The sequence below is a fragment of the uncultured Haliea sp. genome, from assembly GCF_963973825.1.
Taxonomy (GTDB): Bacteria; Pseudomonadota; Gammaproteobacteria; order Pseudomonadales; family Halieaceae; genus Haliea.
Genome location: NZ_CAXBAE010000016.1, coordinates 1 through 56,662, shown reverse-complemented (window position 1 = coordinate 56,662; position 56,662 = coordinate 1). Strand labels below are relative to the sequence as shown.

Annotated in this window: 53 protein-coding genes (1 of these 53 cut by a window edge); 13 read left to right on the top strand and 40 right to left on the bottom strand. The window is 62.9% G+C overall.

The window, feature by feature from the left end; translation table 11 throughout:
- The 3 genes in view from purB to AACZ17_RS15770 are tightly spaced (at most 6 nt apart) and all read left to right on the top strand, a layout consistent with a single transcriptional unit that may run on beyond the window.
- Positions 1-590, top strand: the final stretch of a protein-coding gene (gene purB, locus AACZ17_RS15780) for an adenylosuccinate lyase (protein ID WP_290746894.1). The gene continues 787 nt to the left of window position 1, outside the view; the window shows 590 of its 1,377 coding nt (coding positions 788-1,377); its start codon lies beyond the left edge, outside the window; it ends in the stop codon at positions 588-590.
- Between the two features lie 6 nt (positions 591-596).
- Entirely contained in the window at positions 597-1,706 is a 1,110-nt protein-coding gene (locus tag AACZ17_RS15775; RefSeq protein ID WP_290746891.1) for a cupin domain-containing protein, read from the top strand.
- Positions 1,696-2,619, top strand: coding sequence for a GNAT family N-acetyltransferase (locus tag AACZ17_RS15770; RefSeq protein ID WP_290746888.1), 924 nt, complete (start codon positions 1,696-1,698; stop codon positions 2,617-2,619). Before AACZ17_RS15775 ends, AACZ17_RS15770 begins: the two co-directional genes overlap by 11 nt.
- Positions 2,620-2,671: 52 nt before the next feature.
- Here AACZ17_RS15770 and AACZ17_RS15765 read toward each other — a convergent pair whose 3' ends face one another.
- The 7 genes from AACZ17_RS15765 to AACZ17_RS15735 are packed head-to-tail and all read right to left on the bottom strand — an operon-like array spanning position 2,672 to position 12,571.
- A complete protein-coding gene (locus tag AACZ17_RS15765; RefSeq protein ID WP_290746885.1) occupies positions 2,672-4,018 on the bottom strand; it encodes a cation:dicarboxylase symporter family transporter in 1,347 nt (448 codons plus the stop codon).
- 32 nt (positions 4,019-4,050) lie between these two features.
- Complete coding sequence (locus AACZ17_RS15760; protein WP_290746882.1) at positions 4,051-4,368, bottom strand: Rieske (2Fe-2S) protein; 318 nt, start codon at positions 4,366-4,368, stop codon at positions 4,051-4,053.
- 46 nt (positions 4,369-4,414) lie between these two features.
- On the bottom strand, positions 4,415-5,374 hold the full coding sequence (gene meaB, locus AACZ17_RS15755; protein WP_290746879.1) for a methylmalonyl Co-A mutase-associated GTPase MeaB: 960 nt from the start codon (positions 5,372-5,374) through the stop codon (positions 4,415-4,417).
- A 4-nt stretch (positions 5,375-5,378) separates the two neighbouring features.
- Complete coding sequence (gene scpA / locus AACZ17_RS15750; protein WP_290746877.1) at positions 5,379-7,541, bottom strand: methylmalonyl-CoA mutase; 2,163 nt, start codon at positions 7,539-7,541, stop codon at positions 5,379-5,381.
- A gap of 23 nt (positions 7,542-7,564) precedes the next feature.
- Complete coding sequence (mce, locus tag AACZ17_RS15745; protein ID WP_290746873.1) at positions 7,565-7,975, bottom strand: methylmalonyl-CoA epimerase; 411 nt, start codon at positions 7,973-7,975, stop codon at positions 7,565-7,567.
- A gap of 10 nt (positions 7,976-7,985) precedes the next feature.
- Complete coding sequence (locus AACZ17_RS15740) at positions 7,986-10,799, bottom strand: biotin/lipoyl-containing protein (RefSeq protein ID WP_290746871.1); 2,814 nt, start codon at positions 10,797-10,799, stop codon at positions 7,986-7,988.
- Positions 10,800-10,837: 38 nt separating this feature from the next.
- A complete protein-coding gene (locus tag AACZ17_RS15735; RefSeq protein WP_290746868.1) occupies positions 10,838-12,571 on the bottom strand; it encodes a carboxyl transferase domain-containing protein in 1,734 nt (577 codons plus the stop codon).
- 270 nt (positions 12,572-12,841) lie between these two features.
- On the opposite strand from AACZ17_RS15735, the gene pabB reads away from it, so the two are divergent.
- The gene (gene pabB / locus AACZ17_RS15730; protein WP_290746865.1) at positions 12,842-14,245 is read left to right on the top strand and encodes an aminodeoxychorismate synthase component I; all 1,404 of its coding nucleotides are present in this window, start codon (positions 12,842-12,844) and stop codon (positions 14,243-14,245) included.
- An 8-nt stretch (positions 14,246-14,253) separates the two neighbouring features.
- Here the strand turns inward: pabB and thrH are convergent, their stop codons facing one another.
- From thrH to AACZ17_RS15695, 7 genes are all read right to left on the bottom strand, one after another.
- Entirely contained in the window at positions 14,254-14,871 is a 618-nt protein-coding gene (gene thrH / locus AACZ17_RS15725) for a bifunctional phosphoserine phosphatase/homoserine phosphotransferase ThrH (RefSeq protein ID WP_290746862.1), read from the bottom strand.
- 83 nt (positions 14,872-14,954) lie between these two features.
- Positions 14,955-15,929, bottom strand: a complete 975-nt coding sequence (cysB, locus tag AACZ17_RS15720; protein ID WP_290746860.1) for an HTH-type transcriptional regulator CysB — start codon at positions 15,927-15,929, stop codon at positions 14,955-14,957.
- 116 nt (positions 15,930-16,045) lie between these two features.
- Positions 16,046-16,945, bottom strand: a complete 900-nt coding sequence (locus AACZ17_RS15715) for a 5'-nucleotidase (RefSeq protein WP_290746857.1) — start codon at positions 16,943-16,945, stop codon at positions 16,046-16,048.
- A gap of 69 nt (positions 16,946-17,014) precedes the next feature.
- A complete protein-coding gene (locus tag AACZ17_RS15710; protein WP_290746855.1) occupies positions 17,015-18,364 on the bottom strand; it encodes a sodium:alanine symporter family protein in 1,350 nt (449 codons plus the stop codon).
- A gap of 18 nt (positions 18,365-18,382) precedes the next feature.
- Positions 18,383-19,399 carry a pyridoxal-phosphate dependent enzyme gene (locus tag AACZ17_RS15705; protein ID WP_290746852.1) on the bottom strand — a complete coding sequence of 339 codons (1,017 nt, stop codon included), beginning with the start codon at positions 19,397-19,399 and terminating at the stop codon, positions 18,383-18,385.
- Positions 19,399-19,734, bottom strand: a complete 336-nt coding sequence (yajC, locus tag AACZ17_RS15700) for a preprotein translocase subunit YajC (RefSeq protein ID WP_290746850.1) — start codon at positions 19,732-19,734, stop codon at positions 19,399-19,401. The genes AACZ17_RS15705 and yajC overlap by 1 nt, the downstream gene beginning before the upstream one ends.
- Before the next feature lie 178 nt (positions 19,735-19,912).
- Positions 19,913-20,695 (bottom strand): exodeoxyribonuclease III, encoded by a 783-nt coding sequence (locus tag AACZ17_RS15695; RefSeq protein WP_290746848.1) that lies wholly within the window; start codon positions 20,693-20,695, stop codon positions 19,913-19,915.
- 204 nt (positions 20,696-20,899) lie between these two features.
- Between AACZ17_RS15695 and AACZ17_RS15690 the strand changes: the two genes are divergently transcribed.
- Entirely contained in the window at positions 20,900-22,606 is a 1,707-nt protein-coding gene (locus AACZ17_RS15690; protein ID WP_290746845.1) for a class I adenylate-forming enzyme family protein, read from the top strand.
- 13 nt (positions 22,607-22,619) lie between these two features.
- Here AACZ17_RS15690 and AACZ17_RS15685 read toward each other — a convergent pair whose 3' ends face one another.
- The 13 genes from AACZ17_RS15685 to moaC form a co-directional block, all read right to left on the bottom strand.
- Entirely contained in the window at positions 22,620-23,327 is a 708-nt protein-coding gene (locus tag AACZ17_RS15685) for a glutathione S-transferase N-terminal domain-containing protein (RefSeq protein WP_290746842.1), read from the bottom strand.
- A 10-nt stretch (positions 23,328-23,337) separates the two neighbouring features.
- The gene (locus tag AACZ17_RS15680) at positions 23,338-23,787 is read right to left on the bottom strand and encodes a nuclear transport factor 2 family protein (RefSeq protein WP_290746839.1); all 450 of its coding nucleotides are present in this window, start codon (positions 23,785-23,787) and stop codon (positions 23,338-23,340) included.
- A gap of 64 nt (positions 23,788-23,851) precedes the next feature.
- The gene (locus AACZ17_RS15675) at positions 23,852-24,616 is read right to left on the bottom strand and encodes a glutathione binding-like protein (RefSeq protein ID WP_290746836.1); all 765 of its coding nucleotides are present in this window, start codon (positions 24,614-24,616) and stop codon (positions 23,852-23,854) included.
- A gap of 12 nt (positions 24,617-24,628) precedes the next feature.
- A complete protein-coding gene (locus AACZ17_RS15670; protein WP_290746833.1) occupies positions 24,629-25,501 on the bottom strand; it encodes an amidohydrolase family protein in 873 nt (290 codons plus the stop codon).
- A 168-nt stretch (positions 25,502-25,669) separates the two neighbouring features.
- The gene (locus AACZ17_RS15665) at positions 25,670-26,896 is read right to left on the bottom strand and encodes a cytochrome P450 (protein ID WP_290746830.1); all 1,227 of its coding nucleotides are present in this window, start codon (positions 26,894-26,896) and stop codon (positions 25,670-25,672) included.
- Positions 26,897-27,063: 167 nt separating this feature from the next.
- Positions 27,064-29,238, bottom strand: a complete 2,175-nt coding sequence (locus tag AACZ17_RS15660) for a molybdopterin cofactor-binding domain-containing protein (protein WP_290746828.1) — start codon at positions 29,236-29,238, stop codon at positions 27,064-27,066.
- The gene (locus AACZ17_RS15655) at positions 29,235-29,711 is read right to left on the bottom strand and encodes a (2Fe-2S)-binding protein (RefSeq protein ID WP_290746825.1); all 477 of its coding nucleotides are present in this window, start codon (positions 29,709-29,711) and stop codon (positions 29,235-29,237) included. The genes AACZ17_RS15660 and AACZ17_RS15655 overlap by 4 nt, the downstream gene beginning before the upstream one ends.
- A gap of 3 nt (positions 29,712-29,714) precedes the next feature.
- Positions 29,715-30,191 (bottom strand): thioredoxin-dependent thiol peroxidase, encoded by a 477-nt coding sequence (gene bcp, locus AACZ17_RS15650; protein ID WP_290746822.1) that lies wholly within the window; start codon positions 30,189-30,191, stop codon positions 29,715-29,717.
- Positions 30,192-30,239: 48 nt separating this feature from the next.
- Positions 30,240-30,788 carry an NUDIX hydrolase gene (locus AACZ17_RS15645; RefSeq protein WP_290746819.1) on the bottom strand — a complete coding sequence of 183 codons (549 nt, stop codon included), beginning with the start codon at positions 30,786-30,788 and terminating at the stop codon, positions 30,240-30,242.
- A 24-nt stretch (positions 30,789-30,812) separates the two neighbouring features.
- Positions 30,813-31,292: a flavin reductase family protein gene (locus tag AACZ17_RS15640; protein ID WP_290746816.1), complete on the bottom strand. Its 480-nt coding sequence runs from the start codon at positions 31,290-31,292 to the stop codon at positions 30,813-30,815.
- Positions 31,293-31,343: 51 nt separating this feature from the next.
- Complete coding sequence (locus AACZ17_RS15635; RefSeq protein WP_290746813.1) at positions 31,344-31,835, bottom strand: molybdenum cofactor biosynthesis protein MoaE; 492 nt, start codon at positions 31,833-31,835, stop codon at positions 31,344-31,346.
- A 2-nt stretch (positions 31,836-31,837) separates the two neighbouring features.
- Positions 31,838-32,089 (bottom strand): molybdopterin converting factor subunit 1, encoded by a 252-nt coding sequence (gene moaD / locus AACZ17_RS15630; protein WP_339638836.1) that lies wholly within the window; start codon positions 32,087-32,089, stop codon positions 31,838-31,840.
- Positions 32,089-32,580 (bottom strand): cyclic pyranopterin monophosphate synthase MoaC, encoded by a 492-nt coding sequence (gene moaC, locus AACZ17_RS15625; protein WP_290746807.1) that lies wholly within the window; start codon positions 32,578-32,580, stop codon positions 32,089-32,091. Before moaC ends, moaD begins: the two co-directional genes overlap by 1 nt.
- Positions 32,581-32,793: 213 nt before the next feature.
- On the opposite strand from moaC, the gene AACZ17_RS15620 reads away from it, so the two are divergent.
- From AACZ17_RS15620 to AACZ17_RS15610, 3 genes are read left to right on the top strand one after another with little or no spacing between them, the layout of a single operon-like run.
- A complete protein-coding gene (locus AACZ17_RS15620; protein WP_290746804.1) occupies positions 32,794-34,098 on the top strand; it encodes an MFS transporter in 1,305 nt (434 codons plus the stop codon).
- Between the two features lie 34 nt (positions 34,099-34,132).
- A complete protein-coding gene (locus AACZ17_RS15615) occupies positions 34,133-36,010 on the top strand; it encodes a DUF3604 domain-containing protein (protein ID WP_290746801.1) in 1,878 nt (625 codons plus the stop codon).
- Positions 36,007-37,371 (top strand): phosphotransferase family protein, encoded by a 1,365-nt coding sequence (locus AACZ17_RS15610; RefSeq protein ID WP_290746798.1) that lies wholly within the window; start codon positions 36,007-36,009, stop codon positions 37,369-37,371. Before AACZ17_RS15615 ends, AACZ17_RS15610 begins: the two co-directional genes overlap by 4 nt.
- 46 nt (positions 37,372-37,417) lie before the next feature.
- On the opposite strand, the gene AACZ17_RS15605 is transcribed toward AACZ17_RS15610, so the two are convergent.
- Positions 37,418-37,837 (bottom strand): SRPBCC family protein, encoded by a 420-nt coding sequence (locus tag AACZ17_RS15605; protein ID WP_290746795.1) that lies wholly within the window; start codon positions 37,835-37,837, stop codon positions 37,418-37,420.
- Positions 37,837-39,609 carry an amidohydrolase family protein gene (locus AACZ17_RS15600; RefSeq protein WP_290746793.1) on the bottom strand — a complete coding sequence of 591 codons (1,773 nt, stop codon included), beginning with the start codon at positions 39,607-39,609 and terminating at the stop codon, positions 37,837-37,839. The genes AACZ17_RS15605 and AACZ17_RS15600 overlap by 1 nt, the downstream gene beginning before the upstream one ends.
- Before the next feature lie 181 nt (positions 39,610-39,790).
- Between AACZ17_RS15600 and AACZ17_RS15595 the strand changes: the two genes are divergently transcribed.
- Positions 39,791-41,749, top strand: a complete 1,959-nt coding sequence (locus AACZ17_RS15595; protein WP_290746790.1) for a pyrroloquinoline quinone-dependent dehydrogenase — start codon at positions 39,791-39,793, stop codon at positions 41,747-41,749.
- Between the two features lie 59 nt (positions 41,750-41,808).
- Here the strand turns inward: AACZ17_RS15595 and AACZ17_RS15590 are convergent, their stop codons facing one another.
- Complete coding sequence (locus AACZ17_RS15590; protein ID WP_290746787.1) at positions 41,809-43,284, bottom strand: FAD-dependent oxidoreductase; 1,476 nt, start codon at positions 43,282-43,284, stop codon at positions 41,809-41,811.
- Positions 43,285-43,495: 211 nt separating this feature from the next.
- On the opposite strand from AACZ17_RS15590, the gene AACZ17_RS15585 reads away from it, so the two are divergent.
- Complete coding sequence (locus AACZ17_RS15585) at positions 43,496-44,422, top strand: DUF1853 family protein (protein WP_290746784.1); 927 nt, start codon at positions 43,496-43,498, stop codon at positions 44,420-44,422.
- Between the two features lie 71 nt (positions 44,423-44,493).
- A complete protein-coding gene (locus AACZ17_RS15580) occupies positions 44,494-45,453 on the top strand; it encodes a hypothetical protein (protein ID WP_290746781.1) in 960 nt (319 codons plus the stop codon).
- Here the strand turns inward: AACZ17_RS15580 and modC are convergent, their stop codons facing one another.
- From modC to modA, 3 genes are read right to left on the bottom strand one after another with little or no spacing between them, the layout of a single operon-like run.
- Positions 45,454-46,524, bottom strand: coding sequence for a molybdenum ABC transporter ATP-binding protein (gene modC / locus AACZ17_RS15575; protein WP_290746778.1), 1,071 nt, complete (start codon positions 46,522-46,524; stop codon positions 45,454-45,456).
- Complete coding sequence (gene modB / locus AACZ17_RS15570; protein WP_290746775.1) at positions 46,521-47,207, bottom strand: molybdate ABC transporter permease subunit; 687 nt, start codon at positions 47,205-47,207, stop codon at positions 46,521-46,523. The genes modC and modB overlap by 4 nt, the downstream gene beginning before the upstream one ends.
- 15 nt (positions 47,208-47,222) lie before the next feature.
- Positions 47,223-47,993, bottom strand: a complete 771-nt coding sequence (gene modA, locus AACZ17_RS15565) for a molybdate ABC transporter substrate-binding protein (protein ID WP_290746772.1) — start codon at positions 47,991-47,993, stop codon at positions 47,223-47,225.
- Positions 47,994-48,151: 158 nt separating this feature from the next.
- On the opposite strand from modA, the gene AACZ17_RS15560 reads away from it, so the two are divergent.
- Positions 48,152-48,544, top strand: coding sequence for an MAPEG family protein (locus AACZ17_RS15560; protein ID WP_290746769.1), 393 nt, complete (start codon positions 48,152-48,154; stop codon positions 48,542-48,544).
- On the opposite strand, the gene AACZ17_RS15555 is transcribed toward AACZ17_RS15560, so the two are convergent.
- Genes AACZ17_RS15555 through AACZ17_RS15540 form a run of 4 tightly spaced genes read right to left on the bottom strand, consistent with a single transcriptional unit; the run spans position 48,534 to position 52,253 of the window.
- On the bottom strand, positions 48,534-49,031 hold the full coding sequence (locus tag AACZ17_RS15555; protein ID WP_290746766.1) for a DUF2894 domain-containing protein: 498 nt from the start codon (positions 49,029-49,031) through the stop codon (positions 48,534-48,536). The genes AACZ17_RS15560 and AACZ17_RS15555 overlap by 11 nt on opposite strands.
- The gene (locus AACZ17_RS15550; RefSeq protein ID WP_290746764.1) at positions 49,028-49,669 is read right to left on the bottom strand and encodes an OmpA family protein; all 642 of its coding nucleotides are present in this window, start codon (positions 49,667-49,669) and stop codon (positions 49,028-49,030) included. Before AACZ17_RS15550 ends, AACZ17_RS15555 begins: the two co-directional genes overlap by 4 nt.
- Before the next feature lie 17 nt (positions 49,670-49,686).
- Positions 49,687-51,489, bottom strand: coding sequence for a hypothetical protein (locus AACZ17_RS15545; RefSeq protein WP_290746760.1), 1,803 nt, complete (start codon positions 51,487-51,489; stop codon positions 49,687-49,689).
- Positions 51,490-51,533: 44 nt separating this feature from the next.
- Entirely contained in the window at positions 51,534-52,253 is a 720-nt protein-coding gene (locus AACZ17_RS15540) for a DUF3348 family protein (protein WP_290746757.1), read from the bottom strand.
- 122 nt (positions 52,254-52,375) lie between these two features.
- On the opposite strand from AACZ17_RS15540, the gene AACZ17_RS15535 reads away from it, so the two are divergent.
- Positions 52,376-53,134, top strand: a complete 759-nt coding sequence (locus tag AACZ17_RS15535) for an SDR family NAD(P)-dependent oxidoreductase (RefSeq protein ID WP_290746754.1) — start codon at positions 52,376-52,378, stop codon at positions 53,132-53,134.
- 82 nt (positions 53,135-53,216) lie between these two features.
- On the opposite strand, the gene AACZ17_RS15530 is transcribed toward AACZ17_RS15535, so the two are convergent.
- From AACZ17_RS15530 to AACZ17_RS15520, 3 genes are all read right to left on the bottom strand, one after another.
- The gene (locus AACZ17_RS15530) at positions 53,217-53,915 is read right to left on the bottom strand and encodes a hypothetical protein (protein ID WP_290746751.1); all 699 of its coding nucleotides are present in this window, start codon (positions 53,913-53,915) and stop codon (positions 53,217-53,219) included.
- A 139-nt stretch (positions 53,916-54,054) separates the two neighbouring features.
- Positions 54,055-55,131: an energy transducer TonB gene (locus AACZ17_RS15525; protein ID WP_290746748.1), complete on the bottom strand. Its 1,077-nt coding sequence runs from the start codon at positions 55,129-55,131 to the stop codon at positions 54,055-54,057.
- 381 nt (positions 55,132-55,512) lie between these two features.
- Positions 55,513-56,568, bottom strand: coding sequence for a leucine-rich repeat domain-containing protein (locus AACZ17_RS15520; protein WP_290746745.1), 1,056 nt, complete (start codon positions 56,566-56,568; stop codon positions 55,513-55,515).
- Positions 56,569-56,662 lie beyond the last annotated feature (94 nt).

Below are 56,662 nucleotides of genomic sequence, written 5' to 3'. Positions count from 1 at the left end.
GTTTCAACACGGTATTGATCGACCTCGACCGTGACCTCTGGGGCTACATCTCCCTGGGCTATTTCCGCCAGCGCACGGTCGCTGGAGAAGTCGGTTCCTCGACCATGCCCCACAAGGTCAATCCCATCGACTTTGAAAACTCCGAGGGCAACCTGGGCATCGCCAATGCGGTTTTCCAGCATCTGGCCAGCAAACTGCCCATCAGCCGCTGGCAGCGCGATCTGACCGATTCCACCGTGCTGCGCAATATGGGTGTGGGCTTTGGCTACAGCCTGATCGCCTACGAAGCCAGCCTCAAGGGCATCGGCAAGCTGCAACTCAATGAGGCACGCCTGGCAGAGGACCTGGAGCAGAGCTGGGAAGTGCTTGCGGAGCCGATTCAGACCGTCATGCGGCGCTATGGCATTGAGAAGCCCTACGAGAAGCTCAAGGAACTGACCCGCGGCCAGGCGATGACCCGGGAGACCCTGCAGGCCTTTATCGCAGGGCTGGACATCCCCCCGGAGGCGAAAGCCGCGCTGCTCGCACTGACCCCCGCGAGCTATACCGGCAATGCCGCCGCGCAGGCGCGCGCGATCCGCGAGGACTAGCGCCGCGTGCAGGGGCTGGACCCGGCGCAATTTCTGGCCAAGTACTGGCAGCGTGAACCACTCCTGCTGCGCGCTGCTGTCCCCGGCTTCACTCCGCCCGTCAGCGCGGACGAACTCGCCGGCCTGGCGATGGAGGACGCCGTGGAGTCGCGAATCGCTGAATGCAGCGGTCCCGCCGACAGCGCAGCCAGCTGGCGGCTGAGCCAAGGCCCCTTTGACCCGGGTGACTTCCAGCGACCGCACCCCTGGACATTGCTGGTGCAGCGCGTGGATCAGCTGCTGGACGACGTGGCCCAGCTGCGCCAGCTCACCGATTTCATCCCCCGCTGGCGTTTCGATGACGTCATGGTGAGCTACGCCACGGACGGCGGAGGTATCGGCCCTCACTACGATCTGTATGACGTGTTCCTGCTGCAGGGCGAAGGTGAGCGCACCTGGCGGATCGGGCAGCGCTGCGATGACGGCACACCCCTGCTGCCGCACAAGGACCTGAAACTGCTGGCACGCTTCGACTGCCACACCGAATACACCCTGCGCTGTGGCGATGTGCTTTACATCCCCCCGGGGGTCGCGCACTGGGGTATTTCCCGCGGTGAGTCCACCTGTTTTTCCCTCGGTTTTCGCGCTCCCCGCCTCGCTGACCTGCTCTCTCACCTCACAGATGCCTGCCTCGAAACGGTCGACAGCAGCCGACTGCTGGAAGACGCCGGCCGCAAGCTGGCAGACCGCTGCGGAGAGATCTCCACGGCCGACATCCAGACGGCGCGGGAGCAGGTATTGCGCCTGCTGGTCGACACAGCCGACGACCACTGGTTTGGTGAGCTGATAACCGCTGCCGATGGCCTACCGCTGCCAGAACAGGAGGTCGGCCGGCTCCGCGGGCATCTGCGCGCCGGGGCCTCCGCCAGACTGGCACCGGGCGCCCGCGTGGCCTGGCAAACGACGGGCGCAGAACTACGCGTTTTCGCCAATGGTATGAGCTGCACTGCACCGATACCTATGGCGAGCTGGCTCGCCGAGCTCTGTGCCGACATCCCGGTGCGCACGCCGGGCGGCGAAGGCGCGGCAGCCGTGCTACAGTTTCTGCTGCAACAGGGGGTATTGGATGTCGAGTAGAACGACACAGACATTGCAGTTGGCACTCGTTGACTGGGAAACCCACCGGGAGGCGTTGCGCGCACTGCGGGAAGCCGTCTTCATTGTCGAACAGGGTGTGCCCCGGGACATTGAATGGGATGGACAGGACGAGCAGGCCCTGCATGTGCTGGGCACGATCGACGGCCTGCCCGTCGCCTGTGGACGCCTGCTACCCAACGGCAAGATCGGGCGCATGGCGGTACTCGCGGACCACCGCGGCCATGGCCACGGGGCCGCAGTACTGGATGTGCTGATCGGTGCGGCGAGGGAGCGCGGTCTGGACAGCGTCTACCTGCACGCGCAACAGCACGCCGCAGATTTCTACGCCCGTGCAGGCTTCAGCCCGGAGGGTGAACCCTTCGAGGAAGCCGGTATTCCGCACGTTGCGATGCGCCGTGACACCGGCCTGGGCAAGGTCTACGCCAACGGCATTGCCTACCCGGAACCTTTTGCACGCTGGGCAGCCGCCCTGTGCCAAAACGCATCGCGCGAGATCTGCATCCTGAGTCACGACCTGGACCATCGGGTGTTCGACAACAGCGAGCTTGCGGCGGCATTAAGCGCGCTCGCGCGCCGCGCCGCACAGTCCCGAGTGCGTATTCTGGTGAGCGACTACCGGCCAATCATCCAGCGCGGCCACCGCCTGTTGGCACTGGCCCGACGCCTGCCCTCCTCTGTTATCCTGCAGCAGCTGGACGAACACCCGGACTGGAAAGGGGAAACCCTGGTCCTCACCGACCGCAGTGGCGTACTCTGCAAGCCCGCAGAGAGCGACCAGGCCGCGTTCTGCGAGCCCGACTCTCGGGCCCGCGCGGAACGCTACCGGGATTTATTCGAGGAACTCTGGCGCCACAGCGGTCCGCACGTGGAATTCCGCAGCGTCCCGCTTTAATCAACACCCTTCGCGGGATCTGCCCAAACCCCACAAACGCTGGCGGCTTGCGTCAATCCCGGGCCACAGACGCGCCCAGCCAACGCTGCGTTACCACGCCGGCGGTCATGGCGCCGTTCACGTTGAGGGCGGTACGGGCCATATCGATGAGCGGCTCGATCGAAATCAGTACGGCGGCTACCGTCACCGGAAACCCCATGGCCGGCAACACAATCAGCGCGGCGAATGTCGCGCCCCCACCCACCCCGGCGACACCGAAGGAACTGATGGCGATAATGCCCACGAGGCCGGCCATGAAATCCCATGCCAACGGATCAATGCCCATCGACGGCGCGATCATCACGGCCAGCATGGCCGGATAGATACCCGCACAGCCGTTCTGCCCTATGGTGGCACCCAGTGTCGCCGAAAGGCTGGCAATCGGTGTCGCTACCTGCAGTTTGTCGATTTGGGTTTCAACATTGAGGGGAATGCTGGCCGCCGAACTGCGCGAGGTGAAGGCAAAAGCGAGTACCGGCCAGACCGACCGGAAGTAATGTCGCAGGCCCATGCCATGTACGCGCAGCAGCAGCGCATGCACCGCGAACATGATGCCGATGGCCAGATAGGAGGCAACCACAAAGGCGAGCAGGTTGAGGATGTCCGCGGCGTCCGACCGCGCCACCACCCCGCCGATCAAGGCGAGTATGCCGTAGGGCGTAAGCGCCATCACGATATGCACCAGCCGCAGGACCACCAGCCGTGCTGTGTCCACAAACGCCTCTATCTGCGCACCCCGTGCCGGCTCTGAGCGCGCAACCTGCAGGGCGGCTACGCCAAACAGAATGCCGAACAGCACAACCGCGATGATCGACGTGGGACGCGCCTCGGTCAGATCGTAGAACACGTTCGCCGGCACAAAGCGCACCAGCATGTCGGGCAGACCCAGGCCGGCAACGGTTTCATAGCGCTGCGCCAGCAGATCTGCTGAGGCCAACTCGCGTGCACCCTGGGTGATGCTGTCGGCGGTCAGGCCGAAAGCGCTGGTCACCAGAATGCCGACGACCGCGGCGACCATGGTCGTCGCAATCAGCAATCCCACCACGGCGCCGCCAATCTTCCCGAGATCCGCGACCTCGCGCATTTTCAGCACGGCGGCGACCATCATCACCAGGACCAGCGGCATGATGATCATGCGCAGGAGACTCACATAACCACTGGCGACGATACCGGTCCACTGCAGTGTATCGGTGAGCAGATCCGCGCGCCCCGACCAGGCGACCTGCAGGCCCACACCGTACACGGCGCCCGCCATCAGGCCCGCAAGAATCTGCCGAGACAGCGGCCAGCCGCGACAGCGCAGTCGGTATAGCAGATAGCACAGGGCAGAAAATGACAGCAGGTTGACGAGCAGAAGCATGGCAGGTTCCTTGTGGTACGCGGCGGCCGCGTTCAGTCGGGCAACAGCAACCCGACCTCATTGCCCTCGTAAATCAGGGGCCAGGTTTTCAGACCTCGACACGGCTCTTCGGAGGCCTGCACCAGAGCGCCATCTGTCAGCCGAAAGCGATAGCGGTGCAACGGGCACTCCAGCACGCCATCGCGAATGGAGGCTGCATCAAGTGGATGTTCACGGTGCGGGCAGCGGGCCTCCAACAGATACAACTCGCCGTCCTGTTCTACCAGCAGCAGCGCGAGCTCGTCTATCCGGAAGCTGCGACGGTAGCCATCGTGCAGGTTGATCAGTTTTTCCAGCGGACGAAAGCGCATGGGAGCTCACTCGAAGAGAGGTCTTGCGCCATACTGGCAGCGCAGGTCAGAGCAGGTCAATCAGGCGCCGGGCCGCGGCATAGGCCGTGGTTTCACCTGCCTCGACCGCCTGTTCCAGCTCCGGCAGCAGAGCACGTATTCTGGGATTCTGCTGCAAACGCTGCAGCAGCAGATTGTTCAGCAGTGAATGCATCCAGTCGCGGTTCTGGCGTGCCCGTTTGGCATCGAAAGCGTTGGCCTTGCGCGCGTCGGTCCAGTAATCAACCAGCATGCCCCACACCGCATCGATGTTCTGATTCTTCAAGGCCGAACAGGTCATCACCCGGGGTGTCCAGAAGGTGGTCTGGCGCAGCAGGTGCATTGCGGCGTTATAGTGCTGTCGCGTCTGTTTGGCCAGCTGCTCGCTGTCACCGTCGGCCTTGTTGATCACCAGGGCGTCCGCCAGTTCCATGATGCCGCGCTTGATACCCTGCAGCTCATCGCCGCCGCCGGGCAGCATCAACACCATGAAAAAGTCGACCATGCCGGCGACCTGGTACTCAGACTGCCCGACACCGACTGTTTCCACCAGGATGACATCGTAACCGGCGGCCTCGCACAACAGCATGGTTTCACGGGTCTTCTGTGCCACCCCTCCCAGCGCCCCTGCCGCCGGTGAAGGACGGATAAACGCCTCCTCCCGCCTGGACAGCATTTCCATACGGGTCTTGTCGCCAAGGATGGAGCCGCCGGTCATCGGTGAACTTGGATCCACGGCGAGCACCGCCACCCGCTTGCCCTGGCTGATCAGGTACAGTCCAAACGCCTCAATGAAGGTCGACTTGCCCACACCCGGCACACCGGAGATACCGACCCGGATGCTGTTACCTGTGTAGGGAAGCAGTGCTTCGAGCAGCTGCTGCGCACCCTCGCGGTGATCGGCAAGCGAGCTTTCCACCAGCGTAATGGCCTTGGCCAGCGCTCGGCGATTGCCCGCCCTCAGCGCATCGGTATCGACAGCAGCCATGGCCTCAGGCCGCGCCTTGTGCCTCGTTGACCGCGTCCAGCACCTCGCGAGCACACTGTGGGATCGGTGTGCCGGGGCCAAAGATGCACTTCACGCCCGCCTTGTAGAGGAAATCGTAGTCCTGACGCGGAATAACGCCGCCGGCGATCACCACGATATCCTCCGCGCCCTGCTTGCGCAGTTCTTCGACCAGTGCGGGCACCAGGGTCTTGTGTCCTGCCGCCAGCGATGAAGCGCCGACGACATGGACATCATTCTCAATGGCCTGCCGGGCCACTTCTTCCGGCGTGGAAAACATGGGCGACAGGTCGATGTCGAAACCCACATCGGCGAAAGCAGTGGCAACCACCTTGGCGCCGCGGTCATGGCCGTCCTGTCCCATCTTGCACACCAGCATACGTGGACGGCGACCATACTTTTCGACAAACGCATCGATATCCATGCTGATACCCTGCCAGTTTTCATCCTGCTGGAACGCCGAGCCGTACACGCCGGAGACGGTTTGTGCCTGGGCATTGAAACGGCCGTACTCGCGCTCCAGGGCGAAGGAGATTTCCCCCACGGTGGCACGCCGGCGGGTCGCCTCAATGGAGAGTTCCAACAAGTTGCCTTCGCCGCTGACCGCAGCCTGGTACAGCTGCTCAAGTATCTCCTCGACCGCCGCTTCGTCGCGATTGCTGCGCACAGTGTCCAGCCGGGCAAGCTGCGAGGTGCGTACGGCATCGTTGTCGATCTGCAGCACCTCGACCTCACTGGCATCGTCCGTCCGGTACTTGTTGACGCCGACAATGACATCTTCACCGCGGTCAATGCGGGCCTGCTTGCGCGCCGCGGCCTCTTCGATCCGCAGCTTGGGCATGCCGGTTTCGATGGCCTTGGCCATGCCTCCGGCTGCTTCGACTTCTTCAATCAGCTCCCAGGCCTTGTCGGCAATGGACTGGGTCAGGCTCTCCATCATGTAGGATCCGCCCCAGGGGTCCACCACATTGGTGATGCCGGTTTCCTCCTGGATAATTAGCTGCGTGTTGCGCGCAATCCGCGCCGAAAATTCGGTCGGCAGTGCAATGGCCTCATCAAGGGCGTTGGTATGCAGTGACTGGGTGCCCCCAAACACGGCTGCCATCGCCTCGATGGTCGTGCGCACCACGTTATTGTAGGGATCCTGTTCCGTCAGCGACCAGCCAGAGGTCTGGCTGTGTGTGCGCAGCATGGAGCTCTTGGGGTTCTGCGGGTTGAACTCCGCCACGATTCGCGCCCAGAGCAATCGCGCTGCGCGCAACTTGGCGATCTCCATGTAGAAGTTCATGCCGATGCCCCAGAAGAAGGACAGCCGCGGTGCAAACTCATCAATGCTGAGGCCCGCTGCGAGCGCTGTACGGATGTACTCCTTGCCATCGGCGAGCGTGTAGGCCAGCTCCAGCGCAGCGTTGGCGCCCGCCTCCTGGATGTGGTAACCGGAAATGGAGATGGTGTTGAAACGCGGCATGTTCCGCGAACAGTGGGCGATGATGTCGCCGATGATCTTCATGCTGGGCGCAGGTGGGTAAATGTAGGTGTTGCGCACCATGAACTCTTTCAGGATGTCGTTCTGAATGGTGCCTGCCAGCTGCTCCTGGCCTACGCCCTGCTCTTCCGCTGCGACGATGTAGCCCGCAAGAATGGGCAGCACCGCGCCGTTCATGGTCATGGACACCGAGACCTTGTCGAGCGGAATGCCGTCGAACAGGATCTTCATGTCCTCCACGGAATCGATAGCCACACCCGCCTTGCCGACATCCCCCGTCACCCGCGGGTGATCCGAGTCATACCCGCGGTGTGTCGCGAGGTCGAAAGCGACGGAGATACCCTGCCCACCTGCTGCCAGCGCCTTGCGGTAAAACGCGTTGGAGGCCTCAGCGGTAGAGAAGCCCGCGTACTGGCGAATGGTCCAGGGCCTGCCTGCATACATCGTCGCCTGGGGGCCGCGAATATAGGGTGAGAGGCCCGGCATGGTATTGGTGTATTCGAGGGCTTCGATATCCTCGGCGGTGTACAGGGGCTTTACCGCGATATCTTCCGGCGTGTGCCAGGTCAGTGAGTCCAGTCCCTTGCCCCGCAGACTTTTCTCTGCCTCGGTGCGCCAGGCCTCCGGCGTTGCCGCGTCACGGTTGTAGATCTTGTCGCTCATAGGTGTTCTCTCCGCTGTCTCGATCAGTGCGCGTCGCCGGGCTGGCTGAGCTCAATGAGTACGCCGTCACAGCTCTTGGGATGAATGAAGATCACGCGTGAGTTATGGGCACCGGGGGTCGGGGCATCCGACAGGAACTGGTACCCCTTGGCCTTCAGCCGTGCGACGTCTTCGTCGATATTGTCGGAGCGAAAGCAGAGGTGATGCATGCCCCCACCGCGCTTCTCCAGGTAGCCCGCAATCGGGCCCTCGCCATTCAGCGGGTGTACCAGCTCGATACTGGTCGGTGGCAGCGGGAAGAACGCCGTCGAGGTCTTCGCCGGCACCACATCCTCGGTGCCCTCAAAGGGCAGTCCAAAGTCTTCCATGAAACGTTTGATGGCCTTTTCAAAGTCAGGCACGGCAATGGCAATATGGTCCAGCGCGGTAATCATTCAGGGCACCTCAAATCACTTGCTGCAGGAAACGTGCTGTGGATTCCCGGCGTTGCTCTGCAATCACCTCAGGAGAGACCACCTCGATCTTCTCGTCCGGCGTCACCTTGAACAGGGGCTGGCCCTTGTGGATGATCACGCCATCGGTATCGACCAGTACTTTGTCTACGCTGCCGGCAAAGGGCGCGTACACCTTGTTGAACATTTTCATCACCTCGATGATGTACAGCGGATCGCCCGCTTCGAAGTGATCGCCTTCCTGCACATACAAGGTGTGCTGCGGCGACTCCCTGCCGTAGAACATGCCGCCGCTTTCGGCGAGGATTTCATCCGACTTGGCCACCGGCGGCGGTACCAGCACCTTGGCCATAGCGTGCTGCAGGTCCGCATCGAGCAGTCGCTCGGGGATGTGGATGGTAAGGTCTTCATTGACCGTGAGATCGAAGAAGCCTGTCGCTTCGGCGATGCTGGGCAGGACGGCGAGGATTTCCACACCCGCCTGGAAACCGGCATGGGCCGCTCGCGCAGCACTCCAGCTGTCCGCCGTGAACGCCTCAGGCACTTCCGTGCTGGCCAGCACGCTCTCCAACTGTACCCAGTCCCCGGCATCGAGACGCTGCGACAGTTCCATGTAGAAGTCCAGCGCCTCCTGCAGGAGTGCGTGGTCATGATCCCAGATCACCGTCGCGGCCGGCGCGTCCGCGCTGTAGTCCATGTTGAGGAAATGGTAGGTGTCTGCGAGCATTTCGATCGGGTTTTCGTTCCAGCTCACCTTGCCGTCTATCAGGGTGTAACAGTCGCGGTTGACGCTGAGCCAGCCAGCGAGGATATGGGGTTCTGCCAGCAGACGCTCCAGCGGTCGCAGCAGCAGGGTGGACTTCAACTCCAGGCAGCTCCTGAGCGCCTTGGCCGCCTCGTCGTTCAAGCCTTTCAAGGTTGCGCGGCTGATCTGCTGCCAGGCAAAGTCGATATCCAGCTTGTTGGCCTGTGCCTTCAACTCGCCCACCGCCGTGAGATACGGAACGATAAAGCGCGTCGTCGGCCGCGCGTTGATGTTCCGCCCGATGAACCAGTTCACCAGCCCGTAGTGGAACTCCAGGTTGGTGGCCAGGTCCTTGCCGCGCATACGGGTGCGGCGAATAACCTCGGCCATGCGCTCGTAGGTTTCGAGGCGTGTGTCGCCCACGGTGAGAAGCAGGGCAATGTTGGAGTCGTAGGCGCCGGCGAGCGTGTACTTCATGAACACGTCAGTGTCCGGGTTGTGCAGGCTGATGCCCTGATCGTCGCGGATTTCGCCCTCGAGGGCGTCGCTCCAGCCCTCAATGACACCGCCCGCTGAGGGCTGCAGTGCCTGGTTGGTCGCATTCAGACGCGCCTCGACCGAGTCGTTGTGGCGCAGAATACGCTCGGGGCGTGGCAGTGCACTGCCGTGCGCAGCCAGCAACACCATCGCCTCCACCAGCGATTGCACCACGAAGAAGTCACGCTCATCGTCCGGGTTGGTGAATTTCAGGGAGTAGCACAACTCGGTAACCCGGTGCTCCACCTGGATGCGGGTGTTCATTTCCATGAAAAAGTGTTTGTCGCGGTCGACAATGCACTCAAAGGTGGATACGGAATCCAGTCCCACCGCCGCGCCAAAGCGTGCGGCTTCGTCTTCCATTTCCTCCAGCGTGATCAGGTCCTGGCGCAGCACGGCAGCCTCGGTACTGCGCCCGGCCGCCTCGGCCTGAGCCAGCGCAGCCTGCAGCGACTCGATGGTTACCGACACCTCAAGCAGTTTCTGTTCGTGCATCTGCAGGGAACAGTCCCGGCCGCCCAGTGTGATACACCAGTCGCCGTTGCCGATCACCTGAATTTCCTGATGGCGGGTTGTTTCAATGTTCAGCTCGACCAGAACATTCTTGTTGTCGCCCACGCCAGTCGTTTTTACTTCGTTGAGGATTTCCCGCACCAGCTCCGGTGTCCGCTCGGCCTCGCCAATGCCGAGGATACGCTGACCCTTGCCGCCGCCACCGCTGATGGCCTTCAGACGCACCCGGTTTTTCGGGTAATCCTCGGCCATCTTCTTCACCGCCTCGGTGAGGGTTTCACACAGCTCGTCCACTGTGTAGAGGTCGACGCCTTTGGTATAGGAAGCCGCCAGCACGATGTCGGCCTTGTCTTCCAGGGTGATCTCCGGGTCATCCAGCTTGTCCAGGTCCGCCGGCAGATCATTGGCGGCACAGAGCGCCTTCAGCGCGTCGACGTCCGGGTGCTTCTTGAGCAGCGTCAGTGCGGTGCCATTGTCGATACCGGGCGTTACGGAAACGCCGGCTTTCAGAGCCGTGCGCTTGGCTTCATCCTTGAGGCCGGCATCGTGCACCGTGCGGGAGCAGGGGCCAATGAAATTCAACCCGGCCTGCTCCATCGCCGCTACCATGGTCTGGTCTTCTGCCATGAATCCGTAGCCGGCGAAAATCGCGTTGTAGCCGTTGTCGTGGGCAATGCTGATGATCTGCGCGATACGCTGGTCGCGCTCCTCTTTATTCGCCCCGGTGTAATCGGGCACCCGGTGTACGCGATCCGGGTCGGTCAGTGAACGCAACTCGGGGGCCTGGGCATTGCGGTAGACGATGGAGTCCTTTTCCGACAGCAGGATGCCGAAGTGTTCGATACCCATCTCGGAGAACACGTCCATGGCCTCTTTGCGGATGGGGCCGCGACAGATGATCAGCGGACGCAACCCGGAGCAGTCGAAGCGACGTACCCAGGCTGAGGGATGCTCCGCCAGCCGGCGGTCGCGGTGAATCAGGGGATTGCGCAGATAGTATTCGTTGGACACGCGGTATTTCCTCAATCAGGCGATGGCCTTGGCCGTGGTCAGTGGAACTCGCGCTGCACAGAGGCAAGCGGTTCAGGCGTGTAGTGGCGCAGACAGAAATCCATGTGTTCAGCCAGCACGGTACGCAGGTCTGACGGCATCACGATCTGCGAGATAGACCCCAGGCTCAGCGCCTCGTTGGGGTTCATCAGTTCCTGTTCATAGCGCTGGGCGAGCGCCTGTTCTTCCGATTTAACCCAGCCCTGGACCAGTTGCTCGGCGGTGGCACGCGCCTCGTCCTCCGACAGGCCAGCCGCTTTCTGGGCTTCGGTCTCGGCGGCTATCTTCCCCGCCACACTGCCGCGAATGCGCCGCAATTCATCCTTGTAGACATATTCGACGCCCGCCGGACCCATCACTGCAACACGCGTTGTGGGCAGGGCAACCACAAAATCGGCGCCGGTGGGGTAATTGTTATAGGAGGCGTAGGCACCGCCAAAGGCGTTGCGCACCAGCACCAGGAAGCGCGGAGTGCGCAGGTCCACGATCGCGTCGAGCATGGCGCGCCCGGCCTGCACGATACCGCCGGCCTCCTGTTCGCGCCCCGGCAGGAAGCCCGTGGTGTCCTCCAGGAAGATAATGGGAATGTTGTAGAGGTTGCAGAAGCGAATAAAGCGGGCGTTCTTGTAGGCGGCGGCGATATCGATCTGCCCGGACGCCACGGCCGAATTGTTCGCCACAAAACCCACCACGTTGCCACCCATGCGACCCAATGCGGTGATGGTATTGCGCGCTCGCTCGGCCTGGATTTCCAGGAAATCACCGTGATCGCAAAGCTGCTGGATCAGTATGCTGATGTCCACCGGCGTGTTGTAGCCGGTGGGCGAGTTGAACGCCTTCTTGAGCAGGATATCGATATCCCAGGTCTTGCGCGTTACCGGATCGGAGGATGCCTGGTACGGCGCCAGCGCGCTGTTGTTGTCTGGCAGGTACTTGAGCAGTTCCCGCACCTTGCGCAGGGCAGCCACCTCGTCGGGCACCACGAAGTCCGTAACGCCACTCTGGCTGTGCACACCCGGACCGCCCAGCTCATCCGGCGTAACGTCCTCACCGAGCACCGATTTCACCACGCCGGGGCCGGTGAGGCCGAAGAACGTGTCATTGGGCTGGATCAGGAAGCTTCCCTGCCGCGGCAGGTAGGAACCGCCGCCCGCGTTGAAGCCGAACATGCACATGATGCTGGGTACAACCCCGGAAATCTTGCGCAGGGCGGTAAACGCGTCGGCGTAGCCATCGAGCCCGCCGACACCGGCAGGGATATAGGCACCGGCAGAATCATTCAGGCCGACCAGGGGGATTTTCCGTTTGGCGGCCAATTCGAACAGCCGCGCCAGCTTCTTGCCGTTGGTGGCGTCCATGGAACCGGCACGAACCGTGAAATCGTGCCCGTAGATCGCGACATCGCGACCATTCACCTTGATCAGTGCGGTAACCAGGGAGGCACCGTCCAGGTTGGGTCCCCAGTTCTGGTAGAGCACCGTTGGCGCCTCGTCGGCGAGGCACTCAATGCGTTCCCAGATGGTCATGCGGTTCTTCTGATGCTGACGCTGGGTATTGCGGACACCCGCGGCACGCAGCGGCCGCTGCTGCAACTCCCAGCCTGCTTTCAACGCTTTCTCGTATAAACCGGGCTGCGAGGCGACCTGACCCGGTACGCCGAACTCCCGTTCAGGGGCGCTGGCGAACGGGTTTTCCAGCGTCGCGATCAATTCTGACTCAGTGTTTTTCTTCATGCGTTTTCCCATACTGGTACGTTACCGCTCTGTGGAAGCCGGCAACAGCTTCTACCTTCTGTCTAGGTTCCCGGGTTTACATGCGACGGCGGCGGGGCTTACGATGACACCCCGCCCGAATTCGGCGCACCACATTAATTCCATGCCCCATGAATGTCAATTTAACGACAGGCTGACGCGACGGGTCGAGTCCTCGCAATTACCCTGCTGTTCCCGGCTGTACATAGCGGATTGCGTAATTTTTGCGCGATCCGGCTACGAAAATATGAGATGTCAACATTCGACACCCCACGCTCACAGGGTCCGAAGCTCACCGTGAACCTGCATATCGATGAGCTTCCCTGGCAGCAGGACAGTGCCCATTACTTCACCGCCCTGCGTGCCCTGCCCTGCCCCGCCTGGCTGGACAGTGCGCAGCCCTGGGCCAATGGCGGACGCTACGACATCCTCGTTGCAGATCCGGTTGACGAAACACCGCGGGTACCGCCGGCCAGCGCTCCCGGTACCGCCTGGAACGCCTATCTGCAGGCGCTTGCCGAACTCCACCGGGAACGCTACGCAGGAATCGCGCCCGCAAGCCAGCGCCTGCCTTTCTGCGGCGGACTGCTGGGCTACCTGGGCTATCAACCGGGCAATGCGCTGCATGGCGTCGCACACCACGACGCGGCGCAGCCCACCTCGCCGCCCGCCGCCATCGGCTGCTATGACTGGTGTGTGGTGCAGGATCATCTGCTGCAACGCAGCGCGCTCGTCGCGATGCCCTGGGTCAGCGGCCGTGTACGTGAGGACCTGCTGGCTCGCCTGGCAGCGGCCCACGCCGCGCGGGGTCCGTTTCAGCTGCACGGCGGCTTCCAGCCCGCCATGACGCGCGAGGCCTACTACAGCGCCTTTGCGCGCATCCAGGCGTATATCCAGGCAGGTGACTGCTACCAGGTCAATCTTGCACAGCGCTTTGATGCAAGTTACGACGGTGATCCCTTTATCGCCTATCGCGCATTGCGCGAAATCGCCGCGGCGCCGTTTTCCGGTTATCTAGAGCCCGAGGCGGGGCAGGCGCTGCTGTGCCTGTCACCGGAACGCTTCATCTCGCTGCAGGGACAGCAGGTTGAAACCCGGCCAATCAAGGGCACCCGGCCGCGTTTCGCCGACCCGGCGCGCGACCTGCAGAGCGCCACCGCGCTGCGCGAGAGCCCCAAGGATCGCGCCGAGAACCTGATGATCGTCGATCTGCTGCGCAACGACCTGGGGCGCAGCTGCGTACCGGGCAGCATTCACGTCGAGCAACTGTTCGGGCTGGAAAGCTATCCCACGGTACACCACCTGGTCAGCACCATTCGCGGCGAGCTTGCGCCCGGGCGCGGTCCCCTGGACCTGCTGCGAGACAGTTTCCCCGGTGGTTCCATCACCGGTGCGCCAAAGCGACGCGCCATGCAGATCATCGCCGAGCTGGAGCCCTGCAGCCGCGAAGCCTACTGCGGCTCACTGCTGTATATCAGCGCCGACCGCCACATGGACAGCAATATCGCCATTCGCAGCCTGGTTGCCAATCACGGCAGCCTGCGCTGCTGGGGTGGCGGCGGGATCGTAGCGGACTCGGAGGCCGAGCAGGAGTACCAGGAGACCTACGACAAGGTCGGGCGCTTCCTCAGTGCGCTGGAGCAGCGCTTCCGCTAGCGGCCAGCCTATAGGGTCAGGGGGCGGTCACTGGCCTCGACAAAGGCCTGCTTCAATGACGGAAAATCGTGCAGCGCCCTGAACTGCGGGAACTCATCGATGACATTCTGCGGTGCGTGGAACAGCAGGCCCACGTCCGCCTCTGCGAGCATCGATGTATCGTTGTAGGAATCACCGGCGGCAATGATCCGATAATGCAGACTGTGCAAGGCCTGCACCGAGGCGCGCTTCGGATCCTTCTGGCGCAGTTTGTAGTCCACTACCCGGCCCGTGTCGTCGACCTGCAGACGGTGGCAGAGCAAGGTTGGCCAGCCCAGCTGGCGCATCAGTGGCGCGGAGAACTCGTAGAAAGTATCCGACAGGATGATCACCTGAAACCGCTCGCGCAGCCAGTTGAGGAACTCGGCAGCGCCGGGGAGCGGCTCCAGCGTGGCAATCACGGCCTGGATGTCGTCAATCTTCAGCCCGTGTTCGTCGAGCAGGCGCAGGCGCTGCTTCATCAGCACATCATAGTCGGGAATATCCCGGGTCGTGGCGCGCAACGCCTCAATGCCGGTCTTTTCGGCAAACGCGATCCAGATTTCGGGGATGAGCACCCCCTCAAGGTCAAGGCAGGCCAGTTCCACGTTACACACTCCGAGAGGCTTCGAGAAAGCCGCCCAATCTACCCAAGCGCTGCACCGGCCACAAGCGCAGCGGGCACAAAAAGTCAGTACACCGGCAGTTCTATATCGGCAAACAGCGCTTCCAGCTCTGCCTTGCTGTGATGCGCAAAAGCTTCCTTGACGATATCACGCGTAAGGTGCGGAGCGAAGTCTTCGATGAAGTCGTACATGTAGCCACGCAGGAATGTACCGCGCCGACAGCCGATGCGGGTCACACTGCTGGCAAACAGCCGGGTGGCGTCCAGGGCAACGAGGTCGGCATCGGCGCGCTCATCGTAGGCCATGGCGGCCACGATGCCTATCCCCAGGCCAAGACGCACATAGGTCTTGATGACATCGGCATCCGCCGCCGTAAACACGACCTTGGGCACCAGGCCACGGGCCATGAAGGCTTCATCCAGCTTGGAGCGCCCGGTAAACCCGAATACGTAGGTCACGATGGGGTGTGCGGCCACGTCCTCCAACGTCAATTCGGACAGCTGGGTCAGGGGGTGATCGCGCGGCACCAGCACGCAGCGGTTCCAGCGGTAACAGGGCAGCATGATGAGGTCGCTGAACAGCTCCAGCGCTTCCGTGGCAATGGCAAAATCCACCGTGCCATCTGCCGCCATTTCGGAGATCTGCATGGGGGTGCCCTGGTGCATGTGTAGAGACACATCGGGGTAACGCTCGATGAACGAGCGGATGGTGGCGGGCAGCGCATAGCGTGCCTGGGTGTGGGTGGTTGCGATGGAGAGGCTGCCCTTGCGCTCGTTGGAATACTCCTGTGCAACCTGCTTGATGCTCTCCACCTTGCGCAACACCTCTCCCGCCGTCTGCAGGATGGCCTCCCCCGCCGGGGTGACGTGGGTAAGGTGCTTGCCGCTGCGGGCAAAGATCTCGACGCCCAGTTCGTCTTCCAGCAGGCGAATCTGCTTGCTGATACCCGGTTGCGACGTGTACAGGCTCTGGGCAGTCGCCGACACATTCAGGTCGTGGTGGGCGACTTCCCAGATGTAGCGCAGTTGCTGCAGTTTCATTCCCGAATCCCTCGCCTCGCCCATACACCGCGGGGCAGCGGTTACCGGAGGCTTATACAGAATAGTAGTTAAAGCCGGCTGTTGCCAAGATCAATGGAATAAGAAAACGCCGTTGGCTAGCGGTTCGCGACCCCGTGGGGCACGTGTCCGGTGGCGATATGCGGGCTGGCCAGCTGGCAGTGTGTCTCCTGGTCATCAAAGAACACATCCGCCTGGTAGGCCCGCAGAAATTCGGTTTTATTCAGGCCGCCCAGGAAAATCGACTCATCAATGCGGATATTCCAGGCGCGCAGGGTACGAATCACGCGTTCGTGTGCGGGTGCCGAACGGGCGGTCACCAGTGCCGTACGTATGGGTGCCTCGCTGGCGGGAAACGCCTGCTGCAGCCTGTGCAGGGCCGCGAGGAAGGGCTGGAATGGACCGCCGCTCAGCGGCGTGCGCGCGGCTGCCCGCTCGCTGGCCGTAAAAGCCTCCAGACCCTGTGACTTATACACCTGCTCAGCTTCATCGGAGAACACCACCGCATCGCCGTCGAAGGCGAAACGCAACTGGTCGGAACCGGAGTTGCCACTCTTGTTCGAGACCAACGTGGCCGCTGCCACGCCGCAGGCCAGTGCGTAGCGGACATCCTCCGCTTCGTTGGATAGAAACAGCTGGCAACCGAAGGCGTTGATGTAGCGCCAGGGGCTTTCGCCACCGCAGAATGCGGCCCGGGTGATCGGCAGTTCATAGTGCTGGATCGAGTTGAACACGCGCAGGCCGGTATCAGCGCTGTTGCGCGAGAGCAGAACCACCTCGACGCCGGCGCTGTCACCGAGCAGGGAATTCAGACGCAGCATCTTCTGCACCAGCGGAAATGCCTCGCCAGGCTCCAGGGGCTCCTCTTCATGGGCAATCTGGTATTCCGAATAGGCCTTCAGACCCTCCTGTTCGAACACCTGGTGACTGGCACCGAGATCGAACAATGCCCGTGAGGAGATCGCGATAACCAGCTTGTTGGACGTGTCTTCAGCCATACACGGAGTGTACTCCCAAGCCTGCAGGGCGACCAGCAGGCGCCCGCCGCCACGGCGTCGGGGTCATCATCAGGCCTCGGGAGCGGGCTGGCCGTCGAAATAGGCCCGGCTGATGCGGAACACCAGCGGTGCCAACAGCAGCAGCGCGATCAGGTTCGGAATGGCCATGAAGGCATTGAGGGTATCGGCAATCAGCCAGACCAGTTCCAGGTCAATGAGGGTGCCCACCGGGATGGCCAGCACCCAGAGCAGTCGGAACGGCAGACTCGCTCGAATGCCAAACAGGAACACAGCGCAACGCTCGCCGTAGAACGACCAGCCGATCATCGTCGTGAAGGCAAACAAACACAGCCCGATCGTGACCACGTACTGGCCCCCCGGCATACCCTGCGCGAAGGCCATGGAGGTCAGGCTGGCACCGCTCACCCCGGTGGGCAGCACGTCCATAATCACAATGACCAGTCCCGTCATGGTGCAGACGATCAGGGTATCGATGAATGTTCCCAGCATGGCGATCATGCCCTGCTGTACCGGCTGGCTGGTTTGCGCGGCGGCGTGGGCGATAGGCGCACTGCCCAAGCCTGCCTCGTTGGAAAAAATGCCCCGCGCCACGCCAAAACGGATCGCCGCCCACACCGTTGCGCCGGCAAAACCACCGGCAGCCGCGGCGCCGCTGAACGCCGCATCCACGATGGTCAGCAGCGCCGCCGGAATCGCCGTGATGTGGGTTACCAGTACCAGGGCGCCCATGATCACGTAGCCCAGCGCCATCATCGGCACCAGCCAGCTGGCCACCCGTGCGATGCGCTTGACACCCCCGAGAATGACGGCCGCCACCAGCCCCATCAGCACCAAACCCGTTGCCAGCGGCGGTACCGCCATGAAGTCCTCAAGCACCTGCGCGACCGAATTGGACTGCACCGTATTGGCGATGCCAAAGCCAGCCAGCGTGCCAAAAACGGCGAAGGCCCAGGCCAGCCAGTGCCAGCGTTTGTGCAGACCGTTGCGGATGTAGTACATGGGGCCGCCACTGTAATTCCCTGCGGCATCCTGCTCCCGAAAGCGCACGGCACAGACCGCCTCGGCGTATTTGGTGGCCATACCCACCAGCGCAGTGATCCACATCCAGAACAGGGCACCGGGCCCGCCCAGCGCAAGTGCCGTGGCTACCCCGGCGATATTCCCGGTGCCAATGGTTGCCGACAGCGAGGTCATAAGGGCACTGAACGGAGAGATATCTCCCTGCCCCTGCCCCTCACGGCCGCCGAATAACAGGCGAAAGGCACGCGGGATATTGCGTAGCGTGAGAAACCGCAAGCCAATGCTGAGGTACAGCCCGGTCCCCAGCAGGAGCACCAGCATGACCGGACCCCATGCCCAGCCGTTGAGGGTGATAACAAAATCGCTGAATGCCTGCATGATGAATGTGGTCCTGGGTCAACCGCCCGACACGGCGTGTAAAAATTGGAATTGATCCGCCTGCGGGAACACGCCAAACACGCCCCCGGAGTGCAGAAAGACCACGTCGCGCGTGCCCTCAAAACGCCCCGCCTGCAACTCCTGCACCAGGCCGTGGAAGGCCTTGCCCGTATACACGGGGTCCAGCAGCAGGCCCTCCAGTGCGGCCAGCTCGGCGATGAGCTGCAGCACGGCGCTGCTCGCCACGCCATAACCGTCGCCGACATAGCCATCGATCACGCGCGCTGTCACGGCAACCTCGGGCTGCCCGGGGAAGCGGCTGCGCCAGTCCGCGACATCCGCGGCAACCTTGCCGAGAAAGTAGGCCTCGTCATCGCAGACATTGACGCCCCACACCGTGAGGGGCACGCCGTACAATGCGGCTCCCAGTGTGAGGCCCGCCTGGGTGCCCCCGGATCCAGTCGCCGTAACCAGCTGCGCCGCCTCAATGCCGGCGCTGCGCAGGTCATCATGCAGTTCTTCACACGCGGCCACGTAGCCCCAGATACCGAGCCCGTCGCTGCCCCCGGTGGGAATCACCAGCGCCTTCCTGCCTTGCTGCGCGTAGTGCGCGCGCCAGCCATCCAGCAGGCCCGGCAACTCGGCCACGTAGCGGCTCTTGGGATAGCAGCTGATAACCGCGCCGGCCAGTTGACCCAGCAGATAATTGCCCTGGGGTGCCGTGGGGACGTCGCCGCGCAATACCAGGTGTGCACCCAGACCAGCCTGTGCTGCGGCGAACGCGGTTGCCCGGCAGTGGTTGCTCTGCAGGCCGCCGCAGGTGATAAGCGTGTCGTAGCCCTCGGCGAGCGCATGGGCGACAATGAATTCCAGTTTGCGGACCTTGTTGCCGCTGAGCAGGCAACCCGTCAGGTCGTCGCGCTTCACCCACAGCCTGTGTCCGCAACCCCAGCGCTCACTGGCACGGGGCAGATACTGCAGGGGCGTGGGGCGCTGGGCCAGCGCGACCCGCTGTGGCAGCGCCAGCCGGCTCATCAGCCGATGGACTTGAGTGTTCCCTTGGGCAACACCGCGTGGACGTGTATGCGCTGAAACTTCATGTCCACATTGTTGGCCACGTTCAGCACCACGTAGTTATCGTCCAGGCCGGTTATCCGGCCGAGGATGCCGGAACTGGTGACCACTTCGTCGCCCTTGCCCAGCGCCGCCACCATCTGCGCATGCTCTTTCTGGCGCTTGCGCTGCGGGCGGATGGCGATGAAGTAGAACAGTGCGAAAAGACCCACCAGAAACACGATCTGGAAAATCTCGCCGCCACCCTGGGCGCCACCCTGGGCCTGGGCGTGAGCACTGGCAATGAACAAACTCATGACAACTCCTTGCAGCCTGCGCCAGCCGGCGCGAGCAATAACGGGTGGGAAGGAACAGGCGCCAAATGTACAGCGAAACCCGCGACCCTGCAATCTGGGTAGGTCGGCACGCGTAGGTCGGGCCGCGTAGGTCGAGCCGCGTAGATCGAGCCACGCCCACTGCGCGGCAGGACGTTCCTCAGGATTCCAGCTCGAGGTCATAGACCATGGTCTGCGGCGCATGGTCAGAGAATCGCTGGGCGGTATAGATCTCTGCTGCGCGCACACGCGGCTGTAACCCCGGCGTGATGACATGGTAATCGAGCCGCCACCCCACGTTGTTCGCCCAGGCCTGCCCGCGGTTGGACCACCAGGTATATTGTTCAGGCTCCTGGTTCACCAGTCGGAAGGCATCACAATACCCCAGCTCGTCATACACGCGATCCAGCCAGGCGCGCTCCTCGGGCAGAAACCCGGAGTTTTTCTGGTTCGCTTTCCAGTTCTTCAGGTCGATGGGCTGATGACAGATGTTCCAGTCGGCACAGATAATAAACTCGCGGCGCTTGCGACGCAGGGCGCGCAGGTGTTCGTAGAATCGCTCCATGAAGTCCAGCTTTTTCGCCAACGCCGCCTCGCTGCTGGATCCCGAGGGCATGTACAGCGAGATCACGCTCACGGCATCGAAGTCTGCCTGCAGGTAGCGCCCCTCAGTATCCGCAGAGGACCAGCCGAGTTGTGTCACCACGGCGCGCGGTTTGACCCGCGTATACAGCGCCGTCCCGCTGTAACCCTTGCGCTGTGCGTCGTTGTAAAAACAGTGGTAGCCGGGCGGGCTGAACACAGGATCCTGCAACTGTTCTTCCTGGGCCTTGGTTTCCTGAATACACACCACGTCCGCGTCCTGCTGCGCCAGCCAGTCAAAAAAACCCTTGCGCGCGGCCGCGCGAATGCCGTTCGTATTGCAGGTGATAATCGTCGCCACTGCCCGCCCCCCTGATAAGTCCCGCCCGCGATAACCAACGCCGCTCGTCCCGGGCAAAGCCCTGCAGTGTAACGGAATGGACTGTCGCCGTTCAATTCACCACGGGGTCGGCACCGAGACTGCCCCTGCACACAGCCCTTGTGTATGATGCGAAGCGTCCAATCCTGAATCCGAACAGACGACGACCGGAGAGTATCGACCGCCATGAATGAAGTCGCCGCCCTGAGCGCCAATCTGCGTGCTGCCACCGAACAACTGACCGCCCCTGGCGCCCCCTTCGAAATGTCCGAGAGGAACGTGAATGGCGTCATGCTGCGCTGCTATATCAATGCGCCTGTCAACCTGCGCGACGCACTGGACGCAGGCCGCGCGCACGGCGAGAAAACCGCGGTCACCTACGAGGACGAGCGCTACACATTCTCGGATTTTTTCTCGGCTGCCGATCGGTTTTCCCACTACCTCGTGCACGAGGCAGGCATTCGCAAGGGTGACCGGGTCGCCATCGCAATGCGCAACTACCCGGAGTGGATGTTCGCCTTCGTCGGCATCCTCGCCACCGGGGCCATCGTAGTCCCCCTGAACAGCTGGGGGCGCGCTGAAGAGCTGGGCTATGCGCTGAAGGATGCCGGGGCACGTCTCGTGGTGTGTGACGTGGAGCGCTATGGGCTGGTGCAGGACCAGCTCCAGGCTCTGGATTGCCAGGCAGTTGTCGCGCGCAGCGGCGGTGCCGACATAGCGCCGGCGACATCCTGGGAGGCCACACAATCGGGAAGCGCCCAGCGGCCAGACATCGCACTGAACGGCGACGACCTGGCGATGATCATGTATACCTCGGGCACGACCGGCAAACCGAAGGGTGCCGCCTCAACCCACGCCGCGATCTGTCAGGCACTGATGAATTTCGAGCTGATGTCCTACGTATCTGCCATGACCAATCCCGAGGTCATCGGTAAGATGATGGGCTCGGGCTTTGAGCCCTGCACGCTGCTGGCGGTGCCACTGTTCCACGTGTCCGGCTGCTACGCGATCTTCCTGCTCAACCTGCGCGGTGGGCGCAAAACCAGCATCCTCTACAAATGGGACCCGGAAGAGGCCCTGAAGGTCATCGAGCGCGAGCGCATTACCGTATTCACCGGCGTGCCCGCGATGACCATTGCCATGCTCGAATCACCCGCTTTCGAGCGCACCGACACGCGCAGCCTGTTCTCTCTGGGCGCAGGCGGCGCCGCCTGCCCGCCGCACCTGAAAGACCTGATCTACCGGAAGGTACCGGATGCCTATCCGGGCACCGGTTACGGCATGACGGAAACCAATGCCACCGGCAGCAGCTGCACCGGCGAGGCCTACCGGCTGCAGCCCACAGCGGCGGGCACCATCTCTCCTATCGTGGACATCCAGAGCGTGGATGCGCAGGGCACGGTGCTTCCGGCGGGCGAGCGCGGTGAACTCATGGTGCGCAGCCCCACCAATGCGCGGGAATACTGGAATCTTCCGCAAGCGACTGCGGACACGTTCGTCGATGGCTGGGTGCGTACTGGCGACATCGGCTATGTGGATGAGTATGGCTTCGTGCACGTGGTCGACAGAATCAAGGATATGGTGATTCGCAACGGCGAGAACATCTACCCGGTTGAGGTTGAGGGCGTACTCACGGCCCACCCCCAGGTTATCGAAGCCTCTGTTTACGGGCTACCTCACCCCGACCTCGGTGAGGAACTCGCCGCCACCGTGAACGGCGCAGCCGACCTGCAGATCGAAGACCTGGTGAGCTACCTGCGAGAGCACATGGCGGGCTACAAGATACCCACACAGTGGCAACTGACCCGGCAACCGCTGGTGCGCAATGCCACAGGCAAACTGTTGAAGCCCGATATCCGCGCCGCGCATCTGGCGCAGTGGCCGCACCGGTAGCGGCGCTGGCACATCAGGTGTTTGCGTCGCCCGCTCCGGTAACCATGGCGCGCGCATTGCGTGAAAACGCTTCAGCATCCTCGCTTTTCTTCGCGTCCATGAGTTCGGCGATATCGATCGGCACCTTTGTGCCGGCTCGCGCCAGAGGGCGCTCGCCAATCACTCCCAGCCACCGTGACAGGTTGTCCAGCCCTTCAATGGAGATGCCCGACCAGCGATGGGTTCGCACCCAGGCCCAGTTGGCCATGTCGGCAATACTGTAGTCACCGGCGAGAAACTCATGGTCTGCCAGACGCGCATCCATGACTTCGAACAGACGCCGACCCTCTGCCTGGTAGCGATCGATGGCGGGCTGTATCTTCTCGGGGAAATAGCGGTAGAACACATTCGCCTGCCCCATCATGGGCCCCACACCCCCCATCTGGAACATCAGCCACTGAATGACCAGCGAACGACCCTTGCGGTCTGCGGGCAGAAACCTGCCGCACTTCTCTGCCAGGTAAAGCAGAATCGCGCCGGACTCGAACACCGCGAAGTCGCCTTCATCACGATCCACAATCGCCGGAATACGGCCGTTGGGGCAGATACGCAGGAACGCGGGCTCTTTTTGCTCGCCAGCGCGCAGGTCAACCGTGTGTACAGTGTAAGGCAGCTGCATCTCTTCCAGCGCAATCGACACCTTGTAGCCATTCGGTGTCGGCGCGGTATACAGATCAATCATGTGTGCCGCCTTACAGCTGCATGAAGTCAGGGGCGTTGAACACCCAGCTCTTTTCCTCGGCGCGTCGACGAATACGCCAGCCCTGTGCGGTGCGCACGTAGTCGTCAACGTACCAGAGACCCAGAAGGAACACGTGACGACCGCCCTCCGGCAGCGCCATTTCCATGGGGTTGAAGCACATCACACGCCCTGTCGCCGTGTCGCCATCGACGACAAACTGCAGGTTGGCATTCAGATGCTGGCTGTTGGGGAATACACCATCGGAAACGGCATCCTTGAGGTAGGCGATGGTCTCCTCCAGATTGCCGACGGACCCGCCGAAAGCGGAGTAATCCACGTGTGCATCCTCGGTGAATACATTGCGCAGCTCATCAAACGCCTTGCTGTCGATCAGGTGCGAATAGTGAAAGACAAGATCCTGCAGTTCCAGACGGTCTGACAGTTCCTGTTGTGAAAGCATGGCATTTCTCCCTGTTTGTTATCGAGTTTTGATGCGCCACTGAGCGCCGCCCTGCCGCTGCTGACTAGAAGTCCAGCGGCAGACGTATATAGTCCTGGTACATGCGCTCGCGATGCGCCAGCAGGCGCGGGGTCAGCCAGCGCGCAGTCTCTTCCACACCCGATGCGTACATGTCGCGCAGATAATCCGGCATCGGGTTCACCTCCGCCGGCAGCGGCTGCACCATGCCGAGAAAGTTGGCCCAGTAAAAATCTGCCGCGGTCACCGAGTCGCCAACCAGCCAGTGCTTGCCCGCGGCATCCTGTGCCGCCAAACGCTGGTCCAGGAGGCCCGCAATACCCGCCATGCGCTGACCGGCCTGCGCGGCGGCCTCCTGACTCCAGCCATACTTGGCCGCCATACGCTGAATCGCCGCCGGCGGCTCGTCCATGGACATGCCGGGCACAAACAGCTGCAAGCGGCGCTGCCAGCCAAAGCCGTCCACACCCGCAATCAGAGCCGACAGGCCGAGCACCTCGGCGCGCTGCGCCGGGTCATCAGGGAGCAGTGCCGGTGTCGGCGCGAGTCGCTCCGCCAGATGCAACAGATCCAGCCAGTGGCAGACCGGCGGCAGATCGTCGTACACCGCAACCGGCGCTGAACTCTGTCCGGTCCAGGCCACCAGAGCCGGGTTTTCACCTCCAGCCTCCTGCCGCACAGGCAGGTACTTCAGCCCCTTGTAGTCAAACAGGGATTTCGCAGCCTCACCCCACGGCCCCGGCACACCGGCGGTGAGCACCAGGCGCAGGCCCGGTGCCCGCACCGCCTGTTCGATATCTGCGTAGTCCATGGACGACTCCTGTTATTGATCGAGTTTGAATACCCGCAGCGCATTCTCGCGCAAAAACTTGGGCCACACTTCGTCCCGGAACGGCACGTCCGGCATCTCCCGGAAGATCCGGTCCAGCGACAGCCCCATGGGGAAGTAGCCTGCATACATCACCTGATCCGCACCGCGGGTGTTGGCAAAATGCACGATATCCTTCGGGTAGTGCTTGGGCGCGAAGGCGCTGGTCATGTAGTGGAGGTTCGGATACTTGAGCATCATCTTCCAGGCCACATCGGTCCAGGGCTCACAACCGTGCCGGGTTACCACATTCAACTCGGGGAAGAACCACAGCACTTCATCCAGCAACTCGACCTTCTGCGGCCCGAAGGGTAACCGCGGCCCGGGAATGCCCATGCAGGGACAGAACGGAATATCCAGCTCCACAAGCTTGGCGTAAATGGGGTACCACTTTTTGTCGTTCACCGGCACGGGTGGGCAGATCATCGCCGGCGATGCGGTCACCGCCTTGATATCGAACTCCTCCTTCAGCGCGACGATGGTGCGTACTTCATCCATGCCGTTGTTGGGGTTTGCTTCGTAACAGGCAAAGAAGCGGTCGGGAAAGCGGCGCAGCGCCTCTTTGTGCTGCTCCGCGTAGGGACCGACGCCTATCATCGCCCGCTCGATGTTGTGCTTGTCCATTTGCGCTACGGTGTAGGCAACGTAGTCATCCTGGCCATCGATCTGGGGGATGTCCTTGAACATGTACTGCGCGGGCATCTTGAACATCTCATGGCTTTGTTTATCCATGAGCATCGGCTTTATCCACTCGTAGAAGTTGCTGTTATCCTCGCCGGGTACAGCCAGCATCAAGTCGATAACACCGATATTGGTAGGCATGGGCATGGTGCGGTTCTCCTTCAGTGACAAGCCGGCCATTGTGCTGCCAGCGCGGCGCGACACCAAGGTCAGCGCCCGCACAGCGGCCAGAATTCAGGCTTGGGCACAATAGCATGAACCGAGGGGAAGCGCGGTTGCGCCCTCGCGGCCGCCTACCGCTTCAAGAGCGTGTGTTCAGGCCACATCAAACACAATGGGCATATGCTTGATGCCGTGAATAAAGCTGGAGCGCAACCACTGGATGTCACCGTCAAGGCGCGGGTTGCGCATGCGCCGGACAATTTCCTCAAAGATGACGGTGAGTTCCAGCCGCGCCAGGTGCGAGCCGAGGCAGAAATGCTGGCCGACGCCGAAGGCGCGGTGACCATTGCGTACGTCTTCGCGCTGGTTGCGCAGGATATCAAAGCGCTCCGGGTCATCGAACACCGTTTCATCGGCACTGGCCGCGCCGTAGAACAGCTGTACCAGATCGCCCTTGCGAATCTGTTGACCGCCGAGGATCGTGTCTTCCATCGCCGTACGCCGAAACGCGATCACGGCGGGGTTGTAGCGCAGAAACTCCTCGATGGCGTCGGGCACCAGGCCGGGGTTGTCGACGAGCGCCTGATACTGGTCAGGGTTTTCCAGCAGCATGCGCATGCCCTGGCTGGTGACCGTGCGTGTTGTTTCATTGCCGGCCACAATCAGCAGCATGAAGAAGTTGCAGAACTCTTCATCCGTGAGTGGTTCGTCCTCTACTGTGCCGTCCAGCAGCGTAGCCACGATACCCTCAGAGCCGTTTTCCCGATGCGCGGTCGCCAATTCCATGCCGAGCATGAACATCTCAATCATGGCGTTCATGCCGTCCTCTTCCGAGGTGGTCAGGTCAGGGTCATCCATGCCGAGCATGATGTTGGTCAGTTCGAACAGGCGCTGGCGCTTCTCCAGCGGCACCCCCATCAGCTCGCAGATCGCAATCAGGGGCAACTCCATGGCGATGTCTTCGACGAAATCACAGCGTCCTGACGGCAGGGCTCGATCGAGAATCTCGCGGGCGATCTCGCGAAACCGGGGTTCATAGCTGTCCACCTTGCGCGGGGTGAAGGCAGACCGCACCAAACGGCGATACTTCAGGTGCTTGGGTGGATCCATATTGATCATCAGCGCACGCATCATCTCCACTTCTTCGGGCGTGGGATTCTTCAGCATGCAGGTGCGTTCAGCGGAGGAGAACAACTGGGGGTTTTTGGACACCTCGTCGATTTCCGCCTGGCGCGTGACCGCCCAATACCCCGGGCTGCCGTGGCTGGGCGCGTGCCAGTACACGGGTTCCTCACGTCGCAGGTAGGTGAAGGCTTCGCGAGGCAACCCGCCCCGGTAGCTCTCGGGGTCATTGAGATCAATATGGGGACAGCGGTTCATGGGGCACTCCTGCGACGTGGGTCGGGTACAGACTAATGCGTGTTAGTCTGTACCGGGCGCCGCCCGCCGTCAAGCGCTTACCGGCGCGACAGTGACCCGCGTCACCACAGGGAGACGCTGCCAGAAACACGCACCCTGCAGCGCCGCCCAATGGCGACCCCGGGGCTTCAGCCCAGGCGCAATGGCAGACGTCGCTGTCGCTCTCCGGTCGCCGCAAACAGGGCGTTGGCCAACGCCGGCGCCGCGGGCGGCGTACCCGGTTCACCAACCCCGGTAGGCGGCGCACTGCTGTCGACCAACACCACCGTCATGGGTGGCGTGTCGGTCTGCCGCAGCAGGGGATAGTCGTGATAGTTACTCTGCTCCACCGCGCCATCCTTGAGCGTGATCTCTCCGTGCAGCGCTGCACTCAACGCAAACACGATGCCGCCAATCATCTGATCCCTGACAATATCCGGGTTGATCACCTGGCCACAGTCAATCGCGCAGTAGACGTGCTCCAGTTGTACCTTGCCGTCGATGCGCGACACTTCAACCACTTCAGCAACGCAGGAGTGGAAGGAATCGTGCACGGCGATGCCCTGGAATCGGCCTGCAGGCGCATTGCCCCAGTTGGCGGCCCTGGCCACCGCATCGAGCACGCGCCGCTGACGTGACGACTCGGGGAGATGCTGCCGGCGGAACGCCAGGGGGTCCATACCCGCGGCATGCGCCAGCTCGTCGACAAAGCTTTCGACCACGAAAGCGGTGTGACTGTGCCCCACCGAACGCCAGTACCCCAGCGGTATCGGCACTGGCACATTGCAATAGCTGACACTGACGCCATCGAAAGCGTAGGGCAGCTCCTTGGAGCCCTCTACCGACGCAAAGTCCTTCTTGCCAACGAAGTCACCCACCCATTGCCGCGGCCCACCGGGAATCCACTGGGGCAGCATGGCGCCCATCATCACCGGCAACACCTGCTGGTTGATACTCGGACCGGCAATCCGGTGTTGCCAGTGGCTGATCCGGCCATCCGGGTGTACGCGGGCTTCGATGGCACCGGCCATGGCAGGCCGGTACCAGTCATGGCGCATGTCGTCTTCCCGGCTCCACACCAGCTTCACCGGTCGCTTCAACTCGCGCGCAATGGCGACCACCTCCGCCACGTTGTCCGCGGCGGCGCGCCGGCCGAAACCGCCGCCGAGAAACTGGTTGTGAATGACCACCGCCCCGCGGGGCACTCCGAGCACGCGGGAGGCCACGTCTCGTGCCAGATCCGGTGCCTGGGAACCCACCCACACCTCGCAGCCGTCGGCCGTGAGGCGGCAGGTCGCGTTGAGCGGCTCCATGGCCGCATGGGCCAGAAACGGCACCGCATAGCGGGCGCTGACCCGCTCGCCCTGTTCCGCCGCCGCGGTAGCGGGGTCGTCCCGCACACTGGCAAAGTCCTCGCCGTCCAGCGCCGCCTCCAGTGCCGCGCTGATCGTCGCACTGTCGCGCAGCCCGCCGCCGGGTGGCGTAAAGTTCACCTGAACCTTGCCCGCCGCCTGGCGCGCCGGCCAGTAACCCTCTGCAACCACGGCAACACCGAACTCGGTGGCAAACACCGCAACTACCCCGGGAAGCGCGAGGGCCTCTGTGGCCTCGAAGGATTCGACCGCACCATCAAACCAGGGGCAGCGCAGCAGCACCGCCGTCAGGCAGCCCTCGGGACTGGCATCCATACCGAAGCGGGCGCTGCCGTCCGTCTTCGCGACCGCGTCCACACGCTGGTCATAGCGGCCGATCCAGCGCCACTGGTCTGCGGGTTTCAGGACAACATCGCCAACCACCGCCAGTGTACGTGCCACGGGAACCAGCTCCGCGTAGCCGAGGTCCACACTGCCGTCGACGCTGCGCACGCGCCCTTCCCGGGCTTCGAGACTGGCTCTGTCGAGGCCGCTCTGCTGCATGGCTGCGGCGACCAGGGTTTCCCGGGCGCTGGCACCGACCTGCCGGAGGATTTCATGGTAAACGCGGATGGAGGCACTGCCGCCCGTAATCTGCAGGCGCATCTCGGGATCGCCGAAGGCGCTGTGCACCGGTGCCATGGCGTAGTCAATGCGCGAGGGGTGCACTTCCAGCTCTTCGGCGACAAGCGTGACCATACCGGTGATCACCCCCTGCCCCATCTCGGCCTTGGGAACCTGCAGAATCACGGTGCCATCCGGCTCGATACGCAGGAAAGCATTCGGCTGAAAATCGGCCTCGCTACCGAGTTGCAGCGGCTTTCCCGAGCATCCCGTCAGCTGGAAACCCAGCGTGAGTGCACCTCCGGCCACGGACACATTGCGGATGAACTGGCGTCGGGTCAGGTTCATGACGCATCCTCCGCAGCGGGCTGCCAGTGCGCCACTGCGGCTGCACTGAGGATTGCCTGCTGTACCTTATGGTAAGTCCCACAGCGACATAGATTGCCGGACATCGCCTGGCGGATACTCTCCTCGTCGGGCTGCGGGTTGGTCGCGAGCAGAGCGGCGGCTGACATGATCTGTCCTGACTGGCAGTAACCGCACTGCGGCACGTTGTGCTCGACCCAGGCGTGTTGCAGCGGGTGGCTACCCCCCAGCCCTTCAATCGTGGTCACCCTGCGCCCGGCCACCATCGACAATGGCGTCGAGCAGCTGCGAATGGCAGCGCCATCCAGATGCACCGTGCAGGCGCCACAGAGGCCCATGCCGCAGCCGAATCGCGTGCCCGTGAGCTGCAAATGGTCGCGCAGCACCCACAGCAATGGGGTCTCGGGATCTACCTCGAGTTCGACCTCGCGCCCGTTAAGGCTGAAAGCGACCATGCGCTACAAGCCGAGTTCTTTGATCAGGGCGAGCACATCATCGTGGTGGCTCTTGGTCGCCACCTTGTCCATCACGTGCTTGAGACGCCCGTCCTTGCCGATGATGAAACTGGTGCGCAGGATCCCCATAAACTCACGCCCCATGAACTTCTTCAGACCCCAGGCACCGTATTTTTCGGCAACGGCGTGGTCCTCATCGGACAGCAGGGTGAAGTTGAGTTCCTGCTTTTCGATGAACTTGCCCAGCCGCGCCACCGGGTCGGGGCTGACGCCAAGCACCACGGTATCGGCCTTTTCCAGTGCCTTCTTGCTGTCGCGGATGCCACAGGCCTGCACGGTACAACCCGGCGTCATCGCCTTCGGGTAGAAATACAGCACCACGTTTTTCTTGTCGCGGAACTGCTTCAGGGTGACCGTGTTCCCGTCCTGGTCAGGCAGGGAAAATGCGGGAGCCAGGTTGCCAATTTTGGGGAATGCCATGGGTTGTTCTCCTTGTAGGTAGGAATCGTTTCCGGTGCCAGTCCGCAATTACCGACTCGAGGGCCGACGGCGCTCGATCGCCGACACGCGCACCGGGAAATGCCCCGACTCGCAATCGGCAAAATATTCCCTCAGCGTTTCCTGCACAACGGGAAACGCAATCTCGTCCCAGGGAATGTCCTGCTGTCGGTAAAGGGCGGTTTCGGTGCTTTCCGGACCAACACCGAACTCACCGTTCACCACCTGGCAGCGGTAGAACATATACACCTGGTTGATATGCGGCACATCAAACACGCGGTAAAGCTCCAGCCCGGTAACGCGGGCTCGCGCCTCCTCCCAGGTTTCGCGTGCCGCACCCTGCACGGTGGTTTCGCCATTCTCCATAAAGCCCGCCGGCAAGGTCCAGTAACCCGAGCGCGGCTCGATGGCCCGCTTGCAGAGCAGTATGCGGCCTTCGTAAACCGGCACACAGCCGACGATGACCCGCGGGTTCACGTAGTGAATCACCTCACAGACGGTGCAGACGAAGCGCTCGCGATCATCCCCGTCGGGAATTCTCAGGGCGACCGCCGCGCCGCAACTTGTACAGAAATTCATTCCGTCATCCCGCCCGGCGCAGTCTCAGGCCAGAGCCCGGTAGGCACCGCTGTAGAACACCAGCGGTTCACCTTCGGCCAGTGCATGCATCGCCTGCACCCGGCCGACAATAATCAGGTGGTCGCCACCCGGGTGCGTGGCCTCGAGGCTGCACTCGAACTGCACCAGGGCGCCGTTGATCAACGGCGCCCCACCCTGCTCACCGGGCGTGAAATGTTCCGGATCAAGCAGGTGATCGCCCTTGCGGGCATAGCGCGAGGACAGCTCCTGCTGGTTGCCCGCCAGTACGTTGATCGCATAGTGTTTGGCGCTGGAGTAGAGGGAAAACACATCCGAGTTGTTCTGCAGGCTCCACAGGACCAGCGGCGGATCCAGCGATACGGAGCTGAACGAGTTGGCCGTCAGCGCGAGTGCCTCCCCCTCCTCGTTGACCGCGGTAATGAGGCACACGCCTGTGGCAAACCGTCCCAGGGCGTTGCGCAGCTCCCGTCCGTCCAATTCCATATCCTGCTCCTGTCTGTTGTTGTGTTAATACTGTTTGTGGACGCTACAGGTTCACCTGCATGGCCCCGTGCCGGCATCCCCTGTTCGGGTTAACTGCCAGCGTTCTGCGCGCGAAATGTCACTGTCCCGGGCCTCCACCCAGCGTGCATCCTGCGCGCCATGCTCTTTTTTCCAGAAGGGTGCCCGGGTTTTCAGGGCATCCATGATGAACTCGCAGGCCGCGAATGCCTCGCCACGATGATCGGCACACACCCCCACCCAGACGATGGCCTCGCCCGCTTCAATGCGCCCTACCCGATGCAGGATATGCGCCGCCCGCAACGACCAGCGCGCAGTGGCCTCGGAGGCAATTGCCTGCAGGCTGCGTTCGGTCATCCCGGGATAATGCTCCAGTTGCAGGGCATGCACCGACCCTGCCGCGCTCAGATCGCGTACGTTGCCGGTGAAGGTCACCACCGCGCCCGAGGGGGGAAGCAGGTCCTGCAGTTGACCGGGGTTGAACGCTGCTTGCTGCACCTGCACCCGGCAACGGTCTGCGGACATCGTCACCCCCCGGTCACCGGAGGGAAAAACGCAACCTCATCCCCCGCTGCCAGCGGCGTCGCCGGTTCGGCCAGCGAGTGATTTACCGCCATCAGGAGATTCTGGTCTTCCAGCGCCTGCTGCCAGACTGGCCCCCGCGATGCGAGCGCGCTGCGTAGCGCCGCTACAGTGCCGAGGCCCGGTGCGCAGGGGATCTCGAGGACCTCGCAGGCCAACTGCTCACGCAGTCTGGCAAAAAAGCGCACTGTCAGCATCATGCGCCTTCGCCCGCGTTGCGCTCCCAGCTGCCTGAACGGCCACCGTGCTTCGCCTGCAAACCGAGGTCCTGTATCTGCATACCGCGGTCCACGGCCTTGCACATATCGTAGATGGTCAGCGCCGCCACCGATGCCGCGGTCAGGGCCTCCATCTCGACACCGGTCTTGCCCGCCACCGCGCAGCGCGCGGTCACGTGGACACAACCGGCGTCCTCATCCAGCGTGAAGTCGAGGTCGATACTACTGAGCATCAGCGGATGACAGAGGGGAATGAGATCCGCGCACTTCTTCGCGCCCTGAATGCCGGCGACCCTCGCCACCGTCAGCACGTCGCCCTTGGCGTGCGCGCCCTGACGCAACAGGCGCAGGGTTTCTGGCTGCATGGTCACCCTTGCGCTGGCAACCGCTTCGCGCCGCGTCTCGGGCTTGTCCCCGACATCAACCATGCGCGCGGTGCCCGCCGCATCCAGGTGCGTCAGCTGAGCCATAACGTCATACCCTTTTCCCGATTCACGCTGCCGCGGAAGTGTATCCAATGGTCGCCCAGAATAACACCGACGCAGGGCGGATCACACTCTGACGCCACGCCCGCCTGCTGCCGTCCGGTTCCGGGATAACGCCGCCGACGCATTGACGAATTGACCTCCGGGCGGCAAGCGCTATATTGGGCGGACTATAAAAACGACAGGGACGCCAGCACCGTGCACACCGGCCAGCAGGATTACTCTCCAGCCTACAAGCGTTTCGTGCTGGTCATGCTGACCGTCGTCTACGCCTTCAACTTCATCGACCGGCAGATCCTGGTGATTCTGCAGGAGCCGATCAAGGCAGACATGGGCCTGTCCGACACCCAGTTGGGCCTGCTCAGCGGATTCAGCTTCGCGCTGATCTACGTGACTGCAGGCATTCCCATCGCCTATTGGGCGGACCGCGGCAACCGGCGCAACATTGTGTCGATTTCCCTCGCCGTGTGGAGTGGCATGACGGCACTGTCCGGGTTCGTCCAGAACTACGCGCAACTGCTGGCAGCACGCATCGGCGTTGGCCTTGGCGAAGCGGGCGGCAGCCCCCCCTCCCACTCCATGATCAGCGATTACTTCCCGCCGGAGCAGCGGGGCCGGGCGCTTTCCTTCTATTCCATGGGTATCTACGTAGGGATTCTGTTCGGCTTCCTGTTCGGCGGCATGATTGCCGAGGCTTTCGGCTGGCGCGTGGCGTTCCTGGTGGTTGGCATTCCCGGTGTCCTGTTCGCCATCGTCCTGCGGCTGACGGTGCAGGAACCCCTGCGCGGGCGCTGGGAGACGGCAGCTGACAACGCCGCGGCAAAACCCTCGCTGAAGCAGACGCTGACGCTGCTGCGACAGCTGCCCTCCTTCTGGCTGATCGCCATCGGCTGCGCCCTTACCGCGTTCGTCAGTTACGGCGTGGGGAACTTCTTCCCCTCGTTCCTGATTCGCAGCCACGGACTGACGGTCGCGCAGGTCGGCGTGGTGCTGGCACTGGTCTCCGGCATCGGCGGCGCTCTGGGGACTTACCTCGGCGGCTATCTGGGTGACCGTTTCGGCGCACAGGATCCACGCTGGTACCTGTGGGTGCCCATGCTCGGTGGGCTGGTGGCCTTCGTGCCCTACCTGTATGTGCTGCTGACCGACAACACCCTGCACCTGCTGGTGATTCTGGTGTTCACCAACATCCTCACGGCGATGTATCTGGGGCCCTGCATCGCACTGTCACACGCACTCGTACCGCCGAACATGCGCGCGCTCACCTCGGCCATACTGTTCTTCGTGCTGAACATGATTGGTCTCGGGCTCGGACCCTTCCTGACCGGCCTGGCCAGCGACCTGTTGACCCCGCGTTTCGGCACCGACGGTCTGCGCTACGCGATGGTTCTTGCCTCGCTGTTCGGCCTGGTCGCCATCGGGCTGTTCTATTTCGCTGCCAGGCAACTGCCCGCCGACCTGGCCAAACGACGTCGCAGCGCTGAAACGTTCAGCGTCGTGTAACCACGGCTCACTACAGACACGGGACGCCATCACCATGACAGGTTTTTCGCTCACCAGAACCGTTTTCCGCTGCGCACTGCTGCTCTGCGTTGCCAGCAAGGGCTACGCAGAGCCCTACTCGCCCTGGGCGGATCGCGACTACCCGCAACAGGTGTACTGGGGAGATACACACCTGCACACGGCAACCTCCCTCGATGCCAACCTGTTCGGGGTACACAACCTCACCGCTGCCGACGCCTATCGCTTCGCCCGCGGCGACACGGTCACGACCAGCACCGGTCTGCGCGCGCGTATGAACCAACCCCTGGATTTCCTCGTCGTCGCCGACCACGCGGAATACATGGGCATCATGCCGCCGCTGCGTGCCGGCGACCCCACATTGATGCAAAACGACACAGCCCGCCGCTGGCGCGATGTGCTTGCCAGCGGGGACCCCGTCGGCTTTGGTCGCATGATGCTGGATATCGGCGCTTCCTATGCATCGGGAACACCACTGGTGACGCTGCCCACGACCCTGCCTTCCCCCTGGGAGGCCAATACTCGCATGGCGGATGCCGCCAACGAGCCCGGCGTCTTTACCGCATTGATCGGTTTCGAATGGTCTGCCATGCCCAATGGCAACAACCTGCACCGTGTGGTCGTGTTGCGGGATGATGCAACACGCGCCAATCAGGTCACGCCGTTTTCCGCCTTCGACAGTGAGGACCCGGAGGCGCTCTGGCGCTACCTGGCGGACTACGAAAAGAACACCGGAGGCCAGGCACTGGCGATTCCGCACAACGGCAACCTGAGCGGCGGGCTTATGTTTGCCGACACCCGCGCCAACGGTGAAGCGATCAGTGTGGCCTATGCACGCGAACGGCTGCGCTGGGAGCCGCTGGTCGAAGTCACGCAGATGAAGGGGGATGGCGAGGCACACCCACTGCTGTCGCCGGATGACGAATTTGCCGATTACGGCACCTGGGACCAGTACAACATCGATATGAGTACCGCCCAGGAAGACTGGATGCAGCGTTTCCAATACGTTCGACCCGCACTGCAGACCGGATTGCGCATCGAGCAGCGCACTGGCGTCAACCCGTTCCAGTTCGGGATGATTGGCAGCACCGACTCCCATACCGCCCTGACAGCGGTGGAGGAAGACAACTTCTGGGGCAAGATGTCCAGCCATGAGCCCTCCGCCGAGCGGGCCAGCCGCCTGTGGGGCATCCCCGAGGCAGAGATGAGCAGCGCCGGACTCCTCGCGGCGGGCTATGCCGCGGTCTGGGCTACGGAAAACACCCGCGAGGCCCTGTTTGACGCCATGCGGCGGCGCGAGGTCTACGCCACCACAGGGCCGCGTATGCGGGTGCGTTTTTTCGGTGGCTGGAACTTCACCCCGGAGGACCTGCAGTCACCCGATTCAGCCCTGCGGGGCTACACGAAGGGCGTGCCCATGGGCGGCATCCTGCCGCCGCCCGGCAGCGACCCACGGGCACCGGTGTTCATGGCACTGGCACTCAAGGAACCCGAAGGCGCGCACCTGGACAGACTGCAGATCGTCAAGGGCTGGGTGGATAGCTGGGGAGAAAGCCGCGAGAAGGTCTACGACGTGGCGTGGTCCGACGACCGCAAACCCGGCGCAGACGGCAAACTGCCGCCCGTGGGAGACACGGTGGACACAGAATCCGGTCACTATGCCAATAGCATCGGCAGCGCCGAGCTGAGCGCCGTGTGGACCGACCCTGACTTCGACCCGGGCCTCGCTGCCGTCTACTACCTTCGCGTTCTGGAAATCCCGACTCCGCGCTGGCCGCTGTACGACCGGATGAAACTGGCCGCAAACCTGTCGACGGATACTGAGCTGACTCATCAGGAGCGAGCCTATACCTCGCCGATCTGGTACCAGCCAGCAGGGTCGGCGCAGCCATGACGGAGACGGTCCACGACCTGCCCGAGGGTCTGCTGAGTTGGGTGGGTGAGCTCGGACCGGGGCAGATCACTCGATTGGAGCGCCACGTGGCCCGGCGCGAGGCCTGGGTCGTCGACGTCACGCGCAGCGATGGCAGTATTCTCGAGGGCTTTCTGCGCCTGGATCGTCAACCCGCGGCCGCCAGCAATGTCTCTCTGCGTCGCGAGGCTGCCATCTGTCGGGCATTGACTCCCACTGACGTGCCGGTGCCGGCCCTGCTGGGGTGGAGTGAAACCTACCATGCCGCGCTGTTCAGCCGGGTTCCCGGCAGCGCCGACCTGCCGAGTGTGACCGATCCCCGGCGCCAGCGGCAAATCATGGAGGACTTTATTGCGGCCATCGCCCGCCTGCACTGTCTGGACATCGACGCACTCGGGCTGGACGCTGAACTGGGTCCGCGACCTACCACACCGGAACAGGCTGCCCTGGGCGACCTCGATGCGCAATTGCACAATTTCGCCGCCTTCCTGCAGGGCTATCAGGACCCGCTCCTCAGTTACGGCGCGGCATGGCTGCGCCGCTTCGCGCCCGCCAGCGTCGCGCGGATTTCCCTGGTACAGGGCGATACCGGGCCGGTGAATTTCCTGTTCAGCGGCAACCGCGTCAGCGCCGTGGTCGATTGGGAGTGGGGTCACTGGGGCGACCCGATGGAGGATCTCGGGAATATCTGTGTGCGCGAATTCTGGAACCCCAGCGGCGGCCTGACCGGACTGTTCGAGCGCTACGAAAGCCTCTCGGGCATTCCCTACACGCGGGCGGCTGCGCAGTACTACCGCATTCAACAGAATGTCCGCGGCATGATCCCGATTCACGCCGCCTGCCACCAGCCCGGCCTGCGCGAATCACTGGCCTGGTACCTGAGCTATCGCTACGTCGGGGACCGCTCAACCTGCGAGGCGCTTGCAGACGCCATGGGCATTGCGGTGGAACCACCGGCGATGCCGGATACCGCGGCCGCTACATCGGTGCTGCTGACCGCAGCGTCATCGACCCTGCAGCGGGACGTACTTCCTGCCGTCACAACCCCCTTCGCGCGCTCCCGCGTGGCAGACACCTGCGTCCTGGTCGCCTGCGCCGAGCGCGAGCAGCGCTATGCGGATGCGGTGCGCGCTGCCTGCTGTGAGGACATTGGGCGCCTGCTGGGCACGCGGCCAAAACACTATGCACAGGCTCTGACCCGGCTGCTGTCCGCCATTCATGAGGGACAGCTTGCCGACGAACCGCTCATCCAGTTACTGGCGCGCAAAGCTTATCGCGAGGAGTGGCTCTATCAGCCGGCGGCGGCTCTCCACCCCAACCGGCGCTGGGCCGCGCTGGACTGAGCGTCAACGCGGGTGCCGTGGCACCCGCACACTGCGCGCCTGCCAGTCAGGCGCTGGCAGCCGCTTCCAGCTTGGCCAGCATGTCAGAGTAGATACCTTCCAGCATCGCCTGGCCTTCACTCTCGGAAATACCCTCCGGCTTCGCCGAGCATTGCCAGCGCGCCAGGGTACGTTTTCCATCGTCCAGGGGTTCCAGTGAAACCTCTGCGCGGTATTCGCTGACCGGCATGGGCATTTTCGGGATGGTATAGCTGAAGGAGCGAGTGGCGGCATCCATCGCCTCGAGAATCTCGTCGATGGGGTCCATACCTTCCATGTGAATGCGGCGAATCATCCCGGGGCCATCGCCGATTGCCTCGAGATCCGTCCAACCCGGGTACCAGTTCAGGTTGCCGAAATCTTCCAGCAGTGCCCAGACTTTATCGACAGGCGCATTCAGTTCACGTTCTACCTTCACCTTGATCATCAGGCGGCTTCCTCTTTTTTGTGGGTGGGTGTGGGGTTGGGGGTGCGGCGATCACCCTGCTGGCCGGCGCGCACGAGGCGCCCGGGCAATGCACCGGTAGCTTCACCGTCCTGCATGATGACTTCGCCGGACACCAGGGTATACCGGTAGCCCGATGCACCCTGGTAGACGCGCCGGCCACCGGCCGGGAGGTCGTAAACCACCTGCGGCGATGCAATCGCCAGGTGATCGAGGTCGATGATGTTGATATCCGCTTTCATGCCCGCTTCCAGGGTCCCGCGGTCCATGAGCCCCATACAGCGGGCGGTTTCCAGCGTGTGCATGCGCACGGCCTGTTCCAGGCTGAAACGCTGGCCGCGCTGGCGGTCGCGCACCAGGTAGCTGAGCAGCCAGGTGGGAATACTGGCATCCGAAAGCACCCCGCAGTGGGCGCCGGTATCCGCGAGGCTGATGACCGAGCTCTCATCCGCGAGCATCTCCAGCTGCCGATCCAGATTGCGCTTGTCATAACCGAACAGCGGGCAGTACAGCATGCGCTTGCCGTCATTCTCCAGCAGCGCATCGTAGGCATACTCGGCCGGCGTCACGCCGGCGCGCTGTGCCCGCTGCTGGATGCTGTCCTCGGCGGCGGGCTCATAGTCGGGGTTCTCGTCCAGGACGTACAGGTTGTCGAAGCCGTCGACGATTTTGTCCATGATGTCATGGCCCATATGCGGCGGTGTTTCCTCAACGATGGCGCGGCGCACTGCGGGGTCCCGCAGCCGCGCCAGGCGTTCCTCCGGTGTGAGGCCCGCGAGCGGCGCATAACTCTGGTGAAACATGAAGGGGTTTACCGTGCCTTCCCACCCCATGAGGATATTCACCGGTCGCGCCCCGACATGCGGAATCAGGCGTGCGCCCTCAGCGCTCGCCTGCTTGACGTATTGCAGTTGCTGCTGCACGCGCGGCCAGTCGGCTTCAGAGCGGTAGAAGAGGACAAAGTTGACCTGGCAGTCGTTCTCGATCGACAGGCGTTTCATCCACGCCATCTCCTCCTCCCACTGGTCGAAGTCCGACACCAGCCCGTAGATCCCCTGCCCCGTCTCGCCAATCACGCGGCCGATGCCGAGCAGCTCATCGGCATCCGCATAGGTGCCCGGCATGACATCGCCGTTGCGGGTGGTATGCAATGCGGTGCGCGACGTCGTGAAACCCACGGCGCCGGCAGCGAGGCCTTCACGGACAATGCTGGCCATGCGCTGCACATCTTCGGGGGTCGCGGGCTCGTTGCGCACGCCGCGCTCGCCCATCACGTAGGTGCGCACCGCGCAATGGGGCACCTGCGCGCCAATATCGATGGCCCGTGGCATGCGATCCAGGGCATCGAGGTACTCCGGAAAGCTTTCCCACTCCCAGGTGATGCCTTCGGCGAGCGCAGCACCGGGAATGTCCTCGACATCTTCCATGACTTCTATCATGCGCTGCCGCTCAGCCTCGTCCGGTTTACAGGGCGCAAAGCCCACCCCGCAGTTGCCCATGACCAGCGTGGTGATACCGTGGTTGGACGCCGGACTGCAGTAGGGGTCCCAGGTTGCCTGCCCATCCATGTGGGAATGTGTGTCCACCCATCCCGGTGCCACCACAAGGCCACTGGCGTCTATCACGCGCCGGGCTTCACCGTGCACGTCGCCCACGGCAACGATGCGTCCATCGCGCACGGCCACGTTGCCTACGTAAGCGGGCTGCCCCGTGCCGTCAACAATATTTCCGTCACAAATCAGCAGATCGTACAAAGGTCTATCCTCCGGTATTTGCTTATCGTTTTTCTGTCGAACAGACTACTGGATTGCCCGCAAGGGTGAAAGCGGGCCCGCTCGGCTGCCAGCGGAATTTCGTGCTGGTCCAGAGAGTTAGCCCGTTTTCATGCCCTGCAACGCGGGATAGCGGACGGCCACACCCAGGAGAACGCAACCCATGCCTATTCGGTTCCCCAGCCTTGCCCCTGCCCTGGCAGTGGCGTGTTTTTCGCTGACCGGCTGCGGCGCAGGCGATGTCCCGCCAGTGCAGCGCGAGGCCTTGCCCCCGGTGTTGGCCGAGCGCCACGCGGACTGGCGTCACTACGGCGGTGACGAAGGTGGCGCGCGGTTTGTCAGCCATGCCCAGATCACGCCGGACAACGTGGCCACCCTGCAGCCTGCCTGGACCTACCACACCGGGGACCTGGCACCCGAGACTTTTCCCGACGCCTTCAACAGCCCCGCCCTGCAGGTCACGCCGATTCTTGCCCGCAACACCCTTTACCTGTGCTCGCCGCGCAATCGGGTCATCGCGCTGGACCCGGTGACCGGGGAAGAGCGCTGGCACTACGATGCAGACCCGGCACTGGTCGGCCTCTACAGCGTCACCTGCCGCGGTGTGGCCTTCCATGAGAGCCCCGCTGCGCCGTCCGGACAGGCCTGTGCGGCGCGCATTCTGGCCGGAACCCTGGACGGTCGCCTGCTGGCGCTGGATGCCGACAGTGGCCAACCCTGCAGGGACTTCGGTGAGTCGGGCGAAATCGATCTGACCGCGGATCTCGGTGATGTGCGGCCCGCCGAGTACGCATTGACCTCGGCGCCTACCGTGGTCGGCGACCGCGTGGTCGTAGGGGCCCATGTCGCTGACCTGCGCCGCGGCGGCGTACCCAGCGGCGTGGTGCGCGCGTTTGATGTGCACAGCGGCAAACAGGTTTGGGACTGGGAGGCATTGCCTCCGGAGCAGCGCGTGGAGGGCAGTTATCTGCCGGGCACGCCCAATGCCTGGGCGCCTTTCTCTGCCGACAGCGAGCGCGGCCTGGTCTTCATTCCCACCGGCAACCCGGCCGGGGACTACTACGGCGGCGAGCGCAACGGTCGCGACACCTTTGGCAGCTCGGTGGTGGCGCTGGACGCCCTGACCGGTGAGCGTCGCTGGTCCTACCAGACCGTACACCATGATATCTGGGACTATGACGTGCCCTCCCAGCCGGTGCTGATTGACTATCCCGGCCCCGAGGGGCCAGTGCCGGCACTGGTACAGGCCACCAAGATGGGTTTCCTGTTCGTCCTCAACCGGGAGACAGGAGAACCCCTGCTGCCCATTGAAGAGCGGCCCGCACCGCGCGGCGGACCCGCCCCCGAGGCGCTTTCACCCACCCAGCCCTGGCCAGTGCTGCCCGACCCCCTGCACCCAACGGAGCTCACCGAGGACGACATGTTCGGCTTCCTGTGGTTCGACCGGCAGGCCTGTATCAAACAGTTTCGCAGCCTGAATTATGCGGGACTCTACACCCCCATCAGCACAGAACCCACGCTGGTCTACCCGGGTTTCATGGGCGGCAGCAACTGGGGCAGCGTGAGCTGGGATCCGCAGCGCAAGCTGTTGCTGGCCAATACCTCGCGGGTGCCCGCCGTCATCGAATTGATTCCTCGCGACGTGGTCGAAGCGCCCGGCTTCAGCGAGCGGGTCGAGCTGCAGCTGGACACGCCGTATGCGGTCAAGCGGCGGCCCATGCTGTCGCCGCTTGGGGCGCCCTGCACCCGGCCACCCTGGGGGGTGCTCACCGCCATCGACATGACCACCGGCCGCAAAGCCTGGGAAGTGCCATTGGGCGGCACACGTGACCTCGCGCCCTTTCCGCTGTGGCTCAACCTCGGTGTGCCCAACAGCGGCGGTTCTCTGGTCACTGCCAGCGGCCTGACATTCATCGCCGCGGCCACCGACAGTTACCTGCGGGCCTTCGCAACCGATACCGGTGAGGAGTTGTGGAAAGCGCGCCTCCCCGCCGGGGGGCATGCCACGCCGATGAGCTACACCGGGGAGGATGGCGCGCAGTATGTGGTGATAGCCGCAAGCGGCAACCGCATGCTGGGTTCCAGAATGGGTGACGCGATCGTGGCGTTCCGCCTGCCCTGAACCCGACGGCCTGCATCCGCTCGGGCGGGTGCAGGCTGTTACAGAGACTGGCCGATCACCTACTCCGGGTTGCGGCTGGCCACTTCCCGGCCGGCAAGTCGACCGAAGAAACTGCCATCACCCAGGGAAATGCCGGAGCAGTAGGCCTCGCCCCAGCGAGGCAATCCACAGCTGGTGCGACCGGCGGCGTACAGCCCGGGTACCGCCCCGCCGTCTGCATTGAGGACCTCACCGGTCACCGACGTTGTCAGGCCACCCAGGGTGAAACCGGTGGCAGGGTAATCCTCGCCGGTAAAGCTGAGTGCGGCAAAGGGCGGTTCCACCAACGGCCGCATCCAGTCTGAATGCTTGTGTAGTACCGGGTCTTCACCGTCGGCGGCATAGCGGTTGTAACTCTCCACTGTGTGCACCAGTTCGCCGGCCGGTATGCCCAGTTCAGCCTCCACTTCCGCCCAGGTCTCGCCCACAGCGGCGATGTTGATATCCGGATTGAAATCGGGGCGCGCGAATATCCCGTTGTCCATCAACAACCAGGCACGGCCATTGGGTTGGCGCAGAATGTAATGCGTTGCGCGTCCATGGTAGGCGTCCTCATTGATGAAACGCTGGCCACGCTCGTTGACGAATATCCCGAACACCATATTATCTGGCGGGAACGATGGCTTCGTGGCGAAGAACTCGTTCATGTGGCTCACCGCGCCGCCCACAGACATGCCCATGCGGATGCCGGAGCCGTCGTCGTTACCGCCGCTGGTGGGAAATTCCGCCGCCACCAGCGCCTCCGGCGCGAACCGACGCACCATATCCTTGTTGCAGATGAATCCACCGGCGCAGAGCACCACCCCCTTGCGGGCCCGCACATAGGTGATCTTGCCATCGATGCGCGCTACCACCCCATGCACGGCGTCGTTCGCATCGGCCACCAGGCACAGGGTGCGGGCATTGAAGCGCGCCTCTGCACCGCAGGCCAGGGCGCGCTCTGCCAGCTTGTCCATCACCAGTCGACCCGCACCCATACCCTCCATCTGCGCGGCATGGGCACGGGGTGCCGGGCTTGCCACTGCAGAAAACGGCCAGGCGCGTTCACTGCCCGACCAGATCAGGGTGTCGTCAGTCACCGGCTCCAGCCACTTGCCGGGCAGGTAGGTGCCCTTGAAGGGAATGCCCTGTTGCACCAGCCACTCGTAATGCGCCACGGCCTGCTCCGCGTAGAGCCGCACCTTGCCCTCATCTGCACCGGGACCACCGCTGTGCAGCAGGTACTTGAACAGCTCTTCGCTGCTGTCCTCGAAGCCCGCCGCCTGTTGCACCGGTGTGCCGCCCCCCAGGTAAAACTCACCACCGGACAGTGCCGCGCTGCCACCGTAGGTGCCCGCCACTTCGAGTACCGTCACCGACGCACCGGCGCTGGCGGCCTCAATCGCCACACAGGCCCCGGAGATACCGAAGCCCACGACCACGACATCCGTTTCAAGGTCCCAGCCGGGAACCTGGTCCAGCCGACAGGGTGTTGCCGCAGAAAAACTCGCCGTCACAAACTCGTCTCCTCTGTTGTTCCGATCCTCACCTGGCAGGCGCTCACCGCGCCCGTGCCGGATGTCAGGCCTTGCGGGATACTAACCGTTCGCGGGGCACGGCGCCGCTCTCACCCGGATAAAGCGCTATCCGGTTAAACTCTGCAGACCCCCGGGACGCAGCGCGGGCCAAAGTACCGCCCTGCCCGCACCCCACTACAGGAGAGCTGCCATGCAGAAACACCTCACCCGCGAAACGCCTGCAGCGCTCGGCCTGCAGCACAGCAAGGTGAGGGATCTTGCCTGGGCCTGCTTTGCGCCCCCGATGATACAGGGGCAACAGGCAGGCATCGCCACCGCCGACTTTCCACTCACCCCGACGCGCGCAGCGTGGTTGCAGGCACTGGATCGGGATCCATCTTCCCTGACGCAGTGGCTGAACGCCCGGCCCGCGACCCGGCTGGGCCTGTATTTCGAGCAGCTCTGGCAGTTCTTTCTGCAGCAGGACAGCGAGACAACGCTCATCGCCAACAATGTGCCCGTTCGCGAGGCCGGCAGAACCCTCGGCGAGTTCGACTGCCTGTACTGGTGCCGAAGGCGCGAGCGTCCAGTGCATCTGGAGCTCGCTGTGAAATTCTATCTTGGCTACCCCACACCCTGTGGCGATGCCGATCACCCAACAGCGTCTTGCTGGCTGGGCCCCAACACCATCGACCGACTGGACCGCAAACTGCAACGCCTGACGCAGCACCAGATCCAGCTCAGTCGCCAGCCTGCCGCACAGCCGGTGCTGGAGGCTCTGCATGCCGCAGAGCCGTTGCGGGAGATCCTGCTTTCGGGTCAGCTTTTTGCACCGGCAGCAGAGTCCCTGCCACCACCCGCTGGCTATAACCCCACGCTACCGGTGGGTCAGTGGCTGCCGCTGAGGCAGTGGCGCAGCACCCGCCGCGGCCACTGGATGATTATTCCACGTCTCGAATGGCTGGCGCCGGTGCGTGCGGCACCCACCGGACATTCCGTTCAGCAGCTGGCCGCGCAGCTGGAGACGCGCTTCGGGGGCGCGGGCAGGCCGCAGTTGCTGGCGGCGCTGGACGAAAACGGCGACGAACGCAGCCGGTGTTTCGTGGCCCCCGATACATGGCCAAATTTACAGAAATAGTTCAGGCGGGCATGGGAAGCAGCTGCTAGAGTCTGCCGTTATAGAGGGGATCACCCTCAGGACCTGTGCCCATGCCTACCCCCCCGCTACTGCCGCTGCGCCTCCTCCTGATGACACTGTGTCTGATGCCAGTGACGCTCAGCGCTGAAGAGGAAAAGCGTGAAGACGAGTCGCCCTGGCTTGATCAGGGCCATCGTTATGTCTCCACCCGCGCCGACGACCTTGCCACCTGGATGGACAGTTTTTTCGGTGTGCGACGGGTCGACAACGAAGCGGCCTACTCCACGTTGCGGCTGCGCCCCTCCCTCGAATGGAGTGAGCAATACGGCTGGGATACCGGGCTCAGCCTACGCGGCAAAGTCAACCTGCCCAACCTCAACGAGCGCGTCAGCCTGCTGTTTTCCGACGAAGACAGTGGCAGCCTGGGCGACGAACTGCTGCGCGACCAGCAGAACCAGTCTGATGATGTCGCCCTGCAGGTGGTAGGCCGCGAAGGCGCGCGTGACCGTATCGACTTCCGTCTGGGTTTCAATTCGGGCCTCAACCCCAAACTCGCCGCGCGCTACCGCTACCAGATGCCATTCACGGAACAGGTATCCGGCCGCTTTCGCCAGGAACTGCTCTACCGCACAGACGACCGGTTCGGCACCGACACCCGCTTCGACGTTGATGTCGTGGTGCGCAGCGACCGACTCCTGCAGTGGTACAACCGTGCGCGATGGGATGAGAAAGAGGACGGCTTTGGCTGGAATACGGGCGTGACCGTGAATCAGCGACTGAGCAACAACCGGGTTATCGGCGTCTACGGCACGCTGAATGGCAGAACACAGCCCACCCAGCTGACCCAGGCCTACGGTTTCGGTATGCGCTACCGGCAGAATCTCAATCGCAAGTGGCTGTTCCTCGAAGTGCAACCCGGCTATTTCTGGCGTCGTGACACCCTTGAAGAGGAGCGCAACGGCAGCGCGGAGATCGTCCTGCGGCTGGAGGCGGTGTTCACGGGCGACGTAGAGGAAGCGCTTTCGCGCTGATTACCGCAGCAGCGCAACCGATTTGATCTGCAGCCAGAAGCACTCTCCCGGCTGCACAGCGATACGCGCTTGCGACTGACGGGTGATCCGGGCCAACAGGGGCGTCCCCTGCGCATCAAGCCTCACCATCACGTGCGCGGGCGACGCGGCCGGGGCCAGTTCCACCACCTCCGCGGCCACCAGATTGACGATACTGCTCTGTTCATTACGCTCACGGGTCAGGCTGACGTCACGCGCCAGCACCCGGCAGCGCAGCCGTTCGCCCGGCGGTTCCGCGCACCGCGACACCCACAGGCTCCCCCCCGGAAACGACAGCCGCGACAGGTGCCACTGTGCATCGTGCTCCGCCACAACCGCATCGATGACTACGCCGGCGTCGTCCGCCGCCGCCAACGACAGATCGAGGCGGCTCAGCATCTCCTGCACGGGGCCCTGGGCACGCACGCGCCCCCCTTCAAGCAGCACCAGGTAATCGGCCAGTCGCGCCACCTCCCGCATGCTGTGGGTGACGTAGAGCATCGGCATCGCAAACCGCGTGCGAAGCCGCTCCAGGAACGGCAGGATTTCTGCCTTGCGCGCCTCATCCAGCGCGGCCAGGGGTTCGTCCAGCAGCAAGAGCTGCGGGCTCGCCAGCAGAGCCCTGGCCAGGGCGATACGCTGTCGCTCACCGCCGGACAGGGAGTCCGGATAGCGTGGCAACAGAGGCGCGATCCCCAACAGCTGCACCACCTCATCCCAATCGACGCAGCGCTCGCCGATGGGTGTGCGCTGCAAGCCAAAGCGCAGGTTCCCCGCCCCGGTCAAATGCGGGAACAGGCTGGACTCCTGAAACACCACACCCAGCGGGCGCCGGTGTACCGGCAGGAACAAACCCTCGCGCTGCCAAACCTCGCCATTCACCGACAAGACGCCCTGAGCCGCTCGCTCCAGTCCCGCCACACAACGCAGCAGGGTGCTCTTGCCAGCACCCGAGGCGCCGAAAACCGCCGTCACGCCCTCACCGGGCAGTGTCACGTCCACATCCAGATGAAACTCACCCCGTTGCAGGCAAAAACGCGCATCGATGCTCATCGCGGCACCCCGACCGACTGCCCGCGCCGGTTGAGCGCATACACGAGCGTCAGCAACACTAGGGAAAACACCACCAGCGTCAGGGCGAGCGCGTGGGCCGACCCGTAATCCAGCGCTTCCACATGGTTGTAGATGGCAATGGAGGCGACCCGGGTTTCACCGGGGATATTGCCGCCAAGCATGATGATGACCCCGAATTCCCCCAGCGTGTGGGCGAAGGCCAGTACGGCCGCGGTGAAGTAACCACGTCGCGCGAGGGGCAGTGCAACCGTCAGAAAACGATCCAGCGGTGAGGCGCGCAGCGTGGCCGCCACCTCCAGCAGACGCGTCCCGGTTGCCGCAAAGGCGTTTTGCAGTGGTTGCACGACAAAGGGCAGCGAGTAGATCATCGAACCCACCACCAGCCCGCTGAAGCTGAACGCCAGATGGCCGATGCCGATATCTTCCAGCACAGCGCCCACGGGGCCCTTGGGCCCCAGCAACAGTAACAGGTAAAACCCCAGCACCGTGGGCGGTAACACCAGCGGCAGCGTCACCACCGCTTCCACCAGCACCCGCCCCCGCGCGCGGGTCTGCGACAGCCACCATGCGAGCGGCGTGGCCAGGACAATCAGCAGCACCGTGCTCACAGCCGCCAGTTTGAGGGTCACCCACAGTGCGGTCAGGTCATCCGGAGACAGCATCAGCCGTTGCCACCGTCAGTCACGGCGATACCCCGCGGCCTCGATGATCGCCGCCGCCTCCGCATCCGTTTGCAGCCACCGTAAGAAGTGGCGCGCCGCTGACCGTGCACGCGCACTGCTCAACAACACCGCGCCCTGCGTCAGGGGGGCGTATAGCTCAGGCGGTGGTATCCAGTAGGAGCCCGGAATACCCTCCGCGGTTTGCACCTGCGCCAGCGCCACGAACCCCAGATCGGCGGCACCGCCTGCCACCTGGCTGTGGGTTTGGGCCACGGAGCTGCCGCGCACCAGCTGCTGGCGCCGTTCGAGGGTATCCCACAGGGCCAGCGCCTCCAGCACACTGCGCGCCGCCGCGCCGTACGGCGCCGTGCGGGGTTCGGCGATGGCAAGATAGCGGAAACGCCCGCTGCGCAGCACAGAGGCCTCTTCATCAATCAGGTCCGGCTGCGGGCTCCAGAGGACGGGAATGCCCCGGGCGTAGACAAATTCCGTGCCCGCCACGGCCATGCCCTGGTCGATCAGTTTACGCGGCCGCAGTTCGTCCGCCGCCAGCAGGACATCAAACGGTGCCGCATTGGCGATCTGGCTGTACAGGGCTCCGGTGGCGCCGGGGCTGACCACCAGCCGATTGCCCGACGCCGGCTCATAGACCGCCGCCAGGGCCTCCAGGGTCGCCGTGAAATTCGCTGCAACCGCCACACGAATATCAACACCCGCCTGCACCGGCCGCGCCAGCGCCACAAGGCAAGCCAGCAGTACCAGGAAATCGCGCATGCTGTGTGTCATGTCATCTCTCATCACATGAGGATACGTGTTGCGGCGGTTTCTGGGAATGACGCCGGGGCAAACCGCTGTCGGAATGCTCGCCTTCGCGGGTGCTGGACGGAACTGCTCGTGCAGTGCATGATCTGGCCGTCAAATCCATAATAAACAGGAGCACGACCATGACAACCCTGCTGCAGCTGGTTCTCTACATGACGGTTCTCACCTTCGTCGCCATAATGCTGGGCGCCATCCTGCGCAATCGGGAGTGGACCGCCGAGGGGCTCAAGGCTGGGCTCAGTAACCGGGACCAGTTGCCCGAGCCGACGGCCCTTGGCGGGCGCGCCGAACGCGCGGCCGGGAACACCCGGGAAGGCTTTCTCCTCTTTGTGCCCCTCGCGCTGGTTGCCCATGTCAGCGGCCATGGTGCTGAAGCCCTGCTCGGGGCACAGGTGTTCTTCTGGGCGCGCGTCGCCTACCTGCCTGTCTATCTTGCCGGCATCACCTACGTGCGCAGTGCCATCTGGGGTGTTGGCGTGGCCGGGCTCGCCATGATGCTGGTCGCTATGCTTTAACCGGTTTGCGGCGTCGTGCACGAGCCGGTCGATTGTTTGCGGGCTCGGCGGCAGTGACCCGCTGCAGGGCACACAGCACCTCCGCATGGCACATGAGTCGCTCGACATAGCCCGGGGACACTGCCTGAGCATGTGTTAGCGCACGAATCACCAGGGTCTCCGGGTTCAGCGGACCCGGCGCCTCGGGCAGTGCGGCGCGAAAGCCCGTCAGCAGCTGGTCAACCACCTGCCCCGCCTGTGCTTCACGGTAGCGACGGGCCGCTAACAGACCACCTGCGCCGTGCGCCTCGGTTGCCGGATCATCGGCGCTACCCAGTGCCGAGAACTCCTGCGCCCGCAGCCTCGCCTCCAGCGCCCGACGCGGAGACGGCGGCGACAGGGCCTGTAGGCCACGCTGCAGGAGTGCTGGCAGCTCCCGTAAGGCCTTTCTGCCAGGGCGCTCCGTAGACGTACCCCCCCCCTCGCAGCGGGGCGATTGACTGCTCACTGACTCTGTTCCCCGCGCGGTGTGCGCGGCACCGGTGCGATCTCCACGCGCCGGTTACGCGCGCGGTTATCGGCACTGGTGTTGGGCGCAATCGGCTGCTGCTCGGCGAAGGCCGAAGCAAAGACCAGTTCCCGGGACAAACCCGCCTCCACCAGCGCCCGGGTCACCGTCAGCGCACGCTGGGCCGACAGCTCCCAGTTGTCCGCGAACACCTGGTTGTCTGCGTGAACGGGCAGGTCATCCGTAAAACCGCTGACCATCAGCAGGTGGTCGCTCTGGCTCAGGTAGCGGGCCAGCGGTGCGGCCAGGCTGGCAATCAGCGCCTCCCCTTCAGCCTGCAGCGCAGCAGAATTGAGCTCAAACAGCAGCTGGCCGCTGATGCCAATACGGCCATCCTGCAAAGTAATACGATTGCTGGTCAGGGGGTCAGACAAGGCCTGCTCCAGTTCCATGCGTCGCTGCTGTTCAGCCTCGCGCAGCGCGACTTCATCCTCCAGCGATCGCGATAACTCTACCTGCAAGCCCAGAGTCCACACCAGCAGCAACACGAAAATGCCCACCAGCGCCGCCATGAGGTCTCCAAACACGGCCCACACCGGCGTGTCCTGTGCCACCTCGTCATAGTCGTACTCAGCCATGGACAGACCCTGCGAACCTACACACTGCGACTGATCTCCCGTAACTGGTCGAGCAGCTTCTGCTGGGCCAGCGCGCTGTGATCAATCACCTCTCTCGCCTGCGCAACATAGTAGGCGAGCTGCTCGTCGCTGCGACCGGCCGCTTCTTCCATGCCCTGGGCTGTGTGCTGCAGGGTATCGGCGAGACGCTGCGCCACGCTATCAAACTGCGCCACCGCGCTCCCCAGGGCCTCACCCAGCGCCACCAACTCCTGCGCAGCACTGCCAAACTGGCCAGTCACCTCGGCGAGCCTGCCGGTCTGCGCTTCCACCGTGGAGACAAACCCGGCACCGGTGGATGCCAGGGCGGCGCGGGTGTGCTCAGAGAAGGCTTCCAGCGTGCTGCGGTATTGGGCGGCGTCCTCTGCCAGTGCGCTAGCCGCCGTGTGCAATTCCGCAACCAGCCCCCGCTGCGCGTCGAGCAGCGCCTGATCGCGTTGCAGGGCGGCACCGGACTCCTCCCGAACACTGGCGACGGCGCGGTCCAGGCCCGCCATGCTCGAGGCAATCAGCGGTTGCAGGGTATCCACCGTGAGTTGCGCATTTGCCGCCAGAGCCCGGGTAAGGGCGTCCTCCACGGTTGTCGCCTGTGTCTCGATGCGTGCCAGCAGCTGTTCGTCGAAGCGCCTGCGTTCAGCCAACCACTCCTGCTGCAGGCGCTGCCGATGATCAGTCAACTGCTCTCCCAGTTGCTGCAGCAAGGTCGCGGCGCTGGTGGACTGTGCCTCAAGGAGGATGCGGGAGTCCGTCACGGTGGCCTGTAGCGCCTCGCGCAGGCTGTCCTGCGCGGTCACTGCCGAGGCCTGGGCGCTGACCAGCGACCGGGTAGACGCCACAGTCTGGGCGACCTGCTCGCGCACTGCCTGCAGCGCATTCAGCTGGTCTGCGACGGCGCCTCGCAGCGCCGACTGCGTTGCATCGGTCTGCGCCGCCATCGCCTGCAGGGCTTCCCGCAGCAGCGGCGCCATGCTCTCTCCCGCCTGCCGCCCGCTGTCGGCAAAACTCTCGCGCAGCGACTGGCCAACATGCGCCAGCAGGCCGCTATGCAATTCAAGCAACTGATGTTGCAGCCCCTGCTGACCCTCGAGCATACGGGAATGCAGGCTGTCGGTTGCGGTATCGACACGCGTCACCAGTGCTTCCACCTGCGCCGCCAGTGCGGGCAACTGAGCGGTTTGCGCTCGAGCCTCCTGCAACATCTGCTCGTTATGGTGGCGCGGACCGCGACCGGGGAACAGTTGGACACCGCGCACATCCAGGTCACGGGCCACCGCCAGCCGCTGGCGTCTCGCCATGGTGGAGAGCAGGCCCAGCACGGCAGAGGCCGCCACGCCCCCAACCGAGGTTCCGAAGGCCATGCTCAGGCCCTTGATCGGCGCGGTGAGGCCGGCGCGAATGGCCGCAAGCTCGGTGCTGCCCTCCAGCGCGCTCACTGCTCCCTGCAAGGCGATCATCATACCGATGAAAGTCCCCAGCAATCCGAGCATCACCAGTAATCCGCTGAGGTATGGCGTCAGCAACGGCCCCGGCAGCGCGGCCGGCTCACCCTGGATACGCCTCGCCACCGGGCTGCGCAGCGTCGTTGGCAGCTGCGCCAGCCAGTGTTCGAACTCGGACGGCTCAGGCTGCGCGGGCTGCAGGGCCTGCTGTAGCCGCCCGGTGTCACGCTGGAAACCCCAGAGTTCCAGCGCACCCACAGCATAGGCCGCCGCGATGACCAAGGTGACCAGTAGCGCCAGACTGCTGCTTGCGGCAAATCCCAGCGCGAGCCAGGCAATCAACCCCGCTCCAAGCAAAAAAATAGAAGCTGCGAAAAACCGCATGATCAATCCCTATCCCCATACGCCAAACAGGCCTCTACCAGCCCCAGAACCGGTTGCAGACGCTGCTCCAATTCAGCCAACAGCAATTCCTTGAGTTCGCTCACCCGTTGTTCACTTGCCGCGGTGTCTGTTGTGTCCGCCGCCAGTGTCTCCCACCGGGGCACCAGCAGGCCCGGGAGGCCGACCAGTGCCGCCTCCCCTGCCCGCAGTACCTGCTGCTCGAGCGCCTCGTCCAGTGCGGCGAGCGCAGCCAACGCCGGCGCCCGCTGCTGCAGGTGCGTGCGCAAGTCTCGACGCAGCGCAGCAATACGCAGCTCCATTTCCCGCTGCCACGCGGCGTGAAACCTGCGCAGCCGCTCGGCAGCGTCTGGTCCGTCGAGGACACTGGGTGCATCAAGCCTCGGCAGGGGTATCCGCACGCCCTCGGCGGCGGCAAAACTGCCCGCGATATCCCGCAATAGCGCCCTGTGAACCGTCAGCAAGGCCTCCTCGCAGTTTTCACAGCCCTCCGCCGCCTCACTGTGTGCGTGCGTGCTGGGAGCGACCGCGGCCAGCACCTCGGCCAGTTTACTCGCACTGTGCAGGTCCAACGGCTGTCCCAGCCAGGCCAGCAGTTCCCCACGAGGTACCGTCGCGTCCGCAGCCACGACAGCAGACAGGGCTCGCTGCAAACGTGAACTGATCGGCGGACGGTCGGAGCGGATGCTTGAGGCGTGGGACATGGGTAACGGAGCTGCAAAGGGCGTGCATTCTAGCGAAGATCAACGCTGGCGTCCCCCCCGCGTTGCGGGTGGCAGCCTGCACGATGCAGGCTATGATGATGCGCTGATAAAGGAGGCAAGTGATGAGCCCTGTAGAGTATCCCGATATGCGTGGCAAAGTCGCACTGGTAACCGGGGCAGCCTCCGGCATTGGCGAAGCCTGCGCCCGGCAGTTGGCAGCCCAGGGCTGTCATCTGATCCTGCTGGACCGGGACGAGCAGCGGCTGCGCGTCCTGAGCGAGGCCCTGGAATGCGTGGGCCACACGGGGAGCGTGGTCGATGAGGCCGCCGTCATGGCAGCGGTCGAGCTCTGCGAATCCCGTTACGGCCGGCTGGATTACGCCGTGAACAGCGCCGGGATCGCCGGGCAGCCCGCTGCGATCCCGGACACCTCGCTCGATGCCTGGCGGGAGGTGATCGACATCAACCTCACCGGAGTGTTCCTGTGCCTGAAACACCAGCTGCGGGCGATGCGTGCCGTCGGCGCCGGTGCCATCGTGAACATCGCCTCAGGCGCCGGCTTGATCGCCACACCGCAGCTGTCGCCCTACTGCGCCAGCAAACACGGTGTGCTCGGGCTGACACGCACCGCCGCCATGGAATCGGCCACGGCAGGTGTGCGGGTCAATGCGGTGTTACCGGGCTCGACGCAAACGCCCATGCTGGAAGCATCACTGCAACAGGGCCCGGAGTTGAAAAACATGATTCTCGCCAGCATACCCTGCGGCCGCATGGGCACAGCCGATGAAATTGCCGCAGCCGCTGTGTGGCTCTGCAGCGCACAGGCAAGCTATGTCAACGGTCATTCCATGGTCGTGGACGGCGGCACCCTGTGCCGGTAGGTTGCTGAAGATGCCTCTGCAGCCACCCCGTGATACACAACCCTGTGCCCGGGTGCCGGACTATACAAGGTCCTGGGTTTATTCACTCTACTTCGACATGAAAATACGCGGGAGCGCGGTCACGAGTCAGCTTGATCTGACCAAAGTAGGAGCGTGATTCACCCGCGTTCAGCTCAGGGTTCTCCGCTTCCAGGGACGTATCGTCTTGAGCAAGCTTCGCCATTCCAACCTGGACGCCCAGGGCGTCGAACAGGATTATGGTGACATCAGGGGTAACGCTTCGTTGACGATCGTTCTGTAGCACGGCGAGGTACCCAAAACGTTTTTTCTGCTCCGTGCCTGTCCGTGTGAAGCTAATACTCTTCAGGTAGCGCTCCCCGATGGGAACGATCGCGTCGAAGGACAGGGGATTGAGATCCGGAATCCGATTCTGCACCAGACGCGCATTCGCTTCCCGCAGTTGCGCTACCTGCTGTTCCAGAGCCGTGACCGTGTTGCGCAGGTTGCCAGCACTTGCGTCTTCTCCCCGCATGGCAACCTCGCGGCCAAGCAGCAACTCGTTCGTCGAATAGAGCTTGTAGGCAGTCACCATCCAGCCGATGCCGGTCACTACCAACAGTGCCCCAAGCACGATGGAGACAAGCATGTACTTGACCGCTTTTCGATAATTGCGGCTGTATCGTCGAGGTACGCGATTTTCCACCAAGAGTTCCCGGTTCAGTTGAAGCCGTTTTTTTTCGGAGGTCTGATTGGCGCCTCCACACCGGCGTCGCCCGGACATGGTACCAGACCTCGCTGACTATTCCTCTGGATGTCGTCTGGAAAAATGCCCTTTGCCGAACGGATCACGCTCAACTGCCAGCCCGCGATGTCAGTGCCACGGTTCTGGACCGCCAGCGGCCTGCCCCTCCGCTGCCCGCTCACCCGCCCGGGGCCAGCGTGCCATCCACCAGTTCAGCGATCACAAACGTAGCCCCACTCACGCCAGTCACGTAAAGATCGCAATCCCCCCAGGATGCGGGAACGATCCACCCCTGACCCACCGTGTAAGACAGCCGCTTGACGCCTCTTTCGCAGTACAGCAAGACGTCGTCTATCTGCCCAGAGACATCACGTAACTCGATCTCGCGCCTCAGCAGCCGTGTCGTCCATGTTGACCGGTCTCCGCCGTAAATCGGCGTGAGCAATTTCCCCCGGATCCAGAACTCCTGGTTTTCAACCCGGGCGATGACCCTTTCACTGTGTGCGCGCATCTGTGCTGCGAGATCAGTTCCGGGCGCCATTTGCTCCAGCCATTGCGCGGACAGGGAGGCATGGCCGAGCATCATCGTCGCCATTTCGTATTGATAAACCAGCACCAGAAAAGGCACGAAATACTCGGCCTCCTCAAGGAGCGACTTGTCCCCTTCCTCTGCGTAGAAATCCAGCACGCGGGTGGCATGCAGGTACTCACGATCCTTGTCGCCCGTCAGGCCGTAATACATGACATACAACGACTGCCGGTAGAGTTCCTCGTACAGACTCAGGCCGGTCTTTGCTGAGAGTTCTTCAAGCTGTAGCCAGGCTGCGTCCAGCTCGCCATCCTGCAGCGCGGACTGGATTCTACGATAGTTCCGCATGAAGGGTCTTCTGGCGGCGCCAGGTTTTCCCTCCAGCATGAAAACGGCACGCCCTACAAGACTCTGCTCAGTCACCGCGACGCCATTGTACCTCGCAGGTTCATACACACTTGATTCGATGCTCTCGCGGAGCGCCTCGTTCAATGAAGTGAGGCCGTTGGATTCCAGAATCGAGAAATCATGCGCACGCCCGTCGGTGCCGATGTTAAAGGTGTAGTAGGCCCATCCATCGTTGTCGTGTACCCGAGCAATGTTTGGATACTCGATGGCATCACGTGTAACGAGTTTGGCGAATACATAGTCGTCAGCCGCGAAGGCTGTGTGCAACGGCAAAAAGGCGATGAGTCCCCGAAGGACACAAGCATGGATTCTTCGCATCAAACACCCGGTCATTCTTATACTGAGAATACGATCACGTGGCGCAGGTCACCGTACGAAGGCGCTGCGAACGGGTTGGAGCATAAGAAAAACACCCTGCGGTGTCTACTGGGCTGTGCGGGGATACGATGCGGAGAAATGGCGGTGAGGGAGGACACTCCTCGGCTTTATCCATTGAGGCTGTCTACCCCTCATGCATAGCGCCATAGCAAAAAAATACAGCTGTTTTCATGATGCTCTGTTGCACCCAGCCCTCGTAATCAATGATCACTTCCAGTGTTTATTGTTGGTAATAATGCGTGGGCCCACTGATGCCAAGGCAAGCCAGGCGATTAAGCGACCGGCAGATTACTGCGTTAAAGAAGAGAGCAACGTTGTCGATTACTGACAGCGACTTCCCCAGTCGACATGAACGTCCGGCCTCATCGCTATAAAGTGGTCACGCTCACTACAGGGAAAAATAGTGTTCTTCAAACTCAGCCGTTCTAATCCAGCCATTTCTAGCAGAGGCCAAAGTTCAAGAAACCTATTACTGTCTAGCTGGAGGCTCGAAACATCATGCAGTTGAGCCAGCGGGATCAAATCGATGATTCTGTTGGTATTGAGAGAAAGCGTGGACAAACTCGTTAACGCAGAAAGTTCAGAGATATCTTCAATGCGGTTGTCGTTCAGGGAAAGCGTGTGCAGCTTGGATAACATTCCAAGATTGTGGACAGTAGTCAGTACATTCTCATCTATCACCAACACTTCCAGATTAGTAGCATCGTTTAGGGAGCTGATATCGGAGATTCTATTGTCGGTCAATTTCAATTCCTGGAGCTTTGGGAGAGCGGCAAGGGGACTAACATCAGTGATCATCTGATGCTCCAGTTGAACATGAGAGAGGTTCTCCAACTCAGCCAGAGGGCTGATGTCAAAAATTTTCCCTTGGGGTTCGAAATCCAGTTCCTGCCAGACCAAGGTCAGCACCTCGAGACTGGCGACTGCCGACAGTGGGCTGATATCGTCGATGTATGAATCGTGTATTCTCAGCAACCGCAGTTCTTGTAGACTGGAAATGGGCTGAAGGCCTGCCTTAACTGAATCTCCTGCCAGATAAAGCTCCCTGAGTCTGTTCAGATTGGCAATCTCACCAATGTCTGAAAGTCGCGTACAGCCGGTTAGATTTAAAATGCGTAATTTCGTGAGGTCTGCCAAATGGGGCAACTCTTTGAGGGTCTCGTTACCCCAAAAAGATAGCGCTTCGAGATTGATCAAATTACTGACCACAGCGTAATCCTCGGTCGCGAAACAACCCTCCAGATGCAGCAGCTTCAAGTTAGTCAGGTCAGCCAGAATACTCAAGTCAGCTACGCCGGCGTAAGCGGCGCAGCCAACGCCACTGCCATCGCTGAAACCTCGTAAAACAAGTTCATCCAAATCCAGCAGGCTTGCCAAAGGGGAGATGTCAACGGCTCTAAAACCGCGTAGTGTTAAGGATGCTCTGAACAACCCATGACTTCAGTCGTACAAAGCTCAAAGTGGTAATTTC

Bases quoted from the DNA above. Each gene is read 5' to 3' on its own strand.
- AACZ17_RS15770 (WP_290746888.1), top strand. From the start codon at position 1,696: ATGTCGAGTAGAACGACACAGACATTGCAGTTGGCACTCGTTGACTGG.
- AACZ17_RS15765 (WP_290746885.1), bottom strand. From the start codon at position 4,018: ATGCTTCTGCTCGTCAACCTGCTGTCATTTTCTGCCCTGTGCTATCTG.
- AACZ17_RS15760 (WP_290746882.1), bottom strand. From the start codon at position 4,368: ATGCGCTTTCGTCCGCTGGAAAAACTGATCAACCTGCACGATGGCTAC.
- meaB (WP_290746879.1), bottom strand. From the start codon at position 5,374: ATGGCTGCTGTCGATACCGATGCGCTGAGGGCGGGCAATCGCCGAGCG.
- scpA (WP_290746877.1), bottom strand. From the start codon at position 7,541: ATGAGCGACAAGATCTACAACCGTGACGCGGCAACGCCGGAGGCCTGG.
- mce (WP_290746873.1), bottom strand. From the start codon at position 7,975: ATGATTACCGCGCTGGACCATATTGCCATTGCCGTGCCTGACTTTGAA.
- AACZ17_RS15735 (WP_290746868.1), bottom strand. From the start codon at position 12,571: ATGAAGAAAAACACTGAGTCAGAATTGATCGCGACGCTGGAAAACCCG.
- pabB (WP_290746865.1), top strand. From the start codon at position 12,842: ATGTCAACATTCGACACCCCACGCTCACAGGGTCCGAAGCTCACCGTG.
- cysB (WP_290746860.1), bottom strand. From the start codon at position 15,929: ATGAAACTGCAGCAACTGCGCTACATCTGGGAAGTCGCCCACCACGAC.
- AACZ17_RS15715 (WP_290746857.1), bottom strand. From the start codon at position 16,945: ATGGCTGAAGACACGTCCAACAAGCTGGTTATCGCGATCTCCTCACGG.
- AACZ17_RS15710 (WP_290746855.1), bottom strand. From the start codon at position 18,364: ATGCAGGCATTCAGCGATTTTGTTATCACCCTCAACGGCTGGGCATGG.
- AACZ17_RS15705 (WP_290746852.1), bottom strand. From the start codon at position 19,399: ATGAGCCGGCTGGCGCTGCCACAGCGGGTCGCGCTGGCCCAGCGCCCC.
- yajC (WP_290746850.1), bottom strand. From the start codon at position 19,734: ATGAGTTTGTTCATTGCCAGTGCTCACGCCCAGGCCCAGGGTGGCGCC.
- AACZ17_RS15690 (WP_290746845.1), top strand. From the start codon at position 20,900: ATGAATGAAGTCGCCGCCCTGAGCGCCAATCTGCGTGCTGCCACCGAA.
- AACZ17_RS15685 (WP_290746842.1), bottom strand. From the start codon at position 23,327: ATGATTGATCTGTATACCGCGCCGACACCGAATGGCTACAAGGTGTCG.
- AACZ17_RS15680 (WP_290746839.1), bottom strand. From the start codon at position 23,787: ATGCTTTCACAACAGGAACTGTCAGACCGTCTGGAACTGCAGGATCTT.
- AACZ17_RS15675 (WP_290746836.1), bottom strand. From the start codon at position 24,616: ATGGACTACGCAGATATCGAACAGGCGGTGCGGGCACCGGGCCTGCGC.
- AACZ17_RS15670 (WP_290746833.1), bottom strand. From the start codon at position 25,501: ATGCCCATGCCTACCAATATCGGTGTTATCGACTTGATGCTGGCTGTA.
- AACZ17_RS15665 (WP_290746830.1), bottom strand. From the start codon at position 26,896: ATGAACCGCTGTCCCCATATTGATCTCAATGACCCCGAGAGCTACCGG.
- AACZ17_RS15660 (WP_290746828.1), bottom strand. From the start codon at position 29,238: ATGAACCTGACCCGACGCCAGTTCATCCGCAATGTGTCCGTGGCCGGA.
- AACZ17_RS15655 (WP_290746825.1), bottom strand. From the start codon at position 29,711: ATGGTCGCTTTCAGCCTTAACGGGCGCGAGGTCGAACTCGAGGTAGAT.
- bcp (WP_290746822.1), bottom strand. From the start codon at position 30,191: ATGGCATTCCCCAAAATTGGCAACCTGGCTCCCGCATTTTCCCTGCCT.
- AACZ17_RS15645 (WP_290746819.1), bottom strand. From the start codon at position 30,788: ATGAATTTCTGTACAAGTTGCGGCGCGGCGGTCGCCCTGAGAATTCCC.
- AACZ17_RS15640 (WP_290746816.1), bottom strand. From the start codon at position 31,292: ATGGAATTGGACGGACGGGAGCTGCGCAACGCCCTGGGACGGTTTGCC.
- AACZ17_RS15635 (WP_290746813.1), bottom strand. From the start codon at position 31,835: ATGTCCGCAGACCGTTGCCGGGTGCAGGTGCAGCAAGCAGCGTTCAAC.
- moaD (WP_339638836.1), bottom strand. From the start codon at position 32,089: ATGCTGACAGTGCGCTTTTTTGCCAGACTGCGTGAGCAGTTGGCCTGC.
- moaC (WP_290746807.1), bottom strand. From the start codon at position 32,580: ATGGCTCAGCTGACGCACCTGGATGCGGCGGGCACCGCGCGCATGGTT.
- AACZ17_RS15615 (WP_290746801.1), top strand. From the start codon at position 34,133: ATGACAGGTTTTTCGCTCACCAGAACCGTTTTCCGCTGCGCACTGCTG.
- AACZ17_RS15610 (WP_290746798.1), top strand. From the start codon at position 36,007: ATGACGGAGACGGTCCACGACCTGCCCGAGGGTCTGCTGAGTTGGGTG.
- AACZ17_RS15605 (WP_290746795.1), bottom strand. From the start codon at position 37,837: ATGATCAAGGTGAAGGTAGAACGTGAACTGAATGCGCCTGTCGATAAA.
- AACZ17_RS15595 (WP_290746790.1), top strand. From the start codon at position 39,791: ATGCCTATTCGGTTCCCCAGCCTTGCCCCTGCCCTGGCAGTGGCGTGT.
- AACZ17_RS15585 (WP_290746784.1), top strand. From the start codon at position 43,496: ATGCAGAAACACCTCACCCGCGAAACGCCTGCAGCGCTCGGCCTGCAG.
- AACZ17_RS15580 (WP_290746781.1), top strand. From the start codon at position 44,494: ATGCCTACCCCCCCGCTACTGCCGCTGCGCCTCCTCCTGATGACACTG.
- modC (WP_290746778.1), bottom strand. From the start codon at position 46,524: ATGAGCATCGATGCGCGTTTTTGCCTGCAACGGGGTGAGTTTCATCTG.
- modB (WP_290746775.1), bottom strand. From the start codon at position 47,207: ATGCTGTCTCCGGATGACCTGACCGCACTGTGGGTGACCCTCAAACTG.
- modA (WP_290746772.1), bottom strand. From the start codon at position 47,993: ATGACACACAGCATGCGCGATTTCCTGGTACTGCTGGCTTGCCTTGTG.
- AACZ17_RS15560 (WP_290746769.1), top strand. From the start codon at position 48,152: ATGACAACCCTGCTGCAGCTGGTTCTCTACATGACGGTTCTCACCTTC.
- AACZ17_RS15550 (WP_290746764.1), bottom strand. From the start codon at position 49,669: ATGGCTGAGTACGACTATGACGAGGTGGCACAGGACACGCCGGTGTGG.
- AACZ17_RS15540 (WP_290746757.1), bottom strand. From the start codon at position 52,253: ATGTCCCACGCCTCAAGCATCCGCTCCGACCGTCCGCCGATCAGTTCA.
- AACZ17_RS15535 (WP_290746754.1), top strand. From the start codon at position 52,376: ATGAGCCCTGTAGAGTATCCCGATATGCGTGGCAAAGTCGCACTGGTA.
- AACZ17_RS15530 (WP_290746751.1), bottom strand. From the start codon at position 53,915: ATGTCCGGGCGACGCCGGTGTGGAGGCGCCAATCAGACCTCCGAAAAA.
- AACZ17_RS15525 (WP_290746748.1), bottom strand. From the start codon at position 55,131: ATGCGAAGAATCCATGCTTGTGTCCTTCGGGGACTCATCGCCTTTTTG.